Here is a 57,671-nt window from a genome sequence, read left to right on the forward strand (position 1 = left end):
CCCCTCCCCAAAAACTCAGCAAACGATCAAGCAATATGCAAAAGACTGGCTCAAATGTTTCAATCACGCCATGCCGATGGCGAAATTAAGCCAGTTTCCAAAAAGGTCAAGGTAGGGGCTGTTGATGCCGCGCGTATGGCTTGAATGCCTGACGACAGGTGGCAGGCTGGATTCCTGGCAATTTCCCACGGAGGAATACGCTTCCCCTTCTCGGTGATGGACGCTTCGACCAATCCAAGGCAGTTCAACGGGGATTTTGCAACGGACCCAAAAATGTTCTGTCTCGCGCATTGGGACTTGACACTTTAACCGTTGGCGTTGACTTACTAAGTGTCCGTGTGGGGACGGTAGTTCATATTTATTTTTACGTATGAATGTTTTTGAGGGGGACGGCTCTATGTCGGACACGCACGCCGATGCGGTCGCTGAAGGGAAGATTTCCGCGGAGGCTTTGGAAAAAATCCTTGGTCTGAAAAACGCAATTCATCTGTCTTTTGGAACAATTGTCCTCGCGATGAGCTCCGTGCCACGCTACCGGCATCAGTCGCTCGCGGATCTTGCGCATCTGGTCATTGATCCCCTTGCTCGTGATTGCGTTGCCATCGCTTCTCCAAAGCCTTCAGATGATGCTGATCCGAAAGCCGCGCTGGCGCCTGCGGCAATAGCCATCTGGGCCACTGTCTCAGATGAGGTTGAAGCTAAGATTCGTGAACAAATCAAAGCCGGCGTCTTTCCGGTCCGACTGAAACCAGCCGACTGGAGAAGCGGTGACAAAGTCTGGTTGCTTGACGTGATTGCGCCATCACGGGAGCTGGCTACGATGGTGCTCAAGAGTTTCAATCATGTCGCGAAGACTGACCAGGTCAGCATTCATCCGATTGTTGCACAACTGGTAGATCGTGAAGTTCTGAGGCAGTTGGTCACAGCAAGCCCATCAAATGCCGACATTGACCAGTCCAAGACTATAAATTGATGCGCCCGCGGGGGAGGTCGCCTGTGAGGTTGCTTGTGATGGCAATAATGACCTTCATGCTGGCGGGTTGCGATATGCTGTTCAATTTTCCGGAATGGCGTTGGCACCAGAAGTTGACGGTCTCGGTAATGACACCAGATGGCCTGAAAACTGGTAGTTCCGTCACCTCTGCTCGCATCGAGTTTCCACCGAAATGGACGGGGGTGGGGGATGCGGCGGGCATGCAGAAGGGCGGCGTGACGGGCGAGGCCACGGTCGTTGATCTTGGACGCGGTCGTTACCTATTCGTACTGCTCAAAGGCTACACTGAATGGACGGCTTGGTCCGCATTCTTTCCGGAACTTGAAGGCAAGCCGTTGAGCAAGAAGGAAATCGCTCCGTATCTCGATCAACTGGTGGCAAGCATCGGCCAAACACGCGATCTGGGACCAAGACAATTTCCGCTGCTTGTGACTTTCGACAACATCAACGAGCCGGCTAGTGTACGTCGTGTCGAACCAAGTAACATGGCCGCAACTTTTGGCGACGGCTATAGCATTAAGTCAATCACTATTGAGCTGACGACTGAGCCGGAGACAGAGCAGAAAGTTCACCAAGTGCTACCTTGGCTATGTAATTACAAATCACACCGACTAAGGCTATCAGGAGAGGCGGGACCAATCGGCAACCAGAGCCTCGCAAACAACTTGGGAAGTGGTGAGTTTAAAACGGGGGAATGCAAATGACTACTACGGCTGAGCTGTTCATGGCCATTCTCGCGATGGACTCCTACAACAGAGGTTATGACGCGGGTCTCGGTGGTACTGACGGGCTGGGGTCAACGGCCGGGAAGAAAATTGGTACAGCTCAGATCACATACGCGTCTGACTCCGGCATCGGCAGTGCGGAACGTGCCGCAGGCTTCTATGCCGTTGCCTATGAGTGGAACGGCCAAACAGTCATTTCCTACCGCGGAACAGACAACGCTGCCTGGCTTTCGCCAGCCGATCCTCAGAGCGATGTCTGGGGAGGGTATGGCGTGGCGTTGGGTAACAGCTATACTAATCAGTCGCGTCTTGCCGTGGAGTTTTATCAAGCTGTCACTGGGACGCAGACAGGCGATCCTGCATCACCCGATGTTGTTCTGACCGGTCATTCGATGGGGGCGGGTTTCGCCGGCCTAATCGCCTCTCTGTACGGTCAGCAGGCATTTCTTTATGATAACATGACATTTGAATGGGCAGCTCAATCCGCTTACTTCTTTGCTACCAACCCGAATTTCCTTCAAGATCCAGACGGACCTGCCAAATTAATCCTAAAGGATTTCTATAATGACATGACTCCTTGGGCTCCGTTGATTTCCAATAATCTAAACGCTTTCGCGGTTACTGGAGAAATTTTGGGGGTGTTGCGAACAGCGGAAGCACAAGCGACAGCCGTGGAGTATCTTGACAGCAATGGTGGTATCCGCGATCCGTTATACAAGCTCCACAGCCAAGCCCTGCTAGTTTCCCTGCAGTTTGCCAAAGATGAACAACATGTTCAATGGGCATCCGTTGGAAAGGAACTGTGGGACGCGGCTTTTGACCAGGACGTTGGCCGCTCCGCTGGTTTCACGGATGTTGGCAATGCCGGCAGGTATGACGCTGCATCCAAGCTTATGACAGCGATTGCCTATTCTGCGCTGGATAGCGGCTCGGCGAGTGCGGACGCAGGATATGGATACGTTTTCGGAAACACTGGTATCCGCGCCATGTTCGATGATGCGGATGAACTCGGGAGCGTGGTGTCTGCCGGCAAGGCTTCAGAAGCACTGAGTGATGCGATGCCGGGGCTTCTTCAAGCGGTCGTTCAGTTTGCCGGCCTGATGGCCAAAAGAGGCATCAATTACCGGGATTTTCAGGGAGAAGGACAGCCGTTCGATCCGCTGGAGGGCATCATCGCATTAAGCGACGCAGACGGCAACCTGACCAACTCCGCCTCTTCAGCCGTAGTCCTGAAGCTCACCGTCAATCAGGATCTTTGGAAACTTGGGGCTGCGGCGGGTTCTGCTGATTTGGAGATTTTGGGTCTCGGCACTCTTGTTGAGGATTTGCTGGACCAATCCCGTGGCGGGATCAATGAGAAAACCATTCGGGCGGTAATGGCCCAGCTCTATGGTGCAGGAGAGGCTGATTTTGCTGTTACCAAGGCGATAGGATCGGTGGAATTTGCGCTCAATGCTGGACCGTTGTCGCAAACCTTGCCTGAGGTGGACGGTGTGTTTGATTCAAGCCACACCTCGCTTTTCGCAGCCACTGATAGCGCTGATACGATTCATGGCAATGCCCAGAACAATATGATCGCGGGTTCGGATGGTGATGACACGCTTTATGGTCACCTTGGGAGCGACCTTTTGCTGGGAGGAAACGGATCAGACCTGTTCATTGACTCGGTCACTGAGCGCAGTGAAACGGATGGACGGCAAAATGAGAATGATGTCTACATCGGCAGTGAAGCCTATGAAGACGTATCCATCAATTTCAAGCAGTGGCTGGTCAATCCAACGGAAACCGATGTTGTTCGCTATACCGTGGATCAGTTCACTCATGACGATCCTGCCACACCTGCAAATGAGGCAGCCGTACACAGTCGAGTAAAATACGAGCCAGATTACTATATATGTCCTACTCTTGGTTCTCAGTCCCCAGTGTTCGCCAGATATCCAATTCGGACCAATCGCGCAGGAACCCATAGGGATAGGCTGGCAGCCCCGGGGCAGAAGCGCGAGTCAGCCGCTCGGTGTGTTCAGCGGGCAGGACGAAATTGGCCGCAGCGAGATTGTCTGACAATTGCGCGACGGTGCGTGCACCAAGCAAGGGTGCACTGACGCAGGGGCGATCCGCTAGCCAGGCCAGTGCCACATGTCCGGGCTGGCGCACAAGCTCGGCTGCGACTTCGCGCAGCTCCAGTAAGATCCGCCAAGTCCTGTCGGTGTTACGGCGGTCGTAGGCCTCGACACCGCGATCCGGGTCCTCGCCCAGCCTAGTCGCTCCGGTCGGTCGTTCGTCAGGGCTGTACTTGCCGGTCAGCCAACCGCCACCCAACGGAGACCAGGGCGTGAGGCCTATTCCCTCCTCGGCGCAGCAGGGCAGAACCTCGATCTCAATAGTTCTGTCGAGTAGATTGTACTGCGGCTGCAAAGCCACCGGTACGGGAAGACGATGTGCACGAGCGTGTGACACGATCTTCTGCAACTGCCACCCGGAGAGGTTCGACCAGGCGACATGGTGGATATTCCCCTCCGCAACGAAATCCGCCAGCGTCGAGAGGGTCTCGTCGATGCTGGTTTTTTGATCCCAGCCGTGAATGAAATAGATATCGATAGCCTCCGCGCGAAGTCGGAGAAGGCTTGCCTCCAAGGCGATCCGCAGTCCGCGCCAGGACGCGCCGGCGCTATTTGGAGGAGGAGCAAAGCGGGCCTTGGTAGCGAGGATGAGGTCATCGTATCCGCCGGTCCTCTGGGCTGCCCAACGACCGATGATTTCCTCAGAAGCACCGGCGCCATACACATCCGCAGTGTCGATCAGCGTGCCGCCAGCCGCAGTGAAAAGATCAAGCTGGCGATGAGCTTCGTCCTCACTGGTCTCGCTGCCGAAGGTCATTGTTCCGAGGCCGAAGCGTGATACAAGCGGGCCGCTACGCCCGATTGGTCGCAATGGCATGATCTCCAGGTTCTTGGCTGGCATGTGGTTCGCCGTCCTTTCAGCGTCGGATTTTCACGAAGTCTGCGCGCCGTTGCCGCCGCGCTTGTCAGCAGTCGCCAAAACGCCGGGCCAATGGCGCTGATGGCATTGAGAGTCCAGAGCAGGACACCAGCACCTTTGCCACCGTGTTCTTCGTAGAACGCATTCTCGGCCCGCAAATTGGTAGTTGGCCGCGCATTTGGGAAATCGGTAGAGCATCCTAAAGAAATCCACGTGAGTGGCCGGAACTGCGGCTCCGTCGTCGATACGGGCTCGGCCTCGGCGGCCATCTGGGCCCTCCAACACGCGTCTTTGAGTAGACTGCTTTGAGGAATCATCTTCCAGCTCCAGGCCTTGAATCGATTCATTTTGCCGCGCCGAGTGATTTGAACCGGTTCAATATGCGCTCGCATTTCTTTTAGGTCAGGAGAAATTGAATCGATACAAAATATCGAGTATGGTTGCATAATGATCACTCCTCCTCATCATCCCGTTCGCCTTCGTGACGTCGCCCGTGAAGCAGGCGTGTCTCAGGGCACCGCGTCCAATGTATTCAACCGTCCGGAAGTGGTGCGCGATGAAGTAAAGGATCGGGTGCTGAAAGTTGCAGAAAAACTCGGCTATGCCGGCCCAAGCATCACCGGTCGGCTCTTGCGTGCCGGTAAGGTCAATGCGGTGGGCGTGGCAGCCATTAAGCCATTGAGCTACTTCTTTGATGACCTCTGGGCTCGCCACCTCCTTTCAGAGATCTCCAAGATCTGTGACGCGCAAGGGGCAGGTGTCGCGCTGGTCTCGGCCATCAGCGACGAACGGATCGATTGGAACATCAAATCCGCCGTAGTCGATGGCTTTATTCTTCTCTGCGTCGAAGGCGGGGAGCGCTTGGTCGAAATCACCCGCGCCCGAAAGCTGCCATATGCCGCTCTCGCGATTGGCGCCGCAGATGCCAACATTCCGGCCATCGGCGTCGACAACGTGCACGGTGCGCGCCTCGCCGCCGAGCACCTTCTGAGCTTGGGTCATCGCCGCTTTTGCATTCTCTCAACCCCGATCAACAACAGCCATGTCGGTTACGTCACCGTCGCCGGCATGCGCGCCGCCGAATACTCTACCTCCCGCGACCGCGCCATCGGCTACTGGCAGGCTTTTGAAGCAGCCGGCCTCTCTATTGCCGACATGCCAATCATTGTTACCCAAGAAGACGAGCAAAGCACCCACGCAAACATGGGCAAGCTCTTTGCCGGTCGCGATCGTCCTACTGCCATTCTCGCCATGTCCGATAAGATCGCGATGTGGGCGGTCGATTGGCTTCTTCGTAATGGCTTCACTGTTCCCACGGATGTCTCCATTGTCGGTTTCGACGGTGTTCCCGAATCTGCAGTAGCCGCCCCGAAACTCACGACCATCGAACAACCGATGGGCGAGATTGCAAGGCTGGCGGTGGAAGCAGTGCTGGGGGGAAGGCAGATCGAAGGTCGTCACGTCCTCCGGGCCACTCTGATCCTCCGAGAAACTACTGCACCACCGCATTAGTTCCTACGGGACGCGCTCTCGTGGGGAGCATGGGGATTTGTGGGGCGTGATGAAACGGCGTATGTCGTCGCCATTGAATTTTTGGCGGAGCTGGCGGCGTGATGAGGGCACAACGGAAGGCAGCAAACAGCCGCGATCAGAGCCATCCGAACTACCACCTAAAAACCTATAGGCAGCCTTTGTCTGATATGGCTGACTAACTAGTTGAGATCCTTGGCTCACTCCGACCGGCAATACCGTGACCGTATGTTCTCAGGCTCACTCGTTGTCAGGGCAAGCGTCTAGCCGGCGTGGCCCGAGACCATAGGGACAGTTCGCAAAGAGCCTCCTACACGGTACCGCCCATCCTGGGGGGAGATGGGCGGCCAAGGAGAAGCTTGGGGATAAGAGAAGCTACTCCTTGTTTCCAGGAGCGACGGATGCCTGAATATTTAGGCTCGCCAGCATTCAGTTAGTCGCGAAAATTTAATGCTCGCCGAACCCGAACGTCTTACGAAGGCTGCCTTCGCGGGCATGAAGCGGCGTAGCTGGCTGAGAAGCGTTGCGTGCTTGCCGACCGGTTGGCGCATTCTGTACGGGCCTTCGATGGCCCTGAGGATCTGATCGGCGACCCATTTCGCAGAGGGCGCAGACTTGACCTGGGCGAGAACGGCGCGGGTCGTCGCGTCAAGCTGCTCGGCATATGCGCCGGGAGCAGCCTCGGTGACTGCCGAATTCACGTCGAGATTGGTATTGGTGAAGGTGGGCTCTACCAGGATGACACGCACGTTGAAGTCTCGAATCTCGTGATCGAGAGATTCAGACAGTCCCTCGATCGCGTGCTTGCTGCTGGCATAGATGCCCATGAACGGAGCAGGCAGAAAGCCGAGCACGGAGCTGACATTGATGATCAATCCGCTTCGGGCTCTGCGCATGGCAGGCAGGCTTGCGCGGATCATGCGAAGTGGGCCGAACACATTGACGTCGAACACTTTGGCAGCCTCCGCAACAGAGGTGTTTTCGACAGGGCCCATCAGCGACACGCCGGCATTGTTGATCAGGACATCTATCCTGCCCGCCTCGGCCAGCACCCATTCGACAAAGCTCGATACCTGCTCGTCGCTCGTCACATCCAGCTTTCCGAATGTCACGTCGGGTATCGGGCTTGCACTGTCTGGATTGCGCACACCGGCGAATACTCGATAGCCTTGCTGCGCCAGCAGACGCGCCGTTGCGGCACCGATCCCTGAGGAAGCGCCGGTTATTGCTATTACTTTTCCTTGGGCCAATGCGGCCTCCTCTGTTCACTTCACCCGAAACTCATCCGCGGCTCCTCGCAACAGACCCCTATCGCGTAAGATACCGCTTGACATCTAACGAGATATTAGATGTCATTCGTAATATAAAAAATCAAGAGGATTTCTTCCGGATTTTGTCGAGGCACGTCCAGATGCCGGACGAGGCTGCGATCTCCTCCAGCAATGGGCAACCACGCGCGTATGGAGACAAATGCCGCAGGAGCGGAAAGAATAAGGGCCAACCGAACATGTGTGAAAAGGATAAGACCATCCAAGGCTCCCCCGGACTGAACGTGGCACAGTCATTGGCCGAAACCGGTCTCGACTATGTTGCAGGCCTGGCCACTGGCCTCCATACGCGTCCACCCATGGCGGATCTTCTTCCATTCACGTTGATGCCGCCTGAAGCGGGCGCCGTCGAGCTCCGAGCCGTTCCCGAAAAACGCTTCCTCAACACGCTTGGGACCGTTCATGGCGGTTGGAGCATGACCATGCTTGACACAGCGATGGCTCTCGCGGCCCACACCCTTTTGCAGCCAGGGGAATGGTGCCCAACGCTTGACACTGCGGTGAAGTTCGTTCGTCCGATCGTTGCGGACGTCGGCGAACTGCGGATCAGCGGTCGGGTCGTCGCGCGCAGCCGGAGGATCATCACGCTGGAAGGCAAGATAGATTCACCGACCGGCAAGGTCTACGCACACGGCACATCGACCTGTGTCGTCAGCCTCATGGCGCATAGCTAACGCAGGCCGTTCATCCCGTCAGGAAACAATCCGAAGCCATGCCCAAGATTACCTACAAGCTGCTGCGTCTTTCCCGCGGGAAACGCTATGTCATCGCCATTCAGGATCAGAACGGGGAAATCGAGCCGCACCCGTACTGGGAGGAGACACAGGCCTTTTTCGCCCGAGGGACGCCGGTCGAACAGTGGGAGCAGGTGGGAACTGAGGTGTTCACACAGGTGTTCCCGGAGGCGCTTCCGGAAGGCTATTCGGCTTTCGTGCGCATGGAGCGCAGGAAAGTCTGTCTGGGCGTCGTTTTATGGCGCGGCGCGGTCATCTATCCCCTGATGTTTTCGACGCTGGAGGATGCCATATCGGCGGCCGTCCAGGATGAAGCGGTCTGTGAGATCCAGGCAAAAACGGAGTTTGGTCTTGCCTGTTGACGTTCAGCGGGTGGGGGCCTCGGCGAGGCACGACAGGTTCAGCGCTTTCAAGACGAAGCCGATATGCGCCGCCAGATCAGCATCGGCATCCTTCTCGCTGTTCATCCTCTGCTCCACGAGAACGGGATGCAGATAGGCCAGCATGGCCGTGACAACCCCTTTGGCCATTTTAGTGAGGGCATGGTCCGGCAGGTGTTGCATGTCAGCGTCTCGTCCCACCAGGGCGGCAAAGCCCGTCGCCAAGGACTGGAAGTATGCGTGATGCACCGGCCAATCTTCGCGTGCCGCAGCCATCCACAGGGAATGCTCGTTCGGATGGCAAACAACCCGTGCCCGCGCGCGGTGATTGAGCCTGGTCAGGACATTGGCCAACATCGCCAGCGCCAACGTTATCGATCCCGCATCCTGATCACGCAGGTCGAGTTCCTTTAGCGCCCAGCGGGCATAGACACGATGGTTGATGGAACTGCGGGTGGGAAAGAAACGGCAGACGCTCGCATGACTCCTGCCGAACTCGGCGGCGATATCTTCGATCGCGGTCTTCTGGTGGCCGATGTGGCGGAAAAGCTTTTCCGCCACATCTAGAAGTGCGTCGTCCATCTCATGATTGGTCTCATAGGCGGTGTCGAGGAAAGACATCCCTGCACCCGCCGCAACAGCATTTCGCAGATTTGAGACTTTCACGATCATGTTCCCGCACCGGTGCCAGAGCGCACAGGTCTATCGGATGTCGCTCATTCGGCCGCAAGCCGGAGAGGCTGATGCTCCACGTCTCCTTCGGACTTGGGCGGCATGCCCGCTTTGGGCGGCTTGATCCTGAACCAGGTCGCGTAAAGCGCAGGCAGGAACAGCAGGATCAACACCGTGCCCGCCGCCGTGCCGCCAATGAGCGTGTAGGCCATCGAACCCCAAAAGACTGAGTGCGTCAGCGGGATGAAGGCGAGCACTGCAGCCAGCGCCGTCAGGATGACGGGTCTGGTTCGCTGCACCGTCGCTTCAATGACGGCATGATAATCGTCCAGACCAGCTGCCTTGTTCTCCTTGATCTGTTCAGTCAGGATCAGTGTGTTGCGCATCAGGATACCTGCCAAACCGATGAGACCGAGAATAGCATTGAACCCGAACGGCTGATTGAAGAGCAGGAGCACCGGCACCACTCCGGCCAATCCAAGCGGGCCTGTCAACATCACCATCGTCATCGTCGACAGGCTGCGCACCTGCAGAATAATGACGATCAGCATGGCCGCGATCATGACTGGGAAGACCTGAACGAGCGCGACGTTCGCCTTCAGAGACTCCTCGATGTTCCCGCCCATTTCGATGCGGTATCCGACGGGTAGAGATGCGATGAGCGGCTGCAGAGCCTTCATGACCTGCTGGGACACCTCGGGCGGCTGGGTGGCTTCGTTGATATCTGATCGAACCGTGATCACCGGCGTCCGGTCACGACGTTTCATCACAGGTTCTTCAAAGCGCACTTCAGCGTGGCCGATCTGATCAAGCGGCACCGCACGACCTTCCCTGCCGATCAGGGAGAAGTTCGACAGTTTGGATGGATCGAGACGAGCATCACCTCCGCTTCGGGCCACAACAGCCACGTTACGGATGTCTTCGCGGACCTGTGTGATCGGGACGCCTGTCAGCAAAAGCTGAAGTTGCTGGCCCGCTTCGGCAGGCGACAGACCAATCAGGTTGAGGCGTTCCTGGTCCGGAACGAAGCGCAGAACCGGCGTACGATTGCCCCAGTCACGATTGGCGTTGCGCACGTCCGGAACGGTCTGCATCAGGGAGATTGCCTGCTCCGAGATCTGATAAAGCTTATCGGCATCTGGTCCCATGATCCGGAACTCGACCGGGAAGGGGGTGAACGGTCCAAACACAAGCTGCGTCACCCGAACGAACGCTTCGGGCGTCAGTCCTGCCGAGACGACTTCGCGTAGCCGTTCCTTCAGCGCTTCGCGGGCCTCCGCATTCGGGGTCAACACGACGATTTTTGCGAATGCCGGATCCGGCAGTTCAGGAGACATAGCGAAGAAGAAGCGTGGCGCACCTTGCCCCACATAGCTGGTGACGATCTTCGTCTCCGGCTGCTTCTGCAGCCAATCCTCGAGCTTCGCAACCGTGGCAGCCGTCGTCTTGATGCTCGTTCCCTCCGGAAGACGGACCTCGACGAGCACCTCGGGGCGGTCCGACGTCGGGAAGAACTGCTGTTTCACCGAGCCCATACCGACGACGGACACCCCCATCATCACGACGACAATGCCGCAGGTGAGGAATTTGTGGCGGACGGCAAACTCGATCGCGCCGCGCAGCCGGCGGTAATTCGGCGTGTTGTAGATGGCGTGATGCCCACCTTCGATCGGCTTGATGGTCGGAAGCATCTTCACACCGAGATAAGGTGTGAAGATAACAGCCACGAGCCAGGAGACGATCAAGGCAAAACCGACGATCCAGAAGATATTGCCGGCATATTCACCAGCCGCCGACCGCGCAAATCCGACCGGCATCAGGCCGATGATGGTGACAAGCGTGCCCGACAACATGGGAGCGGCCGTATGGCTCCAAGCATAGGCTGCGGCCTTAACGCGGTCCATGCCTTCTTCCATTTTGACCACCATCACTTCGATTGCGATAATGGCGTCGTCAACGAGCAAGCCCAGTGCCAGAATCAGCGCTCCCAGCGTGATGCGGTCAAAGAACCTGCCCGTATCGAGCATGATGATGAACACCACGCCGAGGGTGAGAGGCACCGCGAGCGCAACGACGATACCGACGCGCCAGCCGAGGCTGACAAGACTGACGAACAGCACCACGCCGAGCGCCATCGCGAACTTCAACATGAACTCGCCCACGGCTTCCTGAATGTTGACGGCCTGGTCGCTGACTTTCGCAAGGGTGATCCCGATCGGCAGCGCCTGCGCGATCTGCGAGGAGCGTGCTTCCAAGGCCTTGCCCAGATCGAGGCCGTTCCAGCCCTGCTGCATGACGACGCCGAGCATGATGGCCGGTTCGCCATTGTGCCGGATGACAAAGGTTTCCGGATCCTGATAGCCGCGGCGAACCTCCGCAAAATCTGACAGCTTGATGGTGCGGCCATTGGCGACGATCGGCGTATCCGCAACCGCCTGAACGCTGTCATAGGCACCATCGAAGCGCATGAAGACTTGCGGGCCGCGGGTGTCGATGGTGCCGGCCGGGGTCACGGTGTTTCGGCGCTGCAGCGCGGACGCGACATCCTGCGGAGAAATGCCAAGCGTTGCCAGCTTCGGGTACGAGAACTCCACGAAAATCTGCTCAGGCTGTTCGCCAAGAATGTTGATTTTCTTGACGCCCGGCACATGGAGCAGATCCTGACGGATCGTCTCCGCCTGACGCACGAGTTCACGCTTCGGCATGCCCTGAGCCTTAAGGGCATAAAGCGCAAAACTGACATCGGAGTATTCGTCGTTGACGAAGGGGCCAAGCACGCCCTGAGGGAGGTTTCGAGCCTCATCCCCCAGCTTCTTGCGCGCCTGATAGAATTCGTCTTCAACAACGGAAGGCGGCGTGCTGTCCTTCAATGTCACAGTCATGTAAGCGAAACCCGGCCGTGTAGTGGTCTCCACACGATCGTACCAGGTCAGTTCTTGGATGCGTTTCTCCAGCGGTTCGGCGACGAGGTCCTGCATCTCGCGTGCCGTGGCTCCGGGCCACACCGTGGTGACGGTGAGGGTCTTGATCGTGAACGAAGGATCTTCGGCTCGCCCCAGCTTGATGAACGCGTATGCGCCGGCTGCAGCCAGCAGAACGATGAAGAACAGGGTGACGGCGCGCTCCCGAACGGCAAGCGCTGAAAGATTGAAGCTCATCAGTTCACCGCCTCTGCAGTTTGTTGCGCGGTGCGCACGCTCGCGCCGTCCTGAAGCAGGTGAGCGCCGAGAGCGATCACCTGCTCCCCAGGCTTCACATCGGTGACGATGGCTGTCTCTTCACCCAGCTTCTCGATCTTCACGGGACGAAACTGAACGGTTGAGGTGCTGTCATTGAAGACAAAGACCCCGGTTCGGGAGCCGTCGTCGAGGATCGCTCCGATTGGAATCTCTACGGAGGCGGCGTGAGCGCCACTTTCAACACTGATAGTCACCGTTGCGCCCAAAGGCGCGGTGGCGGCCAAGCCCTGCAGCACCCAACGAGTCTCAAAGGTTCGCGTCTGTTGATCGGCGGCATCCGAAATCTGTCGGAGCAGTGCAGTCTCCGACCCGGTCCGGCCATAGATCGTAGCGCGCGCCTTCGCGCCGAGCGCGGGCCTCAGATTCTCCGGCATCCAGACCAGCGCTTCACGCGGTCCGGCTTTGGCCAGCCGAACCACCGGCTGCCCTGCCGATACGACCTGGCCCGGTTCCGCAAGGGTCTCGACGATCGTACCATCGGCGTCCGCCGGCAGAACTGTGTAGGCCACCTCGTTCTCGGCTACCGTCGCGTCGGCTTTGGCAGCGGCCAGTTGGGCTGCCGCGGTATCCAGAGAAAGCTTCGCGCGCTCGTATTGCTGTGTCGACGCCGCGTTGGATTTTACGAGAATGGCAAAACGTTTCTCGTCTGCTTGCGCCTGCACAAAGGCAGCTTGGGCTGCGATCACCGCATTGCGTTTTGCAGTCAGGGAGAGATTAAGGTCGTTGCTGTCGATGCGCAGCAAGGGCTGTCCAGCCTTCACCTGGTCTCCGACCCCAACCAGCCGCTCAACGATCTTTCCTGGAACCCGAAAGCCGAGATCGCTTTGAACTCTGGCTGCGACAGTGCCAGTGAAGGTTCTCTCCACTGCGTCAGGAATTTGCACGCTCGCAAGTTTGACAAGGGGCGCTACCGTACGGGGATCTGAGGCTTTAGCCTCGTGCGCTGCTGGCGGGAGGAGGAAGACGGCGGCAGCTACACCGCCGGATAAGACGATCGCGGCAGTCGCGAACAGGAGTTTTCGTTTCATGACACCAACCTTCTTGACGGGAGCATCCCAGTTCATAGATTGCATTCTAACTCTAAAGCATATATAGATGTCAAATGAAATCTAAAAGGAGCCCATCATGAGAGTGAGCCGCGCCCAGGCCGAAGCCAATCGGGAAGCAGTCATCAACGTCGCAAGCCGGCTCTTCCGCGAGCATGGCTTCGACGGAATCGGCCTCAAGGACTTGATGAAAGGAGCAGGCCTTACCCAAGGCGGTTTCTACAAACAGTTCGAATCCAAGGATGATCTCGCAGCGCTAGCGGCGCGGCGAGCGATGGAAAGCACCACCCGTCGATGGTCCTCGGTCGCTGCGTCGAGTGCTGACCCGCTTCAAGGTGTAATCGAGCTCTATCTCTCGGCAGGCCATCGAGGCGAAACGGGCGACGGCTGCCCTCTGGTCGCGCTCGGCTCCGATGCCGCCCGCCAAAGTGAAGATGTTCGTAAGCCGTTTGAGGACGGGATCAAGGCTCACTTGCAGGTCCTGGAGGAACTTCTGCCCGCCTCGGACAGCAGGGAGGCCAGAACGCAGAAGGCCGAGGTCATGCTGGCCCTTATGGTCGGCGCGGTTACACTGTCGCGGATCGTGACCGACGAGACGCTTGCCGACCGCCTGCTCGAAGCAGCCGCGACTGAAGCAAAGCGCGTAGCAACTTCGGAGCTGGCCGAGTAACCGCGAAACCACAAGGTGTCTGTTGTTCAGCATCCGCTGTCCGCAAAGGTCGTTTTCTTGGAGTCATCATGCGTCGTATCGTCGTTACAGGAATGGGAGCGGTCAGCCCGCTCGGCGCCAATGTCCAGAGCTCATGGAGCCGCCTTCAGGCTGGCCAATCAGGCCTTCGCTGTCTGTCCGATGATGTTGTTGGCGATCTCCCCGCAAAAGTCGGAGGGGTTGTGCCGTCGCTGGAAGAGGACGCAGAAGCAGGTTTCGATCCCGACCAAGTCCTGCCGCCCAAGGATCAGCGCAAGGTGGATCGCTTCATCATGTTTGCGCTCGCGGCAGCAGACGAAGCCCTGACACAGGCCGGTTGGAGACCGGTCTCGGAGGAAGATCGCCAGCGCACGGCGACAATCATTGCATCCGGGATCGGCGGCTTCCCGGCGATCACCGAGGCGGTTCGCATGGTCGATGAGAAGGGCCCTCGCCGCCTGTCGCCGTTCACGATTCCGTCCTTCCTGGTCAACCTCGCGGCCGGTCAGGTGTCTATCCGCCACGGGCTGAAGGGTCCGCTCGGGGCGCCAGTGACCGCCTGCGCGGCGGGCGTCCAGGCCATCGGTGACGCGGCCCGCATGATTCGGGCGAACGAGGTCGATATTGCAGTGTGCGGTGGAACGGAAGCCTGTATGAACATCGTCAGCCTTGGCGGCTTTGCGGCGGCGCGGGCGCTGTCGACGGGCTTTGCAGAGATCCCGACAGCTGCGTCACGGCCTTTCGACATGCTGCGTGACGGGTTCGTTATGGGGGAAGGTGCGGGCATCCTGGTGATCGAGGCGCTCAGTCATGCTCTGGCGCGTGGGGCGACACCGCTGGCGGAACTGGTGGGCTATGGCACCACGGCTGATGCCCATCATGTCACGTCTGGTCCGGAAGATGGATCCGGGGCGGCCAGAGCAATGCAGATCGCGATCAGACAGGCGGGTATCGCGCCTGCCCAGGTTCAGCATCTCAACGCCCATGCGACATCAACCCAGCTTGGGGATCGTGGTGAAATCGAAGCGATCAAGTCCGTGTTCGGGCCGAAGTCGGGAATAGCGGTCAGCGGCACGAAGTCCGCGACAGGCCACCTTCTCGGAGCAGCCGGCGGCCTCGAAGCGATCTTCACGATCCTCGCGCTGCGGGACCAGGTCGCGCCACCCACCTTGAACCTTAATTCTCCCGATCCAGCCGGCAGTGGCATTGATTTCGTCGCCAACAAAGCAAGGCCACTCCCAATGGAATTCGCAATCAGCAATGGCTTCGGCTTCGGCGGGGTGAATGCCAGCGCGCTGTTCCGGCGCTGGGACGCCTGACGCGATGAAAGCAAAGCCAACGCCATCGCACCGAATGAGCGCCTGGACGCCGAAGATTGCTGTTATCGGCGTCGGAGGCGGCGGCGGGAACGCGATCAATACCATGAGCGCGCGCAGCGACGCGGATGTGAGGTTCATTGCCGCCAATACAGACGCCCAGGCGCTGGCGTCCTCCAAGGCCGAACATCACGTACAACTCGGCAGGAACGCCACTCAAGGGCTGGGAGCAGGATCTCGGCCGGAGCTTGGTCGCGCTGCGGCGACGGAATCGATTGATGACATCATGGCGCATTTGGACGATGTCCACGTGTGCTTCCTTGCCGCCGGAATGGGTGGCGGCACAGGAACAGGCGCCACACCCGTGATCGCACATGCCGCCCGTCAGGCGGGACTGCTGACAGTTGCGGTGGTGACCGAGCCATTCACTTTTGAGGGAACGCACCGGGCGCGCCAGGCAAAGGGCGGCATCCGGTCGCTAGTCGAGGCAGCGGACACCGTGATTGTCGTTCCAAACCAGAACCTTTTCCATCTTTCGGATGCGACGACAACGCTTGATGTAGATTCCAGATGGCTGACAGCGTTCTTGTCGATGGGGTCATGTCCATGGTCGATTTGATGTGGTCGGATGGCTTGATCAACCTGGACTTCGCCGATGTTCAAGCAGTGATGAAAAACATGGGCCGGGCGATCATCGCAAGCGGCGCGGCCGCAGGGAGCGGTCGCGCAAAAGAGGCCGCCAGAGCGGCGATCGACAATCCACTTTTCAGGGGGGCATGCCTCGAAACTGCCAGGACCCTGCTGGTGTCGATGTCCGCGACACGGGAGTTGACACTGTTCGAAGTCGATGAGGCGGCAACTTACATCCGCGACCACGTCAGTTCGGATACGGATATGATCCTTGGCGCCAATTTTAATCCGACACTTGGTGAAAATCTGAGAGTGTCCGTCATCGCCGCAGGGCTGAATAGCCCGGCCGATGTGGTTGTGCTTGCCGAACACCTCCAGAAGCAGCGTGCCCTTGGAGGCGCCCCATGAAGATTGATTTTCAGCAAACAGGTCAGGGGCATCGTAAAGTTAACGGCGGAGAAGCAAAAGCGTGACGCCTTCCGCGTACACCGCTTATGCCCGAGCGATCTTCCCCCACAGGTTCATCGCGACTGCGCGCAGTTCGCGATGATGGTCGGAGGAGATATCGTTGCGCGGGATTTGGAAGAGGTGGGCAATCGGATCATGGATGGAAACGAAGCGTTACAGATGCTGCTTTGACTTGAAGCGCTTCATGAGCGGCTCACGCCGTCGGACTGGCTGCTGGGAATGCTCCGCCCGATTGTTCAGGCCCTTGTGGGTTCGGTGCTCGACGCCCGGCATGATTTCCTGCTTTGCGGCGCCGTCGGAGCGAAGCTTGTCGGTGATCATCACGCGATGCAATCGTCCCTGGCCTTTCAAAGGCTTGCGCATCCGGCGTTTGGCCGCCTTGGCGTCGCGGCGGCTTTGCACCGGAACCTCTACTGCATAATTCCTTAAATCGGAATCGATTTAAGGTGAAAATTATGCAGCAGATTTAAAGTGTTACAGCGTCCTTTGTGCGTTTGCTAAAACGCACGGCGCTGTAGGACAAAACCGTCCTGATTCACGGCGCGCCCTAGGGTCAAAACCCAATCAAATTGTTGATGTAATTAGGCATCCATGATTCATTGCCTGCAGAAGCAGGAGTGTTTGACCATGGCAGGCGAATTCTGGCTTGATGACGATCAGTGGGCGGTGATTTCGCCGCTGCTTCCGACCAACCAACCCGGCGCTCATCGTACCGACGACCGCCGGGTCATCAGCGGGATCATTCACGTCTTGCGATCCGGTTGCCGTTGGCAGGATTGTCCATCCTGCTACGGTCCTTCAACAACGGTCTATAATCGCTTCCATCGCTGGTCAGCTAAAGGGATATGGCGGCGACTGTTTGATGCTCTGGTGCAAACGACCGATCGGGACATCCATATGATCGACAGCACGACCGCAAAAGCACACCGCTCCGCCGCTGGCGGAAAAGGGGGGCGGATGGCGAAGCAATCGGTCGCTCGAGAGGCGGCAGATCGACAAAAATCCATGCTGTTGTCGATGGTCGCGGCCGTCCAGTCGCGTTCAAAATAACGCCGGGGCAACGCGGGGACGCTCCCGTTGCCATCCCGCTCCTTGAACCCTTGCCGCCAACACGTCTCTGCGCCGCAGATACGGCTTACGACAGCGACGCCTTGCGCAACTTCCTGACAACACGCGGCACGGAACCAGTCATTCCTAACAATCCAACCCGAAAGAAGATCAGACTATGCGACTCGGTCGCCTACCGGAGACGAAATATCATCGAGCGGACTTTCTGCCGCCTCAAGGACTGGAGGCGCGTCGCCACGCGATACGACAAGCTCATGATAAACTTCGCCGCAACCTGCTACATCGCAGCTATCGTCACATGGTGGATCAATTGAGTCTGGAGCCTAAAGCACGTTGCGGCTTATCAGCCTCATGCAACGTGCTTTACATTCTTGTTTTAACGCATGTCGTTATCGCAAAACCGCTGCACACTTTTGCGCGACATGCTCTAACCAATGCTTCTTACCTCGGATCGAAATGACGGGCCCGTCGAGATGCCATTGATCGCCGAGCCGACCGCGCAAACGTTGATGGATTTGGTTGGCGCAAGTTCACCCGAATTTCTCCGCCAACAGCCGGATTGTTTGATGCGAGACAATGATGCGACTGGCGCCAGCATGTCTTCGACCGTCCGCAGGCTCAGAGGAAATCAATACGCCAGGGGCATTGAGAGCAATTCTTTCAAGGTGAAGAAGAACATGCCGAAAATTGGCGGCCTTCAATCCCTCGGAGCGTCGTGCCGCCGTCGGAATTGTCACGATGTTCTCGTTTCTTGTTTTTGCAGCGGAGATTTCCGTAGAGTCGACGCTATGGCTGCGGAAGGGCTTCGGCTTTAGTGGCGATTGGACCCTCAACGTCAGTGGGGTCTGCGGGAGCGTCCATAGCAGTGGGCGAGGTGTGCATTGAGGGCGAGGGCGATATGGGAGACCAGAGATTCCTCCACATCATGCTGGCCGATCAGGGGCAGGAGTGCTGCCCCGATATCTCGAATGGTGGGGTCGTCCCGTCCTCGACAAACAGCGAGGTCATCGATGCGCGGTTCTCCCGTCTGTTCCGCCAGCTCGGTCAGATGGTTGCGGGGGAGATGGATCGCGAGCGCTTCGAAACGGCCGCGAACGGAAATCGCAGCGCCGCGGGCAAGATTGAGCAGACAGATCGATCCTTCTGGATAAATCCTGAAAGCGGACGGGGGCATGCCCAGAACGATGTCGGAATGCTCCACATCCTTCAGGTAAAGCACGATAAGAAACGCATCCTCTGCGGGTATGACAACAGATGCATCCTGCTCAGGATAGTCACGAGAAACGTGGATTATCGTCATCTCGGCGTCCTTGAGCGGCTTGATCACGAGCGTGGATGGGTTGCCTACCTTGAACCATTTGCTCATCTTGTCGGCGACGGTCGATGCTGTCTTCACATTGAACTCTTCATCAGGATAGCCCAGGATGTCGAACAGACATTTATTTCAGGCCGCGGTTGCAACGATCCCGCTCCATCCACCGGTGTGGCGCGTTCGGTTAAATTGAGGTACAGATCATTGGTCCTCCCCGCATAGAAGGGGCGGAGACGCGTCTACCAGCACGATCTTAGGGGAAGGTAGCGTATTTGCTGCGGAAAACCACTACCCGCTTGGGAAAACCTGCTGACGTCTCGATTGACAGCTTCGGTTGTTCGATTGACTCGCTGTACAAAAACCAGACACTCCGCGGCGCAGGACTGACTGTGCTTCGCAAGGGATCGCATAAGGGGTTGTTGCAGCAGGTCTCCACCGAAGCCAGCAATCGCGGGTTCGTCATTGGCGTTTCCACTCTTGCGGGGCACACCCGCCGGATTTTTCACGAGCATCACGCAACCACGCATGTCTTCGAACAGGATTCGATCTACATCCGAAGCCTGGGCGAGGCATACAAAGCGGATCTCCAAAATTCATTCGACTTTCTTCTCTTCGAGGTTTCTCCGGCCGCGCTTGAAACGATCGCGGAAGAAGCCGACCTGCAAGCCGTGTCGGTGCTTAACACCATGACGGGGCATTCTGATCCGGTTCTGGCCAATCTCGCACGCGCTCTGATACCCGCGCTCGAAAATCCTGAGCAGGCCAGCAGACTGTTTATCGATCAATTAACGGCTGCGATTGGCACCCATGTCGTCCAGCAGTATGGTAATCGGACAGCGGGCTCCGAGCCTCGAAGGCGAAAGCTCTCCCGCACCCAGGAGAATGTCGCCAAGGCCATCATTCTTGACAATCTCCACGGCAACGTATCGATCTCGGAACTTGCAAAGGCCTGCAACCTGTCACGCGGCTATTTCATCCATGCTTTTCGCGAAACGACGGGGATGACGCCTTATCAATGGCTCTTGCGGGAGCGGATCGCCAGAGCGCGGATGCTTCTTCTGGAGACGGATGCCGCAATTTCAGAAGTTGCCATCTCCTGCGGATTTTCCGACCAGAGCCATTTCACGCGTGTGTTCGTGAATGTCGTCGGCACGACGCCCGGTACCTGGCGCCGCAATGCCTGACCTGCAGGACAACTTTGGCGGCGCCGCTCAGCCTTTTACAGGGGCTGGCTGAACTTTGCTGCATTTCATTCCACGAACCTGACTAATCAACAAGACCCGTGAGCCAATTCGCGCCAGAAGTCTCGGGGAGTGGTGCAGCGATTGGCGCTGGCCCTCCACGAAATGGTCGAGGTGCAAAGAGGTTATTATTGCGGATAGTGAAATTCACTCGCAATTAATATTGCAATTCCACACATAAAGCCATTGCGCTAGAGTCCTTTTCAGCAGCCAAGACAATAAGTGAACGGCTCCCAAAGCATGTGGCGCAAAGGTGTGCAGCGGTTTTGCGATAACGACATGCTTTAAAACAAGAATGTAAAGCACGTTGCATGAGGCTGATAAGCCGCAACGTGCTTTAGACGACACCGACAACACTTCAAGGATTCCAGAAGGACCGCATTGCCGCGCCGTCTGATCGATCGCTGCTGCCCATTTCACACCGCTACAGGCGGTTCAAGTAACCAGAGAGGAAAGACCATGTCCAAGCTCGACGTTCTCACCCCTGAAAACAGCCAGCTCATTTTCATCGACCAGCAGCCGCAGATGGCGTTCGGTGTGCAGTCGATTGATCGCCAGACTTTGAAGAACAACGTTGTCGGGCTCGCCAAGGCTGCAAAAATCTTCGGCATACCGACCACGATTACCACCGTCGAAACCAAGAGCTTCTCGGGCCATACCTTTCCGGAACTGCTTTCTGTGTACCCGGAGAATGATATTCTCGAGCGCACCTCAATGAATTCCTGGGATGATCAGAATGTTCGTGATGTTCTGGACAAGAATGCCGCTCAGGGCCACAAGAAGATTGTTGTTTCCGGTCTCTGGACAGAAGTCTGCAATACGACCTTTGCGCTGTCCGCGCTGAATGATCGCCCCGATTTTGAAATCTACATGGTCGCTGATGCTTCCGGCGGCACGTCCGCCGATGCGCATAAATACGCCATGGACCGGATGGTTCAGGCGGGGGTAATCCCTGTCACCTGGCAGCAAGTTCTGCTCGAGTGGCAGCGCGACTGGGCTCGCAAGGAAACCTATGACGCGGTCACCACGCTCGTGAAGGAGCATTCCGGCGCCTACGGTATGGGTGTCGATTACGCTTACACCATGGTTCACAGCGCCGAAGAACGCGTCAAGCACGGCCAGCGCATCGGCCCGAACCCGGCAAAATGAAATCCTGCAGGGCCGCTTCGGCCCTGACGGAGCGGCCATTGTCGTCACCGGAGAAACCTCATGAAAGTCTACATCCTGTCCCTCGGCGCAGGCCTGCTGGTCGGAATCATCTATAGCTTGCTCAATGTCCGTTCTCCCGCGCCACCTGTTATCGCTCTGGTCGGCCTTCTTGGCATTCTGGTCGGCGAGCAGATCATTCCGCTGGTGAAGTCTATCCGGGCAAAAGAGCCTGCCGCCATGTCCTGGATCCACCAGGTCAAACCGCACATGTTCGGTCACTTGCCGAAGGGCGGCAAAAACCTTGCCGTTGCTCTTGGAACTGACGAAAACCATCAGAAGCGAAGCTGATATGACCGGCAACGTGCTTTCCATAACCCGTCGAAATGCCCTGCTGGGCGCCGGTGCGGCCGCCGTCACGACGATGACACCCATTTTCAGCCTGGCAGCCAATGCTGCTTCCGCCACAACCTCACACGAAGGGAACAAGACCATGGCCTATGTCACCACCAAGGACGGCGTTGAGATTTTCTACAAGGACTGGGGTCCGAAGGATGCCCAGCCGATCATGTTCCACCATGGCTGGCCGCTTTCGTCCGATGACTGGGATGCGCAGATGCTATTCTTCCTCTCGAAGGGGTTCCGCGTCGTTGCTCATGACCGCCGTGGCCATGGCCGTTCCGCCCAGGTTTCGGAAGGGCATGACATGGACCATTACGCCGCCGATGCCTTTGCCGTGGTCGAAGCGCTGGATCTGAAGAATGCGGTCCATATTGGTCACTCGACAGGCGGCGGCGAAGTTGCCCGGTATGTCGCAAAGCATGGCGAGCCCTCGGGCCGTACCGCCAAGGCTGTTCTGGTCTCTGCGGTTCCACCGATCATGCTGAAGACGGCCTCCAATCCTGAAGGCTTGCCGATGGAAGTGTTTGACGGTTTCCGGTCCGCCCTGGCGGCCAACCGTGCGCAGTTTTTCCGCGATGTTCCGGCAGGTCCCTTCTACGGCTTCAATCGCGATGGCGCCACGGTTCAGGAGGGCGTGATCCAGAATTGGTGGCGCCAGGGCATGATGGGTGGGGCAAAGGCTCACTATGATGGCATCAAGGCCTTTTCCGAGACCGATCAGACCGAAGACCTGAGGGCGATTTCCGTCGCTACGCTTGTTCTCCATGGCGAAGACGACCAGATCGTTCCCATTGCCGCGTCGGCTCACAAGTCGGTCAAGCTTCTGAGGAACGGGACGCTGAAGACCTATCCGGGCTTCTCGCACGGCATGCTGACCGTCAATGCCGATGTGCTGAATGCCGATCTGTTGAAATTCGTCCAGGCTTAAGACATTGCCGGAGCCGCGATCGCCGCCGCGGCTCCGGTCTTTCGTCGCCAACACCAGTGTTGGGTGGCCGAAGCGATGACGCCGGCCTCCCCAGCCACACCGGAGTAGAGATAATGCATGCCGACCTCATCCTTCATAATGGCCGCTTCACAACGCTTGACCGCAGCAATCCGAACGCGACTGCGGTCGCCATAAAGGATGGGCTTTTCCAAAAGGTCGGATCGGACAGCGAAGTCATGGCGCTGGCCGGACCAGATACAAGGATCGTCAACCTCAAGGGCAAGCGTGTGTTGCCCGGCTTGATCGACAATCACACGCATGTTGTGCGTGGCGGCTTGAACTTCAACATGGAGCTGCGCTGGGACGGCGTGCGGAGCCTGGCCGACGCCATGGACATGTTGAAGCGTCAGGTGGCAATGACGCCCGCGCCGCAATGGGTTCGCGTCGTTGGCGGTTTCACCGAGCATCAGTTCGCGGAGAAGCGTCTGCCGACGATTGAAGAGATCAACGCTGTTGCGCCCGATACGCCTGTTTTTCTGCTGCATCTGTATGACCGCGCGCTGCTGAATGGTGCAGCCCTTCGCGCTGTCGGCTACAATCGCGATACGCCAAATCCGCCAGGCGGCGAGATTATGCGTGATGCGGTGGGCAATCCTACCGGTATGCTGTTGGCAAAGCCAAATGCAGGCATCCTCTATTCCACACTCGCCAAGGGACCGAAGCTTCCTTTCGATTACCAGGTCAATTCCACCCGCCATTTCATGCGGGAATTGAACCGATTGGGGATCACCGGCGTCATCGATGCCGGCGGTGGTTTCCAGAACTATCCGGACGACTACCAGGTCATCCAGAAGCTTTCTGACGAAAACCAGATGACCGTGCGGCTGGCCTATAACCTCTTCACCCAGAAGCCGAAGGAAGAGAAGCAAGACTTTTTGAACTGGACGCAATCGGTCACATACAAGCAGGGCAACGATTATTTCCGTCACAACGGAGCCGGCGAAATGCTGGTATTTTCCGCTGCCGATTTCGAGGATTTTCGGCAACCACGTCCGGATATGCCGCCGGAAATGGAAGGTGAACTGGAAGATGTCGTGCGCGTTCTGGCGGAAAACCGCTGGCCCTGGCGTCTGCATGCCACCTATGACGAAACGATTTCTCGCGCCCTTGATGTGTTCGAGAAGGTCAACAGGGATATTCCGTTCGAAGGATTGAACTGGTTCTTTGACCATGCTGAAACCATTTCGGACCGCTCTATCGACCGTATCGCGGCACTCGGCGGCGGCATCGCGACCCAGCATCGCATGGCCTATCAGGGTGAATATTTTGTGGAGCGCTATGGACATGGCGTGGCAGAAGCAACTCCGCCAATTCGGAAGATGCTCGACAAGGGCGTCAACGTCTCGGCCGGAACGGACGCCACCCGAGTTGCCTCCTACAATCCTTGGGTGTCGCTCTCCTGGATGGTGACCGGCAAGACGGTGGGCGGCATGCAGCTATATCCGCGCGCCAACTGCCTGGATCGCGAGACAGCGCTGCGCATGTGGACCGAGAAGGTCACATGGTTCTCCAATGAGGAGGGCAAGAAAGGCCGGATCGAGGCGGGGCAATTTGCCGATCTCATCGTGCCGGACAAGGACTTCTTCTCCTGCGCGGAAGACGAGATTTCTTTCCTCACCTCCGAACTGACCATGGTTGGCGGCAAGATTGTCTATGGCGCCGGTGACTTTCAGGCGCTTGACGAAAGCGATATTCCTCCGGCGATGCCCGACTGGTCGCCTGTGCGCAAATTCGGCGGTTATGCGGCCTGGGGTGAGCCTGATGGTGCCGGATCCCGTTCGTTGCGCCGTATGGCGATCTCCACATGCGGATGCGCCAGCGATTGCGGCGTGCATGGTCACGACCACGCCGGTGCCTGGACCGCGAAACTGCCGATTGCAGACCTCAAGGGCTTTTTCGGCGCGCTCGGCTGCTCCTGCTGGGCCGTGTGACTCTCGTTCATTTTCGGGCGTTCTAGGGTAAATCGGCATTCAGACTTGAGCGGGCCGCAAACGGCAATTTTCACCGCTTCCGATCCTCGAAAATCATCGTTCTCATCTCATCCAGTCTGAACGCCGATCCTCCTCAGGCGCCGTCCGAGAGGGGGGCGATAATTGCAAAATGCGCAATTAAATCGAAAAAATTGATGCAATTGTTGGTGGGGCGATAATCAGTCAGGATTGCTCCACGAAACGCAATAGCTCACTCCGAGCAGCCCTTCACAGGAGCAGATATGACCTACCAATCTCACTTTATGAATGAAGGCCGGAACCGTCTGGTGCGTTGCGCAGGTTCTCCCATAACGCGAACGGTCTCGCTGCTTGCGCTCTGCGCGGCCTATCTGCAAGGCCCGATGACCAAGATCTTCGATTTCAAGGGCGCTCTGGCGGAGATGGATCACTTCGGCCTGCACCCGGCCATCTTCTTCGCGGTTGCCGTCATCGCTTTCGAACTGACGGCTTCAGCCTTGGTGATCTCGGGTTTCTTCCGGTGGATTGGCGCGTTGGCGCTTGCGGGGTTCACCCTCATGGCCACCTTCATCGCCCTGCGTTTCTGGGAAATGGCTCCAGGAATGGATCGCATGATGGCGGCCAACGCCTTCTTCGAACATCTCGGTCTCGCAGGTGCGTTCGTTTTCGTTGCAGCAGGCGATCTGCTCAGGGGAGAGAGCAAATGAGCGCCGGTAAAACATCCAGGGGAACCTTTGCTCCTCTTGCGCAGCCGGTCTTCGCAGTTCTCTGGGCGGCCACCATTCTCGGTAACACCGGCAGTTTCATGCGCGACGTTGCCAGTTCGTGGCTGATGACCGATCTTTCCGCATCGCCTGCGGCGGTTGCCATGGTTCAGGCTGCGGGAACTTTGCCGATCTTTCTGCTGGCCATTCCGGCCGGCGTGTTGACGGACATTCTCGACCGCCGAAAATTCCTGATCGCCATTCAGCTCCTTCTGGCATCGGTGAGTATTTCACTGATGGTGCTTTCCCAGGCGGGCATGCTTTCGGTCAGCGCGTTGATCGGCCTGACCTTCCTGGGTGGTATTGGCGCTGCCCTGGTCGGGCCGACCTGGCAGGCGATCGTTCCCGAGTTGGTGAAGCGGGAGGACGTCAAAAGCGCTGTTGCGCTCAACTCGCTCGGCATCAACATCGCCCGTTCCATCGGGCCAGCCACCGGAGGTCTGCTTCTGGCCGCTTTCGGTGCGGGGATTACCTATGGGGCTGATGTTGCCAGCTATATCGTCGTCATTGCGGCTCTTGTCTGGTGGCCGCGTGCAAAGACCGCCAACGACGCGCTTCAGGAAAATTTCTTTGGCGCCTTCCGCGCCGGACTTCGATACACCCGCTCCAGCCGCCCGCTGCATGTCGTGCTTTTGCGAGCTGCCATCTTCTTTGCCTTTGCCAGTGCAATCTGGGCGCTTCTGCCGCTTGTTGCCCGGCAATTGCTCGGCGGCGATGCTAGCTTCTACGGTATTCTGCTTGGAGCCGTCGGTGCCGGTGCGATTGCTGGTGCGCTGCTTATGCCAAAACTGCGTGAACGCCTGAGTGCTGACGGCCTTCTTCTTGGCGCAGCATTGATAACTGCCATGGTCATGGGCGCCCTGGCGCTTAATCCGCCGAAAATCGTCGCCGTCATCGTTCTGCTCTTCGTCGGAGCTGCCTGGATTACTGCACTGACAACCCTCAACAGTGCGGCACAGGCAGTGCTGCCAAACTGGGTGCGTGGTCGCGGTCTGGCTGTCTATCTGACCGTTTTCAACGGCGCGATGACCGCCGGCAGCCTCGGCTGGGGCGCGGTTGGCTCGGCAGTCGGCATCCAGCCAACCCTGCTCATCGGGGCCGCAGGTTTGCTCGTCGCAGGCTTTGTCATGCACCGCATCAAGCTTCCCGCAGGCGATGCCGACATGATCCCATCCAACCACTGGCCCGAACCGCTTGTCGCCGAACCCGTTGCCCATGATCGTGGCCCGGTTCTGATCCTGATTGAATACAAGGTAGAGAAACAGCACCGCAGTGCTTTCCTGCATGCCATCGACCATCTCTCTCAGGAGCGCCGCCGCGATGGCGCCTATGGCTGGGGCGTGACCGAGGATTCTGCTGATCCCGAAAAGATCGTCGAATGGTTCATGGTGGAATCCTGGGCTGAACATCTTCGCCAGCACAAGCGGGTTTCCAATGCCGACGCGGATCTGCAGGGCAAGGTTCTCACCTACCATGTCGGACCTGAAAAACCGCTTGTCCGCCACTTCCTGACAATCAATCGGCCCGGCGCCGTATAACAAATGCGGAGGGCAGGGCGGATCTGGGAATCGTAAACTTAATGAGCAGATTGACGGTTTTGTCGAAGCCGGTGTTGCTGTCAACCGCTGACGACGGATACCCCAGGATCATTGAAAATGTCTCCCGGCATTCCGCTTTCCAACGTCTCAAGCCTTTGACGTGGCCTAGTTTTTATCCCAAGGCAGCTCGCGTATTTGGCGAATGGAGATATCCTGAGGAATGTCATTGGCGGTGGCCGTTTTCGGTACGCCGACGCGTTGCGAAAGGTAGATGCTGGAATGGCCGCTGCAGAGATAGGCCACGAAGCAGGCAACCGCGAGATAGGCGGAATGCGTCGCTCCAAAGAGTTCGATGCCCATGATCATGCAGGCGAGCGGCGTGTTGGTGGCACCCGCGAACACGGCCACGAAGCCGAGACCGGCAAACAGGTCCGGCGGGGCGCCAAGCACCCCGGCCACCGCATTGCCGAGCGCCGCGCCGATGAAGAACAGCGGCGTAACCTCACCGCCCTTGAAGCCTGCGCTTAGCGTTACGATGGTGAAGAGGCCTTTCCAGGCCCAGCTCCAGTGATCGACATGATCTGGCCGGAAGAATCCGAGGATGGTCGCGTCCTCAGGGTTTGGTGACCACACGCCGAGGCCAAGATATTCGCGGGTGCCCAGTCCATAGACGAGGCCGAACAAAATGACGCTCGCCAGTACCGGACGCAACGGTGCATAGGGCAGGATCGCCTTATAGGCTGACGAAGCCAGATGGGAGAGTTCAGCGAAGACATGCGCGGCGAGGCCGAAGGCCATACCTGCAATCACCACCTTCAGCATCAGCAGCGCATCGAGATGAAAACCGATGTCTTCGCCCGCCAGATAGGCAATCGAATAGTGAACGTGCCCAATGCCCCAGGCATGGCAGGTCCAGTCGGCGACGATGGCGGCCAGCAGCGAGGGAAGGAGCGCCTCATATTGCATCCGGCCAATCGTCAGGACTTCCAGCGCAAAGACCGCACCCGCAATCGGTGTCCCGAACACCGCACCGAAGCCCGCCGCAATGCCTGCCATCAGCAGAATGCGGATGTTCGCTGGCGGGAGCTTGAACAGTCTGCCAAAGGCGCTTGCGAGACTGCCGCCAAGCTGTACGGCGGTCCCCTCGCGGCCAGCCGAACCGCCGACCAGATGCGTCAGAACGGTGGTCACCAGAATGAACGGAGCCATGCGCAGGGGCACGCCGCCACCCGGTTCATGGATCTGATCGACAATCAGGTTGTTGCCACCCTCAGCCGATTTGCCGAACGTGCCATAGGCCCAGACCATGACGAAGCCCGCGACCGGCATGAAGCAGATCAGCCAGGGAAACGCGAAACGCAGTTCTGTCGCCCGGTCGAGGCTCCAGAGGAAGAGGGCGACCAGAGACCCCACGGCCATCGCCATCGGCGTGACGATGACAATCCATTTTGCGAGGCTGTGGATTTGTTGGAAACGGAGGCCGAAAATCGATGCGGGCGTCATGCGAACGACGCTCCATCACATCCGGCGATCAGGCAAAAAATAAAAGGATTTTGACGTCCAGGCACGGCTCTACTCCTTCGCGTGGTTCGCGTTGAGTAGGAGTCATCAGCTTCGTCAGGGAAGCGGTTCGGCTTGATGCCCGGCAGAATCCATTACCGTTTGCATTCGGTAGTACAAGACAGGTTCGCTCGTCAACATGCTTTCAGTTGCATCGACTGCCTTTGTTATGCCTGTTGATGGGCACCGTGAGGTGACCCGCAGCGTTCGGTGCCGATGTCGCAAGCTGGAGCGCCGATCTGATTCAATCAGATCGGCGCTCCAGCTCTTTATTTTAACGCATTTCCGGACGGAAAACCGGTTTCCACTTTTCCTGGAAATGTTCCAGAGTGTTGCCGTGCTTCCACTCTTCCTGGATCTGATTGGGGGAATCATGCGGCGGATCAGCCCTTGATCGTCATGGCAAGGGACAGGACCGCCTCAAGCGCAACCGTGCCCGGCTTGCCGCCATCACGGGCAAGCAGTGCCGCCGCCTGCTGGAAGGCGGCGTTGAAGGGGGCTGCCAGCCCATGAAGCCGGGCAAGCCGGACGATCTCACCGTTGAGATAATCCACTTCGCTGGAGGCGCCCCGGGCGAAGCTCTGCCATGTCGATTGCTGCCCGCGCTCAATGCCGCTGTTTTCGGCGACGTGCCAGCCGGATATATCCACTCTTCGCTCTTCCTCCGCTGCCGGATCAAAGCCCGCCGCCTGCAAGATGACGCGGGCTTCGCCGGAGAGCGCGGCAATTGCCTCTTGAGAACGCGCGTTCACGTTTGCGAACAATTCCACGACATTGGTCACGTTGTGCAGCAATTTCGCCGCCTTCCATCGCCGTATATCCTCGCTGACCTCCGTGAGGTAACCGGCGGCGGCAAGGTCGGTCCCTATGGATTTTGCCGTAGGGTCCAGGCCGCCCGGATAGCGCCCCAGGGTGATAATGCCCGGCTGCGGCGCGCCGCCGACCACCACTTCCCCGATCTCGGTAAAACGGGCCGGTACCTTGATGCTGGCGGCATAGACCCGGGAGAAGCGGCGCAGGGCAATATCCTCGGAGGCCAGCCCGTTCTGGAATGTGACAAGCGGCAGATCGGCGCTCACCCCGCCGCCTTCCACCGGTTGCCATGCCCAAAAGGCCGTTGCAGCTTCGGCATCCTGCGTCTTGACGGTCAAGAGCAGAACGTCGTCAGGGCGCAGGGGCGGTGGGGTATCGGCGTGGGCCGTGGTCAGCCTGACGGTCTTCTGGCCGTCAGGGCGACGGTAGGAAAGCCCGTGACCGGCGATATGATCAATCTGCCGCCCGCGTCCGACCAGGATATAGGCAAGGCCCGCAGCATGGAATTGCGCGGCAAGGCTCGCACCCACCGCACCGGCGCCAATGATGATATAGCGTGTCACGTTCGTTCTCTTATGGTTCAGGCGGTTTTGAGCACCAGGCGCGGGGAGGCCTGTGCTCCTTCCACGGTCTGATCGCGGTTCCAGCGCTGGAAGGCGGCCTTGCCCAGCATGGCAATGGACGTATCTTCCTGTGGCGCGTGCACCAGCACAGCCTGAATATCACGAAAATGCCGTTCCAGGCCAAGCTCTGCGCCAAGCCCGGGATTTCCAAGGCCGCGCACCGCCAGTTGCACCGCATCGCGCAATTGCCGCCCGGCAATCAGCCTGGCCCGGATCAGCCGTTCGGCGTCATCCAGACCATATTTCAAACCGTCGAACAGGATCTGCCGGGAGCCGGACACCAGCAGGTCGATCTCGCCCGACAGGGTGATGAACCTTTCCGTTTCGGCAATCGGCCTGCCCAGATTGGTCGGCACACGCTGCTGCGCAAAGCGGATGAAGGCGCTTTGCGCAGCCTCGGCGACGCCGAGATAGATCGCCGTCAGCGCCAGGTTCATCGCCGCATGGGCGCGATTGTCCTGCTGGGCGACGGACGGATCGACCAGTTCCAGCCCGTTTTCCAGCGCGATCTCCACATTCTGGTAGTCCACATCATGGGAGCCGCTGGCGCGCATGCCGAGGCTGTCCCAGTTTTCGATGATCGTGATGCCGGGAAGACCGTTCGGAACCACGAAGGTGCCGACACGGGATGGCGTTTCATCCGTCCGCGCCCAGACGAGGAAATGCGTGAGCCCATGGGCGCCGGTGACAAAGCGTTTGCGCCCGCTGATCGACCAGCCCCCGGCGGTACGGCGGGCAAGGGTGGCGGGCAATCCGCCGCGCGCCGGAGAGCCCAGCTCCGGCTCCACGCGGGCGGCGTTCAGAAGAAGCGGGCGTTCTTTTGCCTCCGCCAGCAGACGGGTGTAGAGGCTATTCGGCCAATGGCCTTTCCCTGCCTGCGCCAGGTGGTTGAAAAGGGTCATGGCGCTGATCAGCGCAACGGATGGGTCTGCGCGTCCCAAGGCTGCCAGAATGACGGCGGCGTCGTAGAGCGAGCCGCCCGCACCGCCATAGCGGGGGGCGACCGTTGCCTCCAGCAGGCCGCCACGATGCACGGCTGCAATGCCCTTCCAGGGAAATTGCCCGCTGCGGTCGGCCTCGGGCGCGGCTTCCGCCACGGCCTTTTGGGTTGTTTCCAGCAGGGTGAGATCAAGGGCCATGGCGCGATGCGTTCCGGTTTGAGAAAGTGATCTTCACGCTGCGGCCTGTTTCCTGGCCTCTTCCCGTTCGCGAATGCCTTCCCGCACCAGCGGCAGAATGTAGCGGCCGTAATCCACGGCATCGTGATAGTTGTCATAACCGCGAATGGAGATGAGATCGGCCCCGAGATCGATATAGTCGAGAATGGAATCGGCAATGGTGCGCGGCGATCCGACCAGCGCCGTGGTCGCGCCGCTGGCATTTGTGGCGGTCACGGTGGGATACCAGAGCGCACGATCCTGAACGTCACCGCGCTTGGCGATATCGAGCAGGCGCTGCGAGCCGACATTGGCCGGGCGCGGGGCCGAGAGCGGCGCGCGCGATAGCCCCTTCTCGCGATTTTCGTTCAGCTTGTCGAGAATGCGATGGGCCTTGGCCCAGGCAAGGTCATCGGTTTCAGCCACGATGGGCCTGAAGGTGACCCAGATGCGCGGACGGTCACTCCGCCCGGCCTTGGCGGCTTCGGCATAGATCCTGTCGATCTGCTGCCGGGTCTCCGCCAGCGGTTCGCCCCAGAGCCCGAAAATATCGCAGAGCGATCCGCCGATGCGATAGGCGGCATCGGACGAGCCGCCGAGCGAGATCGGGATCAGGCCATTGACCGGGCGCACGGCGCTTCGGAACTGCTTGAACTGGTAATAGGTGCCCTCGAAGTCGAAGGCTTCGGTGGAGGTCCAGGTCAGGCGCAGGATGCGGATATATTCCTCCTGCCGGGCGTAGCGCTGCTCCTTGTCCAGGAAGTCGCCTTCGCGGGCCTGTTCGTCGTCGCTGCCCCCGGCAATGAAGTGCACGACCACGCGTCCGCCGCTCAACTGGTCCAGCGTTGCCAGCGATTTCGCCGCTACCGTGGGGTAAACCGTATTGGGCCGCAAAGCCACGATGATCTTGATGTTCTTTGTGTGCGACAGAATGGTGGCGCCCAGCGTGAAGGGGTCGAAGGACGAGGACGAATAGGGGATCAGCGTGTAGTTGAAGCCGTAATCATCCAGCGTCTGCGCATAACGCTTGAGATACTCAGCATCTGCCGGTGCGTCTGGAAGCGGATGGAGATCGTTGGAGGCATTGGGAAATGTGACGCTGATGAATTCGGCTGGCATGACGGCTCTTCCTTCGAATGTGCGGGACAGGGAATAAAACTAAAAGGCGAGAGGTGGAGACAAAAGATCAACCTTTCTTTTTCTATGGAAATAATAGAAAATATTTACTGATCCCGCGCGCGTCGCCCGGCTCACGCCTGCCAGCCAAGATAAGGCGCGATGGTTTCGCGAAAATCGGTGAGCAGGCGTTGATTTTCCGCCAGCCCAAAGGCTGGTGGCAGGAAGAGCACCAATTCGTCGGCGGCCGCGATACCGGGATCTTGCAGCAAGGCCTCCAGAACGGCCTGCGGAGGCCCATGGAACACGGGGGAAATCTGTGTACCCGGAGGCTGGTTGACCTTGGCGTTGGGCTGAAGGGCTCCTGAGGGACGCGAGGCGGCGATGCCCTGCGTGCGGCGCTCCAGATCGTAAGCCTCATAGCTCTCCTGAAGGGTTGCGGATGTGGCAGGCAGGATGGAGGCAGCGACCGCCACCGGCGGCGGTTCGCTGTCCCATCTCTCGCGCCAGCTTTGCCGATAGGCTTCAATGCAGCGGGCCTGGTAGGCGCCGAAACGCTCTCCTTCCTGGTGATCGTGCTGCACGGTGCCGGTGATCAGCCCGAGGCCAAGCTCTGCGGCCTGAAGTGCTGAGGCGAGACTTGCCGAGCCCTGCCGGATACGCTGGCTGAGGCCCGGGCTGTGCGGCGTCACGCGCAACTGGCTGCCTTCCGCAGCCCCTTGACCTGGCCCATCGACGGTATGCAGCACCTCTCCGGTGATAGCGGCCAGGAAGCGTGCCTGCCGCCGCTTTGCCTCCGTACGCGCATCGGTTTCGACCGCGCCGAACACGGCATCGAAGGCCGCATTGGCTCCGGTGGCAATGGCCATTTCCAGCCGCCCGCCGATCAGAAGATCGGTCGTGGCCGCCGCTTCCGCCAGCAGGATCGGCTCCTGATAGCGCATCGGAATCACCGCCGTGCCAAGCGTGATGCTGCGGGTTTGCTGGCCCACAGCGGCCAAAAACGGCAGCGGTGAGGAAAGGTAATTGTCAAAATGGCGCTGATAGACCCAGCCGGACTGATAGCCCAGGTCTTCAGCAAGGTGGAAAAGCTCTATGCCCTCGCGCAATCCCTTTGCCGGTCCATCCGTGCCATTGAAGGAGACACGGGTGTTGAAACCGATGCGGCGCTTGGGGCGAAAGCCTTGTGGCAGCAGTGGAGAGGCAGCGGCAAGGGTCATGCCTGTGCCCCCTCGGCCACACGCAGCCGGGGCTGAACGAGGGATGGGCCTGCCGATCTTCCCGCGCCGGAGGGAATGGCGCTTAAAAGGGCCTTTGTATAGGCCTGTTGCGGAGCCCCGAAAATTTCGGTCACACTGCCTTGCTCCACAATGCGCCCCCGATGCATGACGGAGACCGTGTGCGCCAATTGCCGGACCAGCGCCAGATCGTGGGAAACGAAGACATAGGTGAGGCCGAGCTTGGCCTGAAGCGTCAGCAGAACGTCGACGATCTCCGCCTGCACGCTGACATCGAGTGCCGAGGTCGGTTCGTCCAGCACGATCACGTCCGGCTTCAGCACGAGCGCCCGGGCAATGGCCACCCTTTGCCGCTGCCCGCCGGACAGGGCCTGTGGCCGGCGGGAAAGCAGATGCTCGGCAAGACCGACATGGGCAAGCGCCTCTCGCACCCGTTCCTGACGCTCCGTCGCGGTCCCGATGCTGAAGCGATCCAGGGGTTCACGGACGAGGTTCTCCACCTTCCAGGTGGGATCGAGCGAGGTGAAGGGGTTCTGATAGACGAATTGCAGATGCCGCCAGACCTCGCGCAACGCCTCTTTCGAGCGTCCCTTGACGGATTGTCCGGCGATCTCGATTGTGCCCCGGTCCGGCTGGTCGAGGCCGAGCAGCAGGCGAATGGTGGTTGTCTTGCCAGAGCCGGATTCGCCGACCAGCGCATGGGTGGTGCCAGCGGGAATGGAAAAAGACACGTCATCGACCGCGCGAACGGCCCTGCCATCGGCATCAAAGGTTTTCGAAAGCCCCTCCACCCTGATCTTGGCCTGTCTTTTGTCTTCGCTTGCAAGATGCCGGAAACCCGGGTCGCGCAGTCTGGCATACCGGTCCGGGTTCAACGCCGGAACATCCGCATGCAGTTTGCGGGCGTAAGGGGAGGCCGGAGCGGAAAACACTGAGGCGGTTTCACCGCTTTCCTGCACCAGCCCGTCCTTCAGCACCACCAGCCGGTTTGCCCTTTCAGCGGCAATGGCGAGATCGTGGGTGATCAGCAGCAGGCTGATATTGCGCTGCTGCTGCAGGGTGGAGAGAAGGTCCAGAATCCGTTTCTGAATGGTGACATCCAGCGCCGAGGTCGGCTCGTCCGCCACCAGCAGCCGGGGATGGGGCAGAACGGCCAGGCCAATCAGCACCCTTTGCAGCATGCCGCCGGACAGTTGATGCGGGTAGGCATCGAAGACACGGGCCGGATTGTCCAGCCCGACCTCCGCGAAGGTTTCGAGCACCAGCGCTTTCTGGCGGGTCCTGTCGGTTTCGCCGGTGAGCGCTGCGGCCTCCAGCGCCTGCCGGCCGATGGTGCGCACCGGGTTGAGCGCAGTTCCAGGATCCTGCGGAACGAAGCCGATGGCCTTGCCCCTCAGAGGACGGAACCGCCGCTCCGCGAGGCCAAGAATATCCTGTCCGTCGAAACGGATACGCCCTCGCGCCGTGGCCCCATCGGCCAGCAGGCGCAGTACGGCCCTGGCAATGGTGGACTTGCCGGAGCCGGATTCGCCGATCAGTGCCAGGCTTTCCCCGGAGCGGAGGGAAAAGCCCGCATTATGCACCACCTGCTGCTTTCCATAGGCGATCGACAGCCGGTCGACGCTCAGCAAGGGCTGGCCTTGCGGAAAGACATGCGGTGTGGACCGGCCCGCGGCGGAACCGGCAGTTGGCGTGAAAAATGCTGTCAGTCTGCTTTGCGAAGCCATCGGCTGATCCTGTTCACGGAAAGAACGGTTGCGGTGGTGACGAGGGCGGGCGCGTAGACCAGCCAGGGCCATTTCAGGTAATCCTTGCCTATGGAGATCAGCAGGCCCCAGTCGGAAGCGGGGGGCGGGTCGCCATAGCCCAGGAAGGCAAGGCTGGCGATCACCAGGATCGACAGGCCGAATTGCAGCACGGCCAGCGACAGCACGGAGCGCGAAGCGTTCGGCAGCACATGCCGGAACAGGATATGGCTGCGCGAGCCGCCGAGCAGGAAGGAGGCTTCCACGAAGGTGGCCTCCCTCGTTTTCAGCACTTCCGCCCGCATCACCCGTGCAAAGACGGCCACGGCGGAGACGCCGGTGGCAATGGCTGCATTGGTGGTGGTAAAGCCCAGCGCCGTCACGATGATCACTGCCAGCAGGAAGCTTGGAATGGCCAGAAGCACATCCATCAGCCGGGCGAGAAGGATATCGACCCAGCCGCCGAGAAAGCCCGCAACAAGGCCGATAGACCCGCCCGCAAGCACGCCGATTGTCACCGCAATCAGGCCGCTGCCCACCGAGGAGGCGGTGCCGTAGACGACACGGGCATAGACATCCCGGCCGAGATGATCGGTGCCGAACCAGTGTTCGGCGCTGGGCGCCAGCAGTTTGGCGGCAGGCAGGCCGCTGATCGGGTCATGGCCGGTAAACAGCCAGGGTGTGAGCGCCCAGCCGATCACCACGGCCAGGACGGCGAAGGAGAGTGCAACCGTTGGCGGAATGTCCCGCAGGCTCTGCCAGCGCTCGGCGCTGCGATCCGGCCTGCTCGAAGAGAAGGCAAGGCTCATGCGGCAATCCCTTTCTGAGGTTTGGAATGGTCCCCGCCCGTCTGCACGGGTTTCAGCCTTGGATCGAGCAGCGGATAGATGAGATCGGCGATCAGGTTGACCAGCACGAAGACCACCGCCGCCAGCGACACCACCGCCTGCAAGACGGGCAGATCCTGACTGCTGACCGAGCGCTGCACGAGGCTGCCAATGCCCGTGCGCCCGAAGACGGTTTCCGTAATCAGCGAGCCGCCAAGCAATTCCCCGATGGTGAGCGCGATGACGGTGACGACCGGCAATGAGGCGGGCTTCAGCAGGTGTTTCGTGAAGAGGCGGAAGGGGCCAAGGCCGCGGCTGCGGGCCAGCACGGCATAATCCTGCCGGGACTCGCGATCGAGATTGGCAATCAGCACCTCCGCGATCTGCGCCGAAACCGGAATGCCCAGCGCAATGGCGGCGAAAAAGGTGGCCCAGCCGCTGTCCGGATCGATCACCCGGAAGAGCCCGAGCTTGAAGCCGAAAATATGGATAAGCACCAGCCCGATCACGAAATTCGGCAGGGAAAGCGACAGCGACGGCAACGCGCGCACGAGCCCCTGGCCGAGCCGCTTTGGTAGAAACTGCGTGCCATAGGCGACCGTCGTCGCAATGACCAGGGCCACAGCCAGACCCGATGTCGCGAGAATAAGCGTGGACGGCAGCACCTCGGCGATCAGCGTGGCCACCGGGCGGCTGGAGCGCATGGAAAGCCCCAGATCGCCAAGGAGGAAATGGGAAAGCGCAGTCCAGAGCTGGATGGCAACGGGCTGATCCAGGCCCTGGGCGGCGATGATCTGGGCGATTTCCTCCTCACTGAAGCCGTTTTGCGGGTCGCGCAGCACGTTGGTGATCGGGTCTCCGGGCAGGATGGAGACCACGATGAAGGTGAAGACATAGGCCAGCAGGATCACGGCCCCTGCCTGGGCAACACGCTTCAACGCATAGGTCAGATAGGCGATGTTCACGGGCTTATTCGCTCTTGCTGGCGGTATAATAATTGGCATAGGCCACACCGTTATAGGTGACGCCGGTGAGCTTCGGGGACTGAACGTAGATGCGCTGGACGATCTGGGTGCGCGGAATGAAATAGCCCTGTTGAAGAACATAGGTCTGGAGCGCGTCGAGAAGCGGCGCGCGGGCTTCGAAGGAGGCGGCGCGGGCGATACCATCGCGAAGATCGTTGAGCTTGCTGTCGCTCTCGCCCAGCGCAAACCAGTTCTCGCCCTTGTTGGCGTCGGTCAGAATGCCTGCCACCGTTCCGGCATCGATGAAGCTTCGCGTCACGTCATAGGCCGGGACCGCCGGATTGCCATACTGGACCTTCTCGCCGAAGGTAGTGACATCGTAAGCGCGAATGACCACCTTCCAGCCGATCTTCGCCAGTTGCTGGGCCAGAAGCTCATCAATGGCCTTGGAGGTGGCGAGATAGGGAGTGGAGTAAACGGTCAGCGTCAGCGGCTTGCCGTCCTTCACCCGGATGCCATTGGCGCCCTTGGTCCATCCGGCCTCGTCCAGCAGCTTTTCCGCCCTGCCGGGATTATAGGCGAGCAGATCGCTGTGGTCTGTGGCGCCCGGCACATTGCTCTGGATGAAGGAGGTCGGCAGCTTCCAATCCGGCGTATAGACCGTGTCGATGATTTCCTGACGGTTGATGCCCGTCTGCAGCGCCTGGCGCACCCTGACATCGTCATAGGGGGGAGCCTTGGTATTGATGGCCCAGCCATTGACGAAGCCGAGATAGCGCGGGGTTGCGACGGTGAAGCCCTCCTCCTTCAGCGACTGCAATTCCTGCGGAGAGGGATTGTAGGCCACGTCCGCCTGTCCGGATTGCACGGCAGAGACGCGCAGCGACTGTTCGGCGACCAGCTTGTAGGTGATGCTGTCGAGATGGGCGGGGCCGGTCTGCCCGAGCGCGGACGGTCCCCAATTATAATCCTTGCGCTTGACGAGCTTGACGTAATCGCCCTCTTTCCAGGTTTGCACCACATAGGGGCCGCTGCCGGAGGTCTTGCCGAGATCGGCCTGCACGGATGCCGGTTGCGCGAGTGTCTTTGGCGAAATCAGGATGGAGCCGTGATAACCAAGGGTGGGAATGAAGCCCAGCGTCGGCGCCTTGAACACCACCTTGACCGTGAGCGGATCCACGGCCTCGGCATGGTCATAGGTCTTGGGGAAGAGGCCGATGGGATTGATGCCATCCTTGGTGCGCCCGGCAGCCCAGATATCGAGATTGGCCACCACGGCGGCAGCATCGAGCGGCGTGCCGTCGGAGAAGGTCACGCCCTTTTTCAGGTGCAGTGTGAATTCCGTGGCCGTGTCGTTCTGCTCCCAGCTTTCGGCAAGCCATGGACTGGCCTTGCCCTCGGCATCCACATAGACGAGCTTGTCGGTGACATGGCCCCAAATATGTCCCTGGAAGCTGGAGATGGAACTGTTGTTCGGGATCCAGGTCGGTCCCAGCGAGTCGATCAGAAAGACGATGTCGCCACCCTCATGCACGCCATCCGCAGCGGCACCCGGCACGGGGGCGGAAAGGGCCAGGAGGAAAGCGGTAACCAGAGGGTAAAACCGCACCTTGATCCGGCGACGGGATGAAGGAGAAAACATAAAGGCTTCGATCATCGAACATTCCTGATGGCTTGGGTCTCTTCTGGTCCTTTCTTCTGTCAGGCTGCCCAATGGGCACCCGCGGCCACGGCGCGGGAAGTGCCGCCGCGAGCGCCGATGTCAAAGCCTGCAAAAGATAGAACTTGCATGTGCTTCAAGGCTAATGATGAGCCCGCCGGTACGAAAGACAGATAATTTTTTATCTATAGAATTAGTAGATAAAATTGCCTGATGCGGAAGGCCGCTTTGGTCGCCGGTTCTCCACCGTGGGTGGTATGGCGACACGATGCATGCCAAAGCGGATCGGTCTTCGGGCTTGGGTGCGGCGGAAGGGTCAGGCGCGGGCGCGGCCAAACCCGTAGGTCAAGGCTAATGCTCCGACGAGCACGGCACCCTTGATGAAGTCCTGGGTGTAATAGGGGGCATTCAGCATGGTAAGGCCATTCAGCAATATGCCGACGAATACCGCGCCGACCGTGGTGCCCAGAACGTTCGGACGTTTGAGGCTCAGCACCGCAAAGCCGATCAGCGAGGCGGCGACCGAATCCATCAGCAGCGACGCCCCGGAGGAGACATCGCCCCGGCCGACCCTGGCCGCAACGATGATGCCGCCCAGGGCCGCCAGCGTGCCGGACAGGACATAGGCGAGTGTGCGAATGCGCGCCGTATTGCCACCTGCCAAACGGGTCGCGATCTCGTTGCCGCCGGTTGCGAACAACAGGCGGCCAAAGCGCGTGTGTTCCGTCAGCACATAAAGAGCAATCGCCACCACGGCCATCAGGATGACCGGCAGCGGCACGGTGCCCAACAGGCTGGAGCGGCCGATCAGCAGAAACAGCGGATCGTATTTGCCCGTTGCCGTCGATCCGTCAGGCAGGATCAGGCCGACGGAGATCGAGCGTCCCGCCGTCGGGATGAGTTGCAGCCCGGTCAGCAGAAACATCGAGGACAGTGTCGCCAGCAGATCCGGCACTTTCAACCTGACGATCAGCAGGGCGTTGAAGAGCCCCACCAGCGCACCGAAAGCCAGCACCAGCGGCACGGTTTGCCAGACATTGAAGCCCAGCACGATCATGGCATAGCTGGCGGCCATGACGCTGGATGCCGCAACCGCGCCAGCCGAAAGGTCGAAGCCACCGATGGCCAGCGTCACCGTTACCCCCGCGCCGATAATCGCCACAACGGAAACGGCCTGCAGCACACTCATGAGGTTGCTGACGGTTAGAAAGGCCGGTTGCGCCAATGTGAACAGGACGAACAACGCCGCCAGCAGCAGGAAAACCGCGCCACGGCGAATGATGGTCTTCGCTGCTTCGCCCGTGGATCGAGGTGGGGTGGTGGCCGGCAAGCTCTGCCTCTGGCTCTGGCTGATATCGCTCATGCCACTGTCTCCAGGATTGCGTCTGCGTCATTTACGGGGGTGGCCCGCAGGCTATGGTGGTCCATTACAATCACCCGGTCCGCGACCTCGAGGGCTTCCTCGGTGTCGGAGGTGGCAATCAAGGTGGCGCGGCTGCGCTCAGTGCGGATGGCGGCGATGATGTCCTGACGCGCCCCGACATCGACCCCCTGAAAAGGCTCATCCAGCAGCATAAGCCGGCTTGGTTCCGCCTCCCAGCGTGCCAGCACCACCTTTTGCTGATTGCCGCCGGAGAGCGCCCATATCGACTGATGCGGGGATTGCGCCTTGATGCCCAGCCTGCCAATAGCCTTGACGGCCTCGCGGTTCTCCCGCCCGGAAAGCATCAGCCCACGCGGATACCAGCGCGGCAGATGCGGCAGGCTGATCGTGGCGGCAATCGTTTCTCCCGGCCAGTCTCGCGGCATCAGGGAAGAACGGTGCCTGTCCTCCGCAGCCATGACGACACCTGCGGCAATGGCCTCCGCCGGATGACGCGGCGCATAGGGCTTTCCATCGAGAAAAGCCTCTCCGCTTGTGAAACGATGGCTTCCGAACAGGCAGGACAACAGGCGGCTCTTGCCCGCCCCCAGCACGCCGGTGATGGCGACGACCTCACCTTCCAGCAGCTGAAGATCGAAGGGTTCGCTGTCCGGACGCAGCCGAACCGCCCGCAAGTCGAGCACGGTCGCGCCGGGCGTGGTCCGGGCTTGAGGACGTGCTGCGTTCAGCGGCCTGCCGATCATCGCTTCGATCGCCTCATCGAAATGGATTGGCCGTTTAAAGGCGGCAACAGTCCTGCCGCCCCGCAAGACGGCAGCGCGGTCGGCAAGCGCTGCGATATCGGCCGTGCGGTGCGAGATGTAAAGGACGGAGATGCCCCGCGCTTTCAGGCCAAGGACTGTCTGGTAAAGACGGCCTGCCTCCTCGGTGGAAAGGCTCGCTGTCGGCTCATCAAGGATCAGCAATTGCGCCTTCATCGCCAAGGCCCGGGCGATCGCGATCAACTGCCGCCCAGCAGGCCCCAGCTCCGAAAATCGAAGGTCGAGCGGCAGATCGAATTGCGCCTCCCGCAGCATGGCGGCAGCGGTCCGGCGCACACTGCGGCCCGTCAGGAAAAAGGGCTGACGGCCATCGACAAAATGGTTGAGCAGCAGCGCGTCCGCCACCGTCAGATCCGGTATCCCGACGAGATCGGTCGACTGATGCACGGTCACGACACCCAGCGCCGCAGCCTCCGCAGGGGTTTTCGGCGCGTAAGTGCGGCCATTCATGCGGATCGACCCGCTATCTGCGATTTGAACGCCGGAAAGGATTTTCACAAGCGTCGATTTGCCTGCGCCATTGGCGCCCATCAGCGCAAGAATTTCGCCGCGGTCAATCGTCAGCGAAGCCCCCGCCAGGGCTCTGGTGGAGCCGAAGGATCGGTGAAGATTTTCAATCTCGATCAGAGACATGCGACGGCCCATCCTTGCTGTGCCCCGGTTCATGCGAGTGGACCGCGCAACGGCGGCGCAATCAAGCATGCGTCTTGCCCGCCTCAAGCCAATCCTGGAAAAGTTTTCCAGTTTCGAAAGCCGGTGTGTTCTTGGAGACGTGTACTCCATCCGTTCGCTCAACCATGACCTTCAGAACGCTGGCGATAGCTATATTTTCTCACGTCAGGCCTGCTCCTGAGCAAGAAAACTCCTTTCCATGCCGCAATAAGCAACAATCGGCGCTCAATTGTCTATAGAAAATATAGATTAATAAGAAACCGCCAAGGGCGGTGCAGCCGGTTTTGCGTCGCATTGGGTTCGGTCCATGCGGACGCTATACGAAAGGGGGCTTTCCATGAGCATACGCTTCACTGGGCATTCTATCGCGCGCACATCCTCAGCCTTCGCGGCGATGGCGCTTCTGGCAACGTCACCGGTCATGGCAGCCGGATTGACCGGAGCGCCAGCGCCCTTCGACAAGGGTGGCGTGAAGATCGCCCTGATCAGCTATATTTCCGCCGGTGATTTCTTTCAGGCCTATCAGGCTGGCGCGCAGTCCCAGGCCAAGGCGCTGGGCGTCGACCTGCAGATTTTCCCGGGCCGGCAAAATGCCGCCGAGCAGCGCGAACAGATCCTGCAGGCCATCAATCTCGGAGCGAAGGCGATCGTGATCGATCACGGACAGCCGGAAGCGCTGTCAGATGTGGTGCAGCAGGCTCTCGACAAGGGCATCAAGGTCGTGGCCTTCGACGTCAACCTCAACAATCCGAAAATCCCGCAGGTCGAACAGAGCGACCACAAGCTGGCCGAATTGGCGCTGCAGCAGGCTTTGAAGGAGAACGGCACCAGTTTCAACGCGGGTTATGTCTATGTGGCCGGTTTTGCCCCGCTGGACCGCCGTAACGAGGTCTGGGAAAAGGTAAAGGCGGAACACAAGGATATTGTCGAGAAGGCGCGCTTCGGTACGGTCAGCGATACGACGGCGACCGCCACCGCCGATCAGGCCAAGGCGGTGTTCCGGGCCAATCCGGATATCACCGTGGTCTTCGCGCCCTATGACGAATTCGCCCGTGGCGTGAAACTGGCCGTCAGTGATCTCGGCATTGCGGACAAGGTGAAGATCTATTCGGCTGATATCTCGACTGCCGATATCCAGGAGATTGTGGAAAAAGACAGTCCATGGGTCGCAACAGCCGCCACCAATCCGGCGGTGGTCGGGGCCGTGTCCATCCGGGCCGCAGCTCTTCAGCTCGCGGGTGAGGCCGTCCCGCACCAGATCGTCGTCGATCCCGTTCTCGTCACGCAAAAGGATCTTCGGGATGCTGGCGTCAACACCATCGAGGACCTGGCCAAAAAGATCCCGGCCTTTTCGACCAGCACCGCCGTGACTGCCAGCTGGATTCCGTCCGCGGCATTTTGAAAGCCTCAAACACAAAACAAAAGGCTGTGCGGCCCCGACGGAGTCGCACAGCCTTTCGCTGTTGGTCTTTGCCTACAGTTCTTAACTCCGCACTGACACCTATCCATGCGCGAAAAGGTGTCGTCGCAATCGTCACTGTCTACGGTCTTGACACAAAACAAAAGTGATTTAACCTAACTTCAGGTGCTGGACATCCTGTTGCGGGAGGCAAGGGAACCCGGTTCCGACGGGAGGAAAATCATGTCGATGTTGAAAATACTTGCCGGCGCTCTCGCTGCCGGAGTGGTTTTGTGCGCGCCATTTCTGGCCAATGCCGAAGATCTCGTCACCAACAATCGGATCGGGCTGGCCAAGGCGCCCAACAAACTCGTCTTCCGTATGACGACGGATGGCCCGTCCAACAACATGCCGGACACCGCCGCTGGCTATAGGAAGCTTTTTGAGGATTTCATCCGCAAACACCCGGACTGGCAGATCGAAACCCAGTTGATGACCGGCGATATCGGCCAGGAGCAGGCGCGTCTTCTGGAACAGGCCAAGTCCGGAGCCGCGCCCGATTGCGCAGCGGTCGACTCCTTCGTGCTGCCGCTCTTCAAGAAGGCGGGCGTGCTCAAATCCTTCTCGCCCTATTTCAAGAAGGAAGAGATCGATCAGCTCTTTCCCTTCATCCGCGAGGGTGTGACCGGTGAGGATGGCAAGCTCTATGCTTGGTGGTGGAGCACGGATCTGCGCGTTCTCTATCGCAACAAGGAGATCGTGCCCGATGCGCCGCAGACCTGGGACGATCTGAAGAAGGCGGGCCTTGCCTCCGTTGAAAAAGGCATGGAAGGCATTCTCTTCAACGGTGGTCGCTATGAGGGCACCACCTTCGATTGGGTGGCGAATTTCTGGGCTCAAGGCGGCGATCTCGTCGACAAGAGTGGCAAGCCGGTTTTCGGGGAAGGGGAAAACAAGGCGAAGTTCGTGAAGGCCGTCAATTTCTACCGCGAGCTGGTGGAATCCGGCGCCGCGCCCAAGCGCGTTGCCACCATCGGCAATTATGATGATTTCAATGCAGCGGCGGCAGCGGGTACCACCGCGCTGTTCGTGGGCGGCAACTGGCAGCTTGGCCAGCTCAAATCGACGCTGGATGACGCGCAATTCGCCAAATGGACCTTCTCGCCCTTGCCTGGCCCCACGGCCGATCAGCGCTCCACCGGCACAGGCGGCTGGACGGTTGCATCCTTCTCCGCCGATCCGAAAAAGGTGGAATTCTGTGCGGCCATTGCCCGTGACATCTATATGGGCCCGGCCAATGAAGTGCAGGGACAATTGCCCACCCGCGCCGATCTCTATGGCAAGTACAAGGTCTTCTCGACGCCGGACAACAAGGCCTTTGCCGAAGCGTTGCAGAAGGGCCGCGCCCGCCCCGGCGCCTCCGTCTATCCGGAAATCTCCAACCAGATCCAGATCATGATGGGCAAGGTGCTGACGGGTGCGGAAAGCACGGAGCAGGCCGTGAATGAGGCCTTTGCCGCCTCCATGGCTGCCTATGACAGGCTGAAGTGACACCTCCCGAGAAGGAGCGGGCAGGCACCGTCTTGCCCGCTCTAACTCTTTGTTTTTACGAATTTCCGAACGGAAAACCGGATTCCACTTTTCTCGGGACAATGCCCTAGGGTCAAAACTCAATCAGGATGGGTGTTCTGCAAGGCGTATTTTGTGTCTGAGTAGGAGGAAAGGTGCAGGAAATGCCGATCATTTTCAAACCTTTCCGACACCCGCAGGCGCAAAATACGCCTTGCCCGAAGGGTTGAGCGGGATGGGCCGCCTGATTGCGAACAATGCTCGACAAGGCCTCAGGGCCTTGCCTTGCGCTTGTTCGCGGCCATTCAATCCCATCCCGTTCAACAGAACACCCATCCTGATTGAGTTTTGACCCTAGAGCGTTTATGAACCGGAGGAGCCCATGACCACCGTGATTTCGTCAGATCCGCCGCTTGTGCTGGCGCGGCGACCGAGAAAGGCCGGCGCGGCTCCCTGGCTTCTGCCACTGATCCTCGTGCTCGGGCTTTTCTATCTCTATCCGGTTTTCAATGTCTTCCGCTATGCCTTCACCGACATCACGCTGCTGGGCCAAGGCGAAAACTATACGCTCGCCACGATCTGGAAGACGCTGAGCCGCCCGGAGCTTCCGGAAATCCTCTGGGTCACCTTTGTTTTCACGGCAGCCAGCGTTCTCGGCCAGCAGGCGCTGGGGCTGGCCGTGGCGCTTGTCGTGGTGCGGGGGGAAAAGCGCCGCCTGCTCGGCATGACACTGCTGCGCACCACCGCCCTCATCGCCTGGGTAGTGCCCGGAATTGCAGGCGGCATCGTCTGGAAAATGCTGTTCAACGGCGCGCCCTTCGGCGGACTGAACAGTCTTCTCAGGCTTCTGGGGCTTGCGCCGGTGCAATGGCTTTCCGATCCCCATACCGTGATGTGGTCGGTGGTCATCGCCAATGTCTGGCGCGGCACGGCCTTTTCCATGGTGGTGATGTATGCGGCGCTCAAGGCTATCGACCCCGTGCTTTACGAAGCCGCCAGCGTCGATGGCGCCAGCCCGTGGCAGCGCTTTATCCATATCACCCTGCCGCAATTGCGCAGCGCCATCATGGTCAACCTGATCCTGATCACCATCCAGACGCTGAACATGTTCGATTCCGTCATCTCGCTCACCGGCGGCGGACCGGGCCGGGCGACGGAAGTGCTGTCGCTCTATACCTTCAACACGGTGTTCCGGAATTACGACCTTGCGGCAGGTGCCGTACTGTCCATCCTGATGCTGGTGATTTCCATGGGGCTGGCGCTGATCTACGCGAAATTTCTGCCGAAGGAGAGTGAGGCATGACCGGCAAGATGCAAGCCCGGCTGGGCGATGCCTTCAGCTATCTCATCATGGCGGTGATGATGGTCTTCTTCGCCTGGCCGCTGATCTGGCTTCTGTCGCTGGCGTTGCGCAGCCGCAAGGAAATCTATCTTGGCGTGTCCCGTCTCATTCCGCATGAGCCGACGCTCGCCAATTTCAACGCCATTCTCTCCTCCAGCCAGTTCGCCGCCTATCTTTACAATGCCTTGAAGCTTTCGGTCCTGAGCGGCATCGGCTGCCTGGCCGTTGCGCTGCCTGCGGCCTATGCCTTCTCGCGCTTTCCCATGCGCGGCAAGGGGGCATGGCTGATGGGGCTTTTGAGCTTCCAGATGATTTCGCCGCTGGTCATCATGATCCCGCTTTATCGCTACATGGCCTCGATCCAGATGACCGAGAGCCATGCGGGCGTCACCATGGTCTATATCGCACTGGCCGTGCCCACGGCCACCTGGATTCTCAAAGGCTTCATCGATGGTATTCCGGTCAGCCTGGATGAGGCTGCGCTGATCGATGGATGCAGCCGTTTCGGCGTTTTCTGGCGGATTGTGCTGCCGCTTGCCACGCCCGGCATTGCGTCTGCCTTCATCATCACCGTCATTGCCGGCTGGTCGCAGTTCCTTGTGCCCTTCCTGCTGATCACCAAGGACAATCTCATGCCGATCGGTGTGGGCATTTTCCAGTATGCCGGAACCCAGAATGACAGTTCCCTGCAGGTGCTTGCCGCCGCCTGCCTTGTCTCTGTGGTGCCGGCCATTCTCGCCTTTCTTTCCCTCCAACGTCTCATTCTGGGGGCCATGACCGCTGGTGCGGTCAAGGGTTAACCTCCTTCGAATTTTCACAGGATCTGCTTCACATGGCCCTTACTCTTGCCCAACGTCTTGATCTGATGACCGTCCGTACCGAGGAATTGTCCTATTGGCGCGTGCGCCACGCGCAGCCCATCGAAGGCTGGAGCGTCGATGGCGCTCCGATTGCGCTGGGCGCGCCCTGGCCGGAGCGGCAGGGCACACGGGAATTTGCCGTGGAGGCCGCCGTTCCCGCAGACTGGCCGCTTGCCGAGTGCCGCCTGCGGCTTGATCTTGGCGGAGAGAGCCTGATCACGCTGCGGGATGAAGCCGGGGCGGAGATTTCCTACGGGCTCGATCCGAACCACCGCGAGTTTCCGCTGCCGTCACACCGCTTTTCCCTCTCTTCGCGAAGCGTGGCCCGGCTGCCCTTTGGCGAGCCGGTGCGCGACCCGCGGCTTGCCATGGCAGATATCATCTGGGTGGATGCCGATGTCGAGCGGCTGGCCCTGCTGCTGACGCAGATCTGCGAGACGATCAAGGTTCTGGGCGATCACGAGGTCATCCCTCATCTGCTGACTGCCGGGGAAACGGCGCTGCGTAGCCTCGACTGGCCGACGGAAACCGCCGCCTATATTTCCCGCACCGCCTCTCAGCCGATGCAGCAGAAGATTTGGGCTTTGCCGGAGATGATGGCAAACCCCGCCGCCCTGAGCGATGCCGAGCGTGACAGCGTGCGCCTTGCCCACGACCGGCTGATCGAGGCGCTGGACGGGCTGCAAAAGCGCTTTCCCCCGCAGGGCGATGTGGTGCTGACGGGCCATGCCCATATCGATCTCGCCTGGCTCTGGCCTTACCGGGAAACCCGCAGCAAGCTTCGCCGGACCTTCCACACGGCCTTGACGCTGATGGAGCGCTTCGAAGGCTTCCGCTTCAACCAGTCGACCGCCCATTACTATGCCCAGATTGCCCAAGACGATCCGAAACTGTTCGAGTCCGTGCTGGCCAGGGTCAGGACCGGCCAATGGGAAACGGTGGGTGGCATGTGGATCGAGCCCGATACGCTGATGCCTTCCGGCGAGAGCCTGGCGCGGCAGATCCTTTATGGCCAGCGCTATTTCGAAAAGACTTTCGGCAGCCGCCACACCGTGTGCTGGTTGCCGGATTGCTTCGGCTTTTCCGGCGCGCTGCCGCAATTGCTGAAGCAGGGCGGGCTTGAAAACTTCTTCACCATCAAGGTCAACTGGTCGGAGACCAACCGCTTCCCCGCCGATCTCTTCTGGTGGGAAGGCCTGGATGGCAGCCGTGTGCTGACCCACACCTTCGACAATACGCCGCATGGCTATAATGGTGAATTGCAGCCGCACGACATTCACCAGACCTGGCGCAATTACCGCGCCAAGGACAAGCATGACAAAACGCTGCTGGCTATCGGCCACGGCGATGGCGGCGGCGGCGTGACGCCGGAAATGCTCATCCGTCAGGAACAGCTTACGCATTTCCCCGCCCTGCCCAAAACCCGCTGGGGCCATGTCGCGCAGTTTTTCGAAGAGGCGCAGGCAAGCGCCCGCGGTGTCAGCCTGCCGGTCTGGCGCGGTGAAATCTATCTGGAACTGCACCGGGCGACGCTGACCAGCCAAAGCGCCGTCAAGCGCCTGCATCGGCGCGCCGAGCGCGGTATGATTGCGGCGGAAACGGCGCTGTCGCTTGCCCATCTGATGGGCGGCGCACGACCTTCCTCCGAGGAAGCCGCCTGGCGGGTGGTGCTGAAGAACGAGTTCCACGACATCCTGCCCGGCTCCTCGATCCGCGAGGTCTATGAGGATGCCGAGGAGGAGTTGACGCATGTCATCGCCCACGCCGCGGCACGGCAGAAGGATGCACTGGCCGCCATTGCCGAACAATGGCCGAAGGGTGAGGCGGGCGAGGCCCTGCTGGTGGTCAATCCCTCTCTGCATCCGCGACGTCCTGATATCGTGACGCCGGACGGCGTGCATTTGACCGCCGCCGAGCCGCTTCCAGCACTTGGCGTGGCTGTCATGCCGCGTTCGGCCTTTGCGCCGAAGGGCGCGGTCCTGGTTTCCGCCCATGGTCTCGAAAACGATCTGCTGAAGGTCACGCTTTCTGAGGACGGGACGATTGCAAGCCTGATCCACAAGCCGAGCGGTCGTGAAGCCATTGAAGGACGCGGCAATCGCCTGATGGCCTATCTTCTGGAAAAGCCGCGCAATTGGGACGCCTGGGATATCGAGGGTGACTATATGCAGAAGGGTGAGGAAATCACCCAACTGGACAGCCTGGAGATTATCGAGGCGCGGGCCGAGCGCGGTGCAATCCGGCTGGTCCGGCGCTGGCGCAACTCCACCATCACCCAGACACTGTCGCTGACGGCTGGCTCTCCGCGCCTCGATATCGAGACCGAACTGGACTGGCATGACCGCCGCGTCTTCCTGCGCAGCCTGACGGAAACATCCGTGCGCAGCATGAGCGCCACCTATGAATGCGCCTATGGCGTTCTGGAGCGGCCCACGCATTTCAACCGCAGTTGGGATGCCGCGATGTTCGAGGCCGCAGCCCACCGTTTCGTCGATCTCTCTGAAACCGGCTTCGGTGTCGCCCTGCTCAATGACGCCAAATATGGCCATAGCACCTTCGGCCCCGTGCTCGGCATTTCTCTGCTGCGCTCTGCCGTCTATCCCGATCCGCTGGTGGATGAGGGACTGCAACGCTTCACCTATGCGCTGATGCCGCATGCGGGACCCTGGTATGATGGCGGTGTGCGGGAAGAGGCCGAGGCGCTCAACCAGCCGCTGCTGGTCGCGCCCGTCAGTGGTCTTGCCGAGGGTATTCGCCAACCGCTGACGGTCGAGGGCATTCCCGCCGGTCTCTCGGGGCTGAAGCCCGCCGAGGAAGGGGAGGGGCTGATCCTGCGCCTCTATGAGCCCGCCGGACGCCGCGGCCCGCTGCGGATCGGTTTGCCGGAGGGCTGGTCACACTCCGGGCCGCTGACCATTCTGGAGGAGCCGTCCGGTGCGGCACCTGGGGAACTCAAACCCTTTGAAGTCAAGAGCTGGCGGCTGCATAATTCCTTAAATCGGGGTCGATTTAAGGATAAAATTATGCAGCAGATATAAAGTGCTACAGCGAACCTTTGTGCGTCATATATGGCGCACGGCGCTGTAGGCGAGGGATGAGTTGCACCGCGCAACCGGCCTTGCCCGGTTGCGCGGCCCGCGATTATAATCTCCCGAAAGATGCATAAGGCTGCGCATGATCGGGTGGTCTGGTTTGCGATAACGACATGCGTTCAAGCAAGACAGGCATTGGAAGGAGAGAGAACTGAAATTCCTGGGCTCGAATCTGGAGCATGCAGCCTCGCAGAACAGGGGTGTCATTCTCGATGCCATCCATCGCTCGGCGCCGATTTCGCGGACGGAGCTTGCGCGCCGGTCAGGCCTGACGAAACAGGCGGTTGCGCGCATCGTTGAGCGCCTTCTGGATGAAGGGCTCGTCATGGAAGCACGGCGGCGGCACGGGTTGCGGGGCCAGCCAGCCATCGAACTGGAGATCAACCCGGATGGTCTTTTCTCGATCGGGGCCAATATCGATCGCGACCATCTGACGGTAGTGGTGATCGATGCCACCGGCACGCCGCGCGGGCGGATTCACCACGAGAAGCGCTTTATCCTGCCCGGTGAATTTCTCGATCTGATGCGCGATGCCCTCTCCACTTTTCGCCGTCGCCGCCTGTTCGATGAGGGGCGGCTAGCCGGAATCGGGCTTGCCATTCCCGATTGGCTGGGCGAGGTGCCGGTGATCGGTCTTCCCGAAACCTACCGCGCCTGGTGCACCTTCGATGTGCGCGCCGCCCTGGAAGCTCTGACCGAGCATCCGGTGCTGATTGCCAACGACGCCAATGCCGCTGCGGCTGGCGAAATCGATTATGGTCTCGGCACGGAGATCAAGAGCTTTTTCTATGTGCTGGTCAATGCCTGTCTTGGCGGCGCAACCGTCATTGACGGCGTCCGCCATAAGGGGCGCAATGGAATGAGCGGGGAAATCGGCTGGCTGCCGGTGGTGTTCGATGAAGGGCCGCTTGCCGGTCAGGTGCAGCCGCTGGGGGACATGGTCTCGCTCTTCATTCTGATGGATCACCTTCGCCAGCACGGCATTGCCGTTTCGACACCGGAAGACCTGATTCATCTCGATGCGCGGGGCCGGGCATTGGTCACGGCCTGGCTGAAGCGCATCAGCGCCAAGATTGCCGAGGCCATTGAAAATATCGGCCTGCTGGTCGATCCGGAAGCCATTCTGGTGGGTGGGCGCTTGCCGGTGCGCATCATCGACGAATTGCTGGTCTATGTGCGCGAACATCTAACGCGGATGGGCATCGAAGCCCCCTCCCTGCACCGCGCCGCCTGCTCTGAAGATGCTGCTGCGCTGGGGGCGGCAGCCATGCCGCTTGCCAGCCGTCTGGGCCTTGCTTCGGCGGACAAGGGCGGTTGACGGGGCGCACTCCTGACCCCGGCGCCGATAGCTGGCAGGAGAGCTTTTCCGTCCGGAAATCTGTAAAAATAAAGTGTTACAGCGTCCTTTGTGCGTTTGATAAAACGCACGGCGCTCTAGGGTCAAAACTCAATCAGGATGGGTGTTCTGTTGAACGGGATGGGATTGAATGGCAGCGAACAAGCGCAAGGCAAGGCCCTAGGCCTTGTCGAGCATTGTTCGCAATCAGGCGGCCCATCCCGCTCAACCCTTCGGGCAAGGCGTATTTTGCGCCTGCGGGCGTCGGAAAGGTTTGAAAATGATCGGCATTTCCTGCACCTTTCCTCCTACTCAGACACAAAATACGCCTTGCAGAACCCCCATCCTGATTGAGTTTTGACCCTAACGATCACTCGTGCCCATCCGGCTGATCTCCGGAAGGAGATCACCCAGGAAAATGCTCATGGCGGCGCCCTCTGCCGTGCCGCCATCGGGAAAATGCGTTCGCACCAGATCCGGTACGGAAAAGGAATCGATGAAGATGCGTGTCTGGCGATTGACCCGCTCGATCATCGCATCCAAAGCCGGGACGGGCAGATCGCCTCCGATCAGGATGAGCCCCGGCGATAGGAAACCGCCAATCGCGATGATGGCATCCTTCAGATGCTCTGCCGCTTGGGTAGCCCAGGCCGCCAGCGCTTCGGTTTCGCTGCCCCTGGCGGTTGCCATGAAGGCGGTGAAGCTGTCGCTGTTCAACACCTCATCGAGGGGTATACGCTGGGGACCTGTCCGCATGGCGCCGATATTGCCTGCACGGCCATGTTCCCCCCGGAAAGGCTTAGCACCGAACAGCAGGCCTGCTTCGATGCGGCGTCCAACCAGAATGACGACGATACCCCCGTCGCATTCGCCGACACCGAGAACGTGCTCGGCAATCAGCGCGGCTTCCTTGTCTTCAAGCGTGGTGAGGGGCAGCCCGCCTGTCCGGTCGATCCAGACGTGGGCCTCAGGCGGTGCATCGGCGGAGACGGCAATCGCCAGACCGCGACACCCGGCCCGGCGATTGCCTTGGGCCAGCAAGGTGTCGATTGCCCTATCCACCTCTTCAGCGGATCGAAAGTCTGTCGTTTCCACCACGCGCCCGCTGAGATCGACAAGGCAAATCTTGCCTCCGGCAGCCGTCCAGCGCAGGCCAAGCGCATAGGCGCTTTCCGGCTTCAGCAGATATTCGGTGGAAACATAGCGTCCACCACCGGACCGCTTGCGCTGAACCACATGCCCGGCTTCCAGAAGCCGCGCCATGATACCGGCAATGGCAGGTTCGGTCAGTTGCAGCCGGGCGGAAAGCTCAAGACGCGTTTGCGGGCCTGAACGGCGCAGAATCTCGAGGGCGGTCCGCGAATTATGCGCCGCGATATCGGTGGGGCTGATGCCTGGCGTTTCGCTGGCGGAATGACTGGCGCGTCGTGTCCGGCGCGCCAGTCTCAAGGGAGTGATGGCTGGCAAGGGGTATCTCCAATAGCAACGCTACGGATGATCAAACTTCAATCCTGCCTTGCTATCAAAACGGCCTGCGTCCGTCCATCACATCGGCCTTCGCTTCATGCCTTTTCGGGATAGCGGGATGTATACCAGGCGCGGAACAGCGCATACTGATTTTCAAGATGGCGGCGCTGCGAGGCGCTGAGCTCATCCGTTTCGTTGAAATGCAGGCTGTATTCGCTGTCGCCGTTCAGCACCATCAGATATTTGTAGTGCAGCACGAGATCCGGTCCTTCGTCATAGGTGGAAAGAACCATCAAGGCTTCTTCCAGTTCGCGCGCTTCCGCCCGTGCTGGCGCATCGCCCTTGGCCGCCTTTTCGCAGAGTGCAACCAGATGCAGCACTTCCTTCGGCAGCGCATTGCCAATGCCGGTGATCGCGCCCCGCGCGCCGCAATTGACGAAGCCATGATACACACCGGTATCGACGCCAACCATCAGCGTCAGATCGTCATCGCCTGCGGTGATGTTTTCCGCAGCATAGGTCATGTCCTGCTTGCCGCCGAATTCCTTGAAGCCGATCAGGTTCGAGAAGCGGCTGCGCAGATCGAAGAAGAGATCGGCCCGCGTGGCAAAGCCGTAATAGGGGCTGTTATATATCACGGCAGGCAAGCCATTGGCCGCTTCCAGAACGGCGGAAAAATGCGCTTTTTGAGCCGCGACAGACGACCCGCGCGACAGCACGCGCGGAATAACCATCAGGCCTTTCGCGCCGACTTTCGCGGCATGCGCCGCATGGGCGGCAGCCGCCTTGGTGTTGACCGCGCCGGTGCCGACGATCACGGGAACACCGGCTTCAGCAAGGCGGGCCACGCCGGTCTGGCGCTCCTCATCTGTCAGCAGCGGCCAGTCGCCCATGGAGCCGCAGTAGACCACGGCGGACATGCCAGCAGCAATCAATTCCCGACCCTTTTTGACCAGAGCGTCGAAGTCCGGCGTGCGGTCCTCCTTGCACGGTGTCATGAGTGCGGGAATGCATCCCGTAAAAACCGTATTCGCCATTCTTCAATCCCTTTGCTGACAGCACGCCCCTTTGAGGGCTTCAGATATATCACATATCGAAATCCTGTCGACCGATAAATCGCGTCGAGTCGGCAAAGGGCTGGGAAACAGCCCGTGTCATACGGAGAGTCATTGAAGATGACTCTCCGTATTCCATTTTCGAATATCTCAAGCCCCTGATGCATTTGAGATATTCGAAATATCTTCAAGGCGAGGATGCGTTAGCATCTTCGAGCCTTGGTATCAGAGCATTGTCCTGAGAAAAGCGGAATCCGGTTCTCTGTCCGGACATGCTGGAAAACGGAGCGATAGAAAGTTTCCGTGGTTAAATCTTGTTCGGAAAGCGCCTGTTCAACTCCGTCGTTTCATCGCAGGTGAGCGGCCTGGTCTTTTCGCCGCGCAGCATCAGAAACAGCTTGGCGGTTTCCTCCAGTTCCTCCGCTGCGTAGACCGCTTCCGCCAGGTCGGCGCCTGCGACCACCGGCCCGTGATTGGCCAGCAGCACAGCATGGGCATTCAGCGTTTTATCCGCCACCGCCTGAGCCAGCGCCTCATCGCCGGGCGGGAAATAGGGCACGAGCGGCAGACGGCCCACCCGCATCACATAATAGGCGGTCAAAGGCGGCAGCACGTCCTCGGCATTCAGGTCGCACAGGCAACTGACGGCAACGCAATGGGTGGAGTGGAGATGGACCACCGCGCCCGCCTTTGGCCGTGTCTGATACATCACCCGGTGCAGAAAGGCTTCCTTGGTCGGCAGATCGCCGGCGACATGGCGGCCTTCTCTGTCCAGTTTGGAAATCCGGGCGGGGTCAATCGTCCCCATGGAGGAGCCGGTGGGCGTCATCAGCCAGCCATCCTCGACCTTCAGGCTGATATTGCCGGTGGAGCCTGCGGTCAGGCCGCGGTCGAACAGGGATTTGGCAAAGGAGGCAATCTGTTCGCGCTGTTTGGTCTCGCTCATCCGGCAATCTCCAGGGCGCGTTCAAAGAAATCGGGGCCGCCGAAATTCCCGCTTTTCAGCGCCACTTGCAAGGGATTGGCGGCAAGCGTCGTGGTCCAGGGTACGCCAGGGGCGATTTCCGCGCCAATGGTCAGACCTTTAATCTTCAGGGCTGAAATGACCGCGCCAGAGGTTTCCCCACCCGCCACCAGCAGGCGGGCAGTGCCGTCGGCCACCAGACCGCTGGCAATGGCCGCAAGCGCCTGTTCCATCATCGCGCCCGCCCGTTCCCGTCCATAGCGCTGCTGATTTGCCTCCACCTCCGCCGGATCGGCGGAGCCGTAGATCACCACCGGCACGCTCTCCGACTGACTGCGCGCCCAGGCAAGCGCCTCTTCCACCACCGACTGACCGTCGGCCACGGCATCGAGGTTTATCCGCAGGCTTGGCCAAAGCGCCTTGGCGCGAAGGAGTTGCTGGCGCGTCGCCTGAGAGCAACTGCCGGAGAGGATGGCCGTTTTCACCTTTGCAGCGGGGCTTGTGCCGTTGCTTTTTTCCGCCTTGCGGCTGATGCCGAAATTCTGCGGCAGCCCCATGGCCAGTGCTGACCCGCCGGTCAGCAGCCGATGGCTGCGCACAGCCTTTCCCAGCACCCGCAAATGCGCATCATGAATGGCATCGACGACGACAAAGCGCTTGCCCTCGGACAGGGCCGCCGCAAAAGCACCGGCAATGGCTGCCTCGCCCGCGGACACCACCTCATGCGGCACAAGCCCGACGGGATGGGCCGACTGTTCCGCCATCAGCGCCACCAGGTCGGAGCGCCGCATGGGGGTGAGCGGATGATCTTTCATCGGCGAATCCTGCAGCAATTGCCGTCCGACGAAGAGATGGCCGTTGAAAACTGTCCTGCCGTTTTGCGGGAAGGCCGGGCAGACCACGGCAATCTCCGCACCGAGCGCCTCGGCAAGCGCATCCGCCACCGGGCCGATATTGCCCGCCGCCGTGGAATCGAAGGTCGAGCAATATTTGAAAAAGATCTGCCCAGCGCCGCGCTCGCTCAGCCAGGCCAGCGCTGCCAGCGACTGTGAAACGGCCTGATCGGCGGGAATGGTACGCGATTTCAGTGCCACCACCACGGCCTCGGCATCGCCGATGTCAAAGCCTGGCCGGGGAATGCCGATGGTCATCACCACCTTCATGCCTTCGCGGGCGAGAATGCTGGCAATATCGGTGGCGCCGGTAAAATCATCGGCAATGACGCCGAGAAAGAGAGGCATTGTTCGATCTCCCTCGAAAGATTGGTCAGGCAACGTCAGTCAGGGCCTCTTGAACGGCTCAAACCAATGAAGACCGTCGGTTGTACTGCCGCGCGGATTGTATTCGCAGCCGACAAATCCCTGGTAGCCAAGCCGGTCCAGTTCGGACAACAGGAAGGGATAGTTCAGTTCCTCGCCATCCGGCTCGTTGCGGGAGGGAATGCTGGCAATCTGTACATGCCCGACCAGCGGCAGGGCCTGTCTCAGCCGCGTGGTGACGTCGCCATGCAGGATCTGGCAGTGATAAATGTCGAATTGCAGTTTTGCATTGGCGTGCCCGGATTGGCGGATGAAGGCCTCAGCCGTGTCGAAACTGTTCAGGAAATAGCCCGGCATGTTGCGGCCATTGATCGGCTCCAGCAGCAGATCGAGGCCCTTTTGCGCCAGCCGGGCTGCCGCGTGGTCCAGAGCACGGCGATAGCTTGCAACGGCTTTCGCATCCGCAGGATCGGCCACGCCCGCCATCATGTGCAGCCGCTGGACGCCGGTTGCCTCGGCATAGTCCAGCGCTTGGGCCACGCCTGTCTGGAACTCCTCGAAGCGGTCGGGCAGGGCGGCAATCCCACGCTCGCCCGCGCTCCAATTGCCGGGCGGCATGTTGAACAGCGCCTGCGTCAGGTTATTGCGGGTCAATCGCGCCTGAATGGCCTCGGGTGAAGCTTCATAGGGGAAGAGATATTCGACGGCGGAAAATCCAGCTTCAGCGGCGGCATCGAAGCGATCGAGAAAGGACCACTCGGTGAACATCATCGTCAGATTGGCGGCGAAGACGGGCATGATCATTCTGCCTTTTCAGGAAGTTGCGCACCGGAAAGCTGCGCATAAAGCCGGGCCAGCGAGGAATCGTCATCGCGTCCCATCCCCGCTCCCGAAGCGGCGAGATAGACTTGCAACGCCGCAGCGCTCAAGGGCACCGGATAGCGCTCGCTGCGCGCCATGTCCTGAATAATGCCGAGATCCTTGACGAAAATGTCCACGGCGCTGAGCGGCGTATAATCCCCTGCGAGCACATGCGGGATGCGATTTTCAAACATCCAGGAATTTCCGGCGGAGGCGGTGATGACCTCATAGACCTTCTCAAGGTCCAGCCCCTGCTTGGCGGCAAAGGTAATGGCCTCGCAGGCGGCGGCGATATGCACACCGGCCAAAAGCTGATTGATCATCTTGAAGGCTGCGCCGAGGCCTGCGGCATCGCCCAGTTCATAGACCTTGGCAGCCATGGCGTCGAGCGCAGGGCGGGCTGCGGCAAAGGCCGCGTGCGTGCCGGAGGCCATGATGGTCAGTTCGCCCTTGGCGGCGCGCGCCGCGCCGCCGGAGATCGGCGCATCGAGATAATGAATGCCATTTGCCTCCAGCCGGGCGGAGAGACGGCGGGCAATGGCCGGATCCATGGTGGCCGACGAGATGAAGACCGCGCCCGGCCGCATCTTTGTGGCAATCCCCTCCGGTCCGAACAGTACGGTTTCCGTCTGCGCGGCATTGACGACCACGGAAACGACGATCTCCGCCTCACCGATCTCGGCTGGCAGGTTGGTGAACCCGCGCCCGCCTTCGCTGACGAAGCGCGCCACGGCCTCAGGCGAAACATC

General features: G+C 59.8%; 42 protein-coding genes, 7 pseudogenes and 1 riboswitch (1 of these 50 running past the window's edge). Of the genes and pseudogenes, 24 read left to right on the top strand and 25 right to left on the bottom strand.

Annotated elements, in window-relative coordinates:
- Positions 1 to 397 precede the first annotated feature (397 nt).
- The 3 genes and pseudogenes from QO005_RS15125 to QO005_RS15135 form a co-directional block, all read left to right on the top strand.
- Positions 398 to 973 (top strand): toxin-activating lysine-acyltransferase, encoded by a 576-nt coding sequence (locus QO005_RS15125; RefSeq protein ID WP_307158894.1) that lies wholly within the window; start codon positions 398 to 400, stop codon positions 971 to 973.
- 47 nt (positions 974 to 1,020) lie between these two features.
- Positions 1,021 to 1,698, top strand: coding sequence for a hypothetical protein (locus tag QO005_RS15130; RefSeq protein WP_307158895.1), 678 nt, complete (start codon positions 1,021 to 1,023; stop codon positions 1,696 to 1,698).
- 1,397 nt (positions 1,699 to 3,095) lie between these two features.
- Positions 3,096 to 3,362: pseudogene (locus QO005_RS15135) on the top strand (hypothetical protein); the annotation flags it as partial.
- 256 nt (positions 3,363 to 3,618) lie between these two features.
- Here the strand turns inward: QO005_RS15135 and QO005_RS15140 are convergent.
- Positions 3,619 to 4,656 (bottom strand): aldo/keto reductase, encoded by a 1,038-nt coding sequence (locus QO005_RS15140; protein ID WP_370878087.1) that lies wholly within the window; start codon positions 4,654 to 4,656, stop codon positions 3,619 to 3,621.
- Positions 4,657 to 5,145: 489 nt separating this feature from the next.
- Between QO005_RS15140 and QO005_RS15145 the strand changes: the two genes are divergently transcribed.
- The gene (locus QO005_RS15145) at positions 5,146 to 6,210 is read left to right on the top strand and encodes a LacI family DNA-binding transcriptional regulator (RefSeq protein ID WP_307158897.1); all 1,065 of its coding nucleotides are present in this window, start codon (positions 5,146 to 5,148) and stop codon (positions 6,208 to 6,210) included.
- Between the two features lie 465 nt (positions 6,211 to 6,675).
- Here QO005_RS15145 and QO005_RS15150 read toward each other — a convergent pair.
- Positions 6,676 to 7,478 (bottom strand): annotated as a pseudogene (locus QO005_RS15150) (oxidoreductase).
- A 77-nt stretch (positions 7,479 to 7,555) separates the two neighbouring features.
- On the opposite strand from QO005_RS15150, the gene QO005_RS15155 reads away from it, so the two are divergent.
- Both QO005_RS15155 and QO005_RS15160 read left to right on the top strand, forming a co-directional pair.
- A complete protein-coding gene (locus tag QO005_RS15155) occupies positions 7,556 to 8,230 on the top strand; it encodes a PaaI family thioesterase (RefSeq protein ID WP_307158898.1) in 675 nt (224 codons plus the stop codon).
- A gap of 38 nt (positions 8,231 to 8,268) precedes the next feature.
- Positions 8,269 to 8,652 (top strand): hypothetical protein, encoded by a 384-nt coding sequence (locus QO005_RS15160; RefSeq protein WP_307158899.1) that lies wholly within the window; start codon positions 8,269 to 8,271, stop codon positions 8,650 to 8,652.
- 3 nt (positions 8,653 to 8,655) lie between these two features.
- On the opposite strand, the gene QO005_RS15165 is transcribed toward QO005_RS15160, so the two are convergent.
- Genes QO005_RS15165 through QO005_RS15175 form a run of 3 tightly spaced genes read right to left on the bottom strand, consistent with a single transcriptional unit; the run spans position 8,656 to position 13,609 of the window.
- The gene (locus QO005_RS15165; RefSeq protein WP_307158900.1) at positions 8,656 to 9,342 is read right to left on the bottom strand and encodes a TetR/AcrR family transcriptional regulator; all 687 of its coding nucleotides are present in this window, start codon (positions 9,340 to 9,342) and stop codon (positions 8,656 to 8,658) included.
- Between the two features lie 44 nt (positions 9,343 to 9,386).
- Complete coding sequence (locus tag QO005_RS15170; RefSeq protein ID WP_307158901.1) at positions 9,387 to 12,500, bottom strand: efflux RND transporter permease subunit; 3,114 nt, start codon at positions 12,498 to 12,500, stop codon at positions 9,387 to 9,389.
- Complete coding sequence (locus tag QO005_RS15175) at positions 12,500 to 13,609, bottom strand: efflux RND transporter periplasmic adaptor subunit (RefSeq protein ID WP_307159051.1); 1,110 nt, start codon at positions 13,607 to 13,609, stop codon at positions 12,500 to 12,502. Before QO005_RS15175 ends, QO005_RS15170 begins: the two co-directional genes overlap by 1 nt.
- Before the next feature lie 97 nt (positions 13,610 to 13,706).
- On the opposite strand from QO005_RS15175, the gene QO005_RS15180 reads away from it, so the two are divergent.
- From QO005_RS15180 to ftsZ, 3 genes and pseudogenes are all read left to right on the top strand, one after another.
- Positions 13,707 to 14,297 (top strand): TetR family transcriptional regulator, encoded by a 591-nt coding sequence (locus tag QO005_RS15180; protein ID WP_307158902.1) that lies wholly within the window; start codon positions 13,707 to 13,709, stop codon positions 14,295 to 14,297.
- A gap of 68 nt (positions 14,298 to 14,365) precedes the next feature.
- Complete coding sequence (gene fabF / locus QO005_RS15185; protein WP_307158903.1) at positions 14,366 to 15,634, top strand: beta-ketoacyl-ACP synthase II; 1,269 nt, start codon at positions 14,366 to 14,368, stop codon at positions 15,632 to 15,634.
- Positions 15,635 to 15,638: 4 nt separating this feature from the next.
- A pseudogene (gene ftsZ, locus QO005_RS15190) lies at positions 15,639 to 16,669 on the top strand (cell division protein FtsZ).
- A gap of 84 nt (positions 16,670 to 16,753) precedes the next feature.
- Here ftsZ and QO005_RS15195 read toward each other — a convergent pair.
- Positions 16,754 to 17,140 (bottom strand): annotated as a pseudogene (locus QO005_RS15195) (DDE-type integrase/transposase/recombinase); the annotation flags it as partial.
- Positions 17,141 to 17,320: 180 nt separating this feature from the next.
- On the opposite strand from QO005_RS15195, the pseudogene QO005_RS15200 reads away from it, so the two are divergent.
- Positions 17,321 to 18,111: pseudogene (locus tag QO005_RS15200) on the top strand (IS5 family transposase).
- Positions 18,112 to 18,192: 81 nt separating this feature from the next.
- Here the strand turns inward: QO005_RS15200 and QO005_RS24230 are convergent.
- Positions 18,193 to 18,425 (bottom strand): annotated as a pseudogene (locus tag QO005_RS24230) (IS6 family transposase); the annotation flags it as partial.
- Positions 18,426 to 18,435: 10 nt separating this feature from the next.
- Here QO005_RS24230 and QO005_RS15205 point away from each other — a divergent pair.
- Positions 18,436 to 18,682 (top strand): annotated as a pseudogene (locus tag QO005_RS15205) (hypothetical protein); the annotation flags it as partial.
- Here QO005_RS15205 and QO005_RS15210 read toward each other — a convergent pair.
- Positions 18,633 to 19,193 (bottom strand): hypothetical protein, encoded by a 561-nt coding sequence (locus QO005_RS15210; RefSeq protein ID WP_307158905.1) that lies wholly within the window; start codon positions 19,191 to 19,193, stop codon positions 18,633 to 18,635. The pseudogene QO005_RS15205 and the gene QO005_RS15210 overlap by 50 nt on opposite strands.
- A 188-nt stretch (positions 19,194 to 19,381) precedes the next feature.
- Here QO005_RS15210 and QO005_RS15215 point away from each other — a divergent pair, with 188 nt between their 5' ends.
- The 7 genes from QO005_RS15215 to QO005_RS15245 all read left to right on the top strand — a co-directional run bounded on the left by QO005_RS15215 (position 19,382) and on the right by QO005_RS15245 (position 27,137).
- A complete protein-coding gene (locus tag QO005_RS15215; protein WP_307158906.1) occupies positions 19,382 to 20,293 on the top strand; it encodes a helix-turn-helix domain-containing protein in 912 nt (303 codons plus the stop codon).
- Positions 20,294 to 20,809: 516 nt separating this feature from the next.
- The gene (locus QO005_RS15220; RefSeq protein WP_307158907.1) at positions 20,810 to 21,499 is read left to right on the top strand and encodes a hydrolase; all 690 of its coding nucleotides are present in this window, start codon (positions 20,810 to 20,812) and stop codon (positions 21,497 to 21,499) included.
- A 60-nt stretch (positions 21,500 to 21,559) separates the two neighbouring features.
- Entirely contained in the window at positions 21,560 to 21,847 is a 288-nt protein-coding gene (locus QO005_RS15225) for a XapX domain-containing protein (RefSeq protein ID WP_307158909.1), read from the top strand.
- A 142-nt stretch (positions 21,848 to 21,989) separates the two neighbouring features.
- Positions 21,990 to 22,826 (top strand): alpha/beta fold hydrolase, encoded by an 837-nt coding sequence (locus QO005_RS15230; protein WP_370878088.1) that lies wholly within the window; start codon positions 21,990 to 21,992, stop codon positions 22,824 to 22,826.
- Between the two features lie 113 nt (positions 22,827 to 22,939).
- Positions 22,940 to 24,817, top strand: a complete 1,878-nt coding sequence (locus QO005_RS15235; RefSeq protein ID WP_307158911.1) for an amidohydrolase — start codon at positions 22,940 to 22,942, stop codon at positions 24,815 to 24,817.
- Positions 24,818 to 25,098: 281 nt separating this feature from the next.
- Positions 25,099 to 25,542: a DoxX family protein gene (locus QO005_RS15240; RefSeq protein ID WP_307158912.1), complete on the top strand. Its 444-nt coding sequence runs from the start codon at positions 25,099 to 25,101 to the stop codon at positions 25,540 to 25,542.
- Positions 25,539 to 27,137 (top strand): MFS transporter, encoded by a 1,599-nt coding sequence (locus QO005_RS15245; protein WP_307158913.1) that lies wholly within the window; start codon positions 25,539 to 25,541, stop codon positions 27,135 to 27,137. Before QO005_RS15240 ends, QO005_RS15245 begins: the two co-directional genes overlap by 4 nt.
- Positions 27,138 to 27,302: 165 nt before the next feature.
- Here QO005_RS15245 and QO005_RS15250 read toward each other — a convergent pair whose 3' ends face one another.
- The 11 genes from QO005_RS15250 to QO005_RS15300 all read right to left on the bottom strand — a co-directional run bounded on the left by QO005_RS15250 (position 27,303) and on the right by QO005_RS15300 (position 41,679).
- Positions 27,303 to 28,640, bottom strand: coding sequence for a voltage-gated chloride channel family protein (locus QO005_RS15250; RefSeq protein ID WP_307158914.1), 1,338 nt, complete (start codon positions 28,638 to 28,640; stop codon positions 27,303 to 27,305).
- Positions 28,641 to 28,729: 89 nt separating this feature from the next.
- Positions 28,730 to 28,806: riboswitch (Fluoride riboswitch) on the bottom strand.
- A gap of 274 nt (positions 28,807 to 29,080) precedes the next feature.
- A complete protein-coding gene (locus QO005_RS15255; RefSeq protein ID WP_307158915.1) occupies positions 29,081 to 30,073 on the bottom strand; it encodes a ketopantoate reductase family protein in 993 nt (330 codons plus the stop codon).
- Positions 30,074 to 30,090: 17 nt separating this feature from the next.
- Complete coding sequence (locus QO005_RS15260) at positions 30,091 to 31,272, bottom strand: acyl-CoA dehydrogenase family protein (RefSeq protein WP_307158916.1); 1,182 nt, start codon at positions 31,270 to 31,272, stop codon at positions 30,091 to 30,093.
- A gap of 33 nt (positions 31,273 to 31,305) precedes the next feature.
- The gene (locus tag QO005_RS15265) at positions 31,306 to 32,409 is read right to left on the bottom strand and encodes an LLM class flavin-dependent oxidoreductase (RefSeq protein ID WP_307158917.1); all 1,104 of its coding nucleotides are present in this window, start codon (positions 32,407 to 32,409) and stop codon (positions 31,306 to 31,308) included.
- A gap of 131 nt (positions 32,410 to 32,540) precedes the next feature.
- Positions 32,541 to 33,626, bottom strand: a complete 1,086-nt coding sequence (locus tag QO005_RS15270; protein WP_307158918.1) for an LLM class flavin-dependent oxidoreductase — start codon at positions 33,624 to 33,626, stop codon at positions 32,541 to 32,543.
- Entirely contained in the window at positions 33,623 to 35,371 is a 1,749-nt protein-coding gene (locus QO005_RS15275) for a dipeptide ABC transporter ATP-binding protein (RefSeq protein WP_307158919.1), read from the bottom strand. Before QO005_RS15275 ends, QO005_RS15270 begins: the two co-directional genes overlap by 4 nt.
- Positions 35,350 to 36,198: an ABC transporter permease gene (locus QO005_RS15280; protein ID WP_307158920.1), complete on the bottom strand. Its 849-nt coding sequence runs from the start codon at positions 36,196 to 36,198 to the stop codon at positions 35,350 to 35,352. Before QO005_RS15280 ends, QO005_RS15275 begins: the two co-directional genes overlap by 22 nt.
- Positions 36,195 to 37,181 carry an ABC transporter permease gene (locus tag QO005_RS15285; RefSeq protein WP_307158922.1) on the bottom strand — a complete coding sequence of 329 codons (987 nt, stop codon included), beginning with the start codon at positions 37,179 to 37,181 and terminating at the stop codon, positions 36,195 to 36,197. Before QO005_RS15285 ends, QO005_RS15280 begins: the two co-directional genes overlap by 4 nt.
- Before the next feature lie 4 nt (positions 37,182 to 37,185).
- On the bottom strand, positions 37,186 to 38,838 hold the full coding sequence (locus tag QO005_RS15290; protein WP_307158923.1) for an ABC transporter substrate-binding protein: 1,653 nt from the start codon (positions 38,836 to 38,838) through the stop codon (positions 37,186 to 37,188).
- 319 nt (positions 38,839 to 39,157) lie between these two features.
- Positions 39,158 to 40,204: an ABC transporter permease gene (locus QO005_RS15295; RefSeq protein WP_307158924.1), complete on the bottom strand. Its 1,047-nt coding sequence runs from the start codon at positions 40,202 to 40,204 to the stop codon at positions 39,158 to 39,160.
- Positions 40,201 to 41,679, bottom strand: coding sequence for a sugar ABC transporter ATP-binding protein (locus QO005_RS15300; RefSeq protein ID WP_307158925.1), 1,479 nt, complete (start codon positions 41,677 to 41,679; stop codon positions 40,201 to 40,203). The genes QO005_RS15295 and QO005_RS15300 overlap by 4 nt, the downstream gene beginning before the upstream one ends.
- Positions 41,680 to 42,112: 433 nt before the next feature.
- On the opposite strand from QO005_RS15300, the gene QO005_RS15305 reads away from it, so the two are divergent.
- From QO005_RS15305 to QO005_RS15330, 6 genes are all read left to right on the top strand, one after another.
- On the top strand, positions 42,113 to 43,120 hold the full coding sequence (locus QO005_RS15305) for a substrate-binding domain-containing protein (protein WP_307159052.1): 1,008 nt from the start codon (positions 42,113 to 42,115) through the stop codon (positions 43,118 to 43,120).
- A gap of 246 nt (positions 43,121 to 43,366) precedes the next feature.
- The gene (locus QO005_RS15310) at positions 43,367 to 44,668 is read left to right on the top strand and encodes an extracellular solute-binding protein (RefSeq protein WP_307159053.1); all 1,302 of its coding nucleotides are present in this window, start codon (positions 43,367 to 43,369) and stop codon (positions 44,666 to 44,668) included.
- Positions 44,669 to 45,068: 400 nt separating this feature from the next.
- Positions 45,069 to 45,989 (top strand): carbohydrate ABC transporter permease, encoded by a 921-nt coding sequence (locus tag QO005_RS15315; protein WP_307158926.1) that lies wholly within the window; start codon positions 45,069 to 45,071, stop codon positions 45,987 to 45,989.
- A complete protein-coding gene (locus QO005_RS15320) occupies positions 45,986 to 46,828 on the top strand; it encodes a carbohydrate ABC transporter permease (RefSeq protein ID WP_307158927.1) in 843 nt (280 codons plus the stop codon). Before QO005_RS15315 ends, QO005_RS15320 begins: the two co-directional genes overlap by 4 nt.
- A gap of 32 nt (positions 46,829 to 46,860) precedes the next feature.
- Positions 46,861 to 49,926, top strand: coding sequence for an alpha-mannosidase (locus QO005_RS15325; protein WP_307158928.1), 3,066 nt, complete (start codon positions 46,861 to 46,863; stop codon positions 49,924 to 49,926).
- Between the two features lie 205 nt (positions 49,927 to 50,131).
- Positions 50,132 to 51,298 carry an ROK family transcriptional regulator gene (locus tag QO005_RS15330; protein WP_307159054.1) on the top strand — a complete coding sequence of 389 codons (1,167 nt, stop codon included), beginning with the start codon at positions 50,132 to 50,134 and terminating at the stop codon, positions 51,296 to 51,298.
- 381 nt (positions 51,299 to 51,679) lie between these two features.
- On the opposite strand, the gene QO005_RS15335 is transcribed toward QO005_RS15330, so the two are convergent.
- The 6 genes from QO005_RS15335 to ltnD all read right to left on the bottom strand — a co-directional run.
- Positions 51,680 to 52,783, bottom strand: coding sequence for an ROK family transcriptional regulator (locus QO005_RS15335; protein ID WP_307158929.1), 1,104 nt, complete (start codon positions 52,781 to 52,783; stop codon positions 51,680 to 51,682).
- Positions 52,784 to 52,878: 95 nt separating this feature from the next.
- Positions 52,879 to 53,820, bottom strand: coding sequence for a dihydrodipicolinate synthase family protein (locus QO005_RS15340; protein WP_307158930.1), 942 nt, complete (start codon positions 53,818 to 53,820; stop codon positions 52,879 to 52,881).
- Between the two features lie 325 nt (positions 53,821 to 54,145).
- Positions 54,146 to 54,784, bottom strand: coding sequence for a 3-oxo-tetronate 4-phosphate decarboxylase (otnC, locus tag QO005_RS15345; protein WP_307158931.1), 639 nt, complete (start codon positions 54,782 to 54,784; stop codon positions 54,146 to 54,148).
- Positions 54,781 to 56,043: a 3-oxo-tetronate kinase gene (otnK, locus tag QO005_RS15350; protein ID WP_307158932.1), complete on the bottom strand. Its 1,263-nt coding sequence runs from the start codon at positions 56,041 to 56,043 to the stop codon at positions 54,781 to 54,783. Before otnK ends, otnC begins: the two co-directional genes overlap by 4 nt.
- A 39-nt stretch (positions 56,044 to 56,082) precedes the next feature.
- Positions 56,083 to 56,859: a 2-oxo-tetronate isomerase gene (gene otnI / locus QO005_RS15355; protein WP_307159055.1), complete on the bottom strand. Its 777-nt coding sequence runs from the start codon at positions 56,857 to 56,859 to the stop codon at positions 56,083 to 56,085.
- 2 nt (positions 56,860 to 56,861) lie between these two features.
- Positions 56,862 to 57,671: the 3' portion of an L-threonate dehydrogenase gene (gene ltnD / locus QO005_RS15360; protein WP_307158933.1), read on the bottom strand. It continues 117 nt past the right edge of the window; 810 of the gene's 927 nt are visible here — the last part of the coding sequence; the start codon falls outside the window, past its right edge — the gene reads right to left on this strand; its stop codon occupies positions 56,862 to 56,864.

This window comes from Allorhizobium paknamense, from assembly GCF_030815125.1.
Taxonomy (GTDB): Bacteria; Pseudomonadota; Alphaproteobacteria; order Rhizobiales; family Rhizobiaceae; genus Allorhizobium; species Allorhizobium paknamense.

Excerpts from the sequence above, each read along its gene's own strand:
- QO005_RS15320 (WP_307158927.1), top strand. The coding sequence starts at position 45,986 with ATGACCGGCAAGATGCAAGCCCGGCTGGGCGATGCCTTCAGCTATCTC.
- QO005_RS15240 (WP_307158912.1), top strand. The coding sequence starts at position 25,099 with ATGACCTACCAATCTCACTTTATGAATGAAGGCCGGAACCGTCTGGTG.
- QO005_RS15140 (WP_370878087.1), bottom strand. The coding sequence starts at position 4,656 with ATGCCATTGCGACCAATCGGGCGTAGCGGCCCGCTTGTATCACGCTTC.
- QO005_RS15275 (WP_307158919.1), bottom strand. The coding sequence starts at position 35,371 with ATGGCTTCGCAAAGCAGACTGACAGCATTTTTCACGCCAACTGCCGGT.
- otnK (WP_307158932.1), bottom strand. The coding sequence starts at position 56,043 with ATGCCTCTCTTTCTCGGCGTCATTGCCGATGATTTTACCGGCGCCACC.
- QO005_RS15305 (WP_307159052.1), top strand. The coding sequence starts at position 42,113 with ATGGCGCTTCTGGCAACGTCACCGGTCATGGCAGCCGGATTGACCGGA.
- QO005_RS15165 (WP_307158900.1), bottom strand. The coding sequence starts at position 9,342 with ATGATCGTGAAAGTCTCAAATCTGCGAAATGCTGTTGCGGCGGGTGCA.
- QO005_RS15230 (WP_370878088.1), top strand. The coding sequence starts at position 21,990 with ATGGCCTATGTCACCACCAAGGACGGCGTTGAGATTTTCTACAAGGAC.
- QO005_RS15295 (WP_307158924.1), bottom strand. The coding sequence starts at position 40,204 with ATGAGCGATATCAGCCAGAGCCAGAGGCAGAGCTTGCCGGCCACCACC.
- QO005_RS15235 (WP_307158911.1), top strand. The coding sequence starts at position 22,940 with ATGCATGCCGACCTCATCCTTCATAATGGCCGCTTCACAACGCTTGAC.
- QO005_RS15130 (WP_307158895.1), top strand. The coding sequence starts at position 1,021 with ATGACCTTCATGCTGGCGGGTTGCGATATGCTGTTCAATTTTCCGGAA.
- QO005_RS15270 (WP_307158918.1), bottom strand. The coding sequence starts at position 33,626 with ATGACCCTTGCCGCTGCCTCTCCACTGCTGCCACAAGGCTTTCGCCCC.
- QO005_RS15145 (WP_307158897.1), top strand. The coding sequence starts at position 5,146 with ATGATCACTCCTCCTCATCATCCCGTTCGCCTTCGTGACGTCGCCCGT.
- QO005_RS15225 (WP_307158909.1), top strand. The coding sequence starts at position 21,560 with ATGAAAGTCTACATCCTGTCCCTCGGCGCAGGCCTGCTGGTCGGAATC.
- QO005_RS15290 (WP_307158923.1), bottom strand. The coding sequence starts at position 38,838 with ATGATCGAAGCCTTTATGTTTTCTCCTTCATCCCGTCGCCGGATCAAG.
- QO005_RS15245 (WP_307158913.1), top strand. The coding sequence starts at position 25,539 with ATGAGCGCCGGTAAAACATCCAGGGGAACCTTTGCTCCTCTTGCGCAG.
- QO005_RS15280 (WP_307158920.1), bottom strand. The coding sequence starts at position 36,198 with ATGAGCCTTGCCTTCTCTTCGAGCAGGCCGGATCGCAGCGCCGAGCGC.
- QO005_RS15160 (WP_307158899.1), top strand. The coding sequence starts at position 8,269 with ATGCCCAAGATTACCTACAAGCTGCTGCGTCTTTCCCGCGGGAAACGC.
- QO005_RS15175 (WP_307159051.1), bottom strand. The coding sequence starts at position 13,609 with ATGAAACGAAAACTCCTGTTCGCGACTGCCGCGATCGTCTTATCCGGC.
- QO005_RS15325 (WP_307158928.1), top strand. The coding sequence starts at position 46,861 with ATGGCCCTTACTCTTGCCCAACGTCTTGATCTGATGACCGTCCGTACC.
- QO005_RS15250 (WP_307158914.1), bottom strand. The coding sequence starts at position 28,640 with ATGACGCCCGCATCGATTTTCGGCCTCCGTTTCCAACAAATCCACAGC.
- fabF (WP_307158903.1), top strand. The coding sequence starts at position 14,366 with ATGCGTCGTATCGTCGTTACAGGAATGGGAGCGGTCAGCCCGCTCGGC.
- QO005_RS15265 (WP_307158917.1), bottom strand. The coding sequence starts at position 32,409 with ATGCCAGCCGAATTCATCAGCGTCACATTTCCCAATGCCTCCAACGAT.
- QO005_RS15180 (WP_307158902.1), top strand. The coding sequence starts at position 13,707 with ATGAGAGTGAGCCGCGCCCAGGCCGAAGCCAATCGGGAAGCAGTCATC.
- otnI (WP_307159055.1), bottom strand. The coding sequence starts at position 56,859 with ATGCCCGTCTTCGCCGCCAATCTGACGATGATGTTCACCGAGTGGTCC.
- QO005_RS15220 (WP_307158907.1), top strand. The coding sequence starts at position 20,810 with ATGTCCAAGCTCGACGTTCTCACCCCTGAAAACAGCCAGCTCATTTTC.
- otnC (WP_307158931.1), bottom strand. The coding sequence starts at position 54,784 with ATGAGCGAGACCAAACAGCGCGAACAGATTGCCTCCTTTGCCAAATCC.
- QO005_RS15300 (WP_307158925.1), bottom strand. The coding sequence starts at position 41,679 with ATGTCTCTGATCGAGATTGAAAATCTTCACCGATCCTTCGGCTCCACC.
- QO005_RS15315 (WP_307158926.1), top strand. The coding sequence starts at position 45,069 with ATGACCACCGTGATTTCGTCAGATCCGCCGCTTGTGCTGGCGCGGCGA.
- QO005_RS15260 (WP_307158916.1), bottom strand. The coding sequence starts at position 31,272 with ATGGCCCTTGATCTCACCCTGCTGGAAACAACCCAAAAGGCCGTGGCG.
- QO005_RS15125 (WP_307158894.1), top strand. The coding sequence starts at position 398 with ATGTCGGACACGCACGCCGATGCGGTCGCTGAAGGGAAGATTTCCGCG.
- QO005_RS15340 (WP_307158930.1), bottom strand. The coding sequence starts at position 53,820 with ATGGCGAATACGGTTTTTACGGGATGCATTCCCGCACTCATGACACCG.
- QO005_RS15170 (WP_307158901.1), bottom strand. The coding sequence starts at position 12,500 with ATGAGCTTCAATCTTTCAGCGCTTGCCGTTCGGGAGCGCGCCGTCACC.
- QO005_RS15310 (WP_307159053.1), top strand. The coding sequence starts at position 43,367 with ATGTTGAAAATACTTGCCGGCGCTCTCGCTGCCGGAGTGGTTTTGTGC.